The sequence below is a fragment of the Pirellulales bacterium genome, from assembly GCA_033762255.1.
In the GTDB taxonomy this organism is placed as follows: domain Bacteria; phylum Planctomycetota; class Planctomycetia; order Pirellulales; family JALHPA01; genus JANRLT01.
The window spans coordinates 1-57,671 of sequence record JANRLT010000033.1 but is presented as its reverse complement, the minus strand read 5'-3'; the positions used below and the strand labels follow the sequence as shown (position 1 = coordinate 57,671).

The window sequence follows — 57,671 nt, the reverse complement described above, 5'->3', positions numbered from 1 at the left end:
AAATTTGTCAAATAGGGGTTGTTGCCGTTGGCTTCTAAAATGAGTTTGCCCGTGCCGCTAGCCGCGACCGTGTAGCCCGCCATGGTATTATCAAAACGAAGCCCGGCGACCGTGATCGTTTGATTTTGAAGATCGACACTTCCTCCGCCGGTAAAATTCTGACCCAAAAGCGCCTGGTCAAAAATACTGTTAGGAATGGCTTGTTCCGTCCAGTTAGCTGCTTCAGACCAGTTCCCTCCACCTGCCAGCGCCCATTGATTGGGCGTTAGAATTTCCTTTGGTTGGACGGAAAACCGCCCATTCGGCTCATCCACAACGACCCAGCGAAACGGTCCATCGACAATATCGCCAAAGCTGGGGATTGGCCCGGCGATGATTTCGGTACTGGCGGCAAACATATTCGTGCCGATCAACCCGTCAATGGTTAAAACTTGCCCGGTGGTGGGGTTTTGCACCGAAATATCGTTGACCAGGACCGGTGCCAAGCCATAGTTAAGGTGATTTGGATCGCCAAAGTCGCTAGTATTTCCCTGTAAAGTTCGTAAGAGCATCGTGTCTAGGTAAAACCCAGCGATTTTTTTGGTCCCGCCAATTCCACCCACTTCCAGGGTGTATTGTCCCGGGACCAGGGTGCCTGGCAATTGGGGGTTTTGCGGATCAAATTCCTCGAGGCGGGGGTTTTCGGTCCCTTCCGTGCCGGGCCGGTAGCGCACATGCAGATCGGCCGCCACGCGGCTGGAGATCATTGATGCCGCCGCCCCGGTATCGAGCAGCAAACTCCCGCTTGTTTGGTGCCCGTTATAACCCAGAACCACCGGCGGTGTATTATCGGTCGGGGGATTTGGGTGGAGCTGAAGGACGGGGTTGGGACCGATAAACGGATTATGGGCGAGGGTGGGGCCGGGTGCCCCGACAGGGTCAACTTCGGTAAATTCGTCCAGTTGGGCGTAGCTCATCTGCACTTGATAGGGGGTCGGGGGAATGCCGGGATTGGTCGCGAGACTATTGGGGTTAAAGGGAGTTCCAGGGTTGTAAACAAACGTCCGCATCGTCCCCAGGGGGAGACCGATCGTGGGGTCCACATCGACCGGGGTGGGGTCGATAACCACGACTTTTCCCGCAAAAATAGGCATTCCAAAGACGTCTAACCCATCTAACAGGGGATTTGAGGGGGGAAACGCCATCTGCAAGCGGATCGGGCCAAAGTTTTGGGTGTAATTGGCTGGATTTTCCGCATCCAGGGTATCTTCAAATGGCGCCAAGCCCACATATAGGGGTTCGGAAACGTGAAATTCCTCGGCCCCGGCGACACCCACGTCAAAATAAGAGACCAACGGCCCGTTTGGTTCGGGAAAGCGAGACTTGGCAATTCCCATAAAGTCCGCTGTTTGGTCGCTTAGTAGTAAACCGCTGGCACCGGTATCATAAAAGGCCTGAATATTGATGGTAGTGATGCCAAAGCCAAAATCCGCCACCAGGGGGGCTCCATTGGGCGAGCGGCGCAAAACGGCATTAATGCGCGGTTGGTCTAGCCCCGCATACTGAATGCCGATGATGTCGATGGCATGGAGTTGTGTGCTGATAAAAGCCACAAAACACAGACATAATCCCCATTTTGCGGGGGAAAAAATAGAAAGCATGGGGAGCGCGTCGGGGGGAAAGACAATTGCACGATGACCTTGCCTAACTCATTATCATAGCAAAGCCAGCCTCGGCGAACCCCGTTCTCGTTCCGAGAACTTGCCAAATTTAAGAGATTTTTCCGCTGGCGACGGGTAGTTTAAGTGTAAAGGCCGTCCCTTTACCAACGCTGCTTTCCACGCGAATCCGCCCATGATGGGCTTCGATAATGTCCTTACACAGGGATAACCCCAGGCCGGTTCCCCCTTTGCCAGTGGCATCTGGCCCACTTTTGGTTGTGAAATACGGATCAAAAATGCGTCGAAGCGTTTCCGGCGGCATCCCGCAGCCAGTGTCCCGAACAAAGATATCCACGTAACCCGGTTCTTGGGCCGGGGCTAAACGTAACACCAGTTGTCCCCCCTGCGGCATGGCTTGACGGGCATTAACCACCAAATTTAGCAGCACCTGCTGGATTTGATTGCCATTCGCCCAGACAGCGGGCGTGGTCGGTTCAAGCTGCAGATCTAGCCGGATTTTGTATTTTTGCAGTTCCCGTTCGAGCAAAACCAGCACATCCTCGATGACTTTATGCAGGTCGGTCGGCTCAAACTCGCTGGTGCGGTTTCGGGCAAATCCCAACACGCCATTTGTGAGCCGTGCCGCGCGTTGTCCCGCTTCCAGGATTTTTGTCAGTGCTTTTTCACGCGTGGGGTTATCCGCGTGGCGCAAACCTAGTTTAGCGTAGTTAATGACAGTTGTTAGAACATTGTTAAACTCATGCGTGGTGGTTCCCACCAAGTCCCCCAAGGCTGTTAAACGCTGCGCATGCTGGAGTTGTTTTGTTAAATGCGCGATTTGCTGGCGGGCGGCGACTAATTCCTGCTCTGTTGTGGCAACGGGGGAAAACGGGGCAATTGACACAGAATGCTCAGAACTGACCGTGGACATTCAATAGTTCCTTTGCTTGCCGTAAAAAGCGGTGCAGCAAATTTTCCGCAAGTTCCCTGGCGAAAACATCAGGCGGGGAGATTTGCCCGCTTTGGGTAAATCTCCCAAATTAAACTTCCCATTTGGCCGATGTTAACTGCCTTGCGCAGGTTTAAGGGCATTATTTGGGGAAGTTTTAAGTCGTAACAGGGGTATCGTCCAACTAACCTAGGAGACTGGAATAGCCCCCGTTAGAATTCAAAGCTAGGTGCTAGAGGTTAACGGGGAATCCGCCAGGGCAAGCCGGCGCGACCCATTCACCGCTAGCAAGGTAAAAATCAGGAAGATTTCCGCCGTTTGTGCGTTTACCAGGCAGGAGGCCAACCATGCCCAGCGAACGTGTCCATACCGTCGATTTATTGGATCAGGGAATTGCCGCCCTGCAAAAGCTAGGTTATCAGTTGCGGATTGAGCCAGAATTGGGCCAGAGTAGCGTTTGCGAATTAAAGGGCAAACCGTGGCTGATCCTGGATCCCAATCAAGCCCCGCGGGAGCAATTGCACGTCGTGCTGGATGCCCTGCGAAGAGAGCCCGCGCTGGGTTCGCGGGTGGCCTTGAGCGCGGAATTGCTGCGAACGCTGCAATTTCAGGCGCGTGCGGCGTAAGGTAGCGGAACTAGTAGCGGAACTAGCAAGAAGTTCCGAGGGTTCTTTGTAGCGGAATTTGTTAGGGTCAGAATTCTTGCGAATTCTGCTACGTCTTGCGAATTCTGCTACGCACCATACAGCTTGTGCGTGATTAAATATAACTCGACAGCGCGGGGGGTTTGGTAGCGAATACTGGATCCAGCCGCGGCGGCCTGGCGTATCTGGCTAGAACTTAGCCCCATGCCGGGCATGACGACCCCGTTAGCGGCGATTTCTTTTAACCGCTGCGAAGAGACAAACGGAGCCAACAGTTGCCAGTCGGGCGAAGTGTGCCCTTCTCGATTTACTACCAGCGGGAGAGCCAGCGTGCAGATTTCGGCAGGTTCTTTCCAGTTTGGCAGGTCGTGCAGGGAATCCGCTCCCAACAATAAAAATAAATCGGCGGCTGGTTCTGTTTTATGAAAATATCGCAGCGTTTCCACGGTATAGCTAATCCCGCCGCGATCCAGTTCGCAGGTGGAATAGGCAAACGTATCCTGGCCGCTGATGGCCAGCTTCAGCATTTCCACCCGATCCGCCCCATCGGCCCGCAGCTGGCCCAGTTTATGCGGGGGAATATTGGCCGGTACAAAATAGACCCGATCCAGCCGGGCCTGCTGCCGAGAGGATTCCGCCAACAACAAATGCCCATAATGCACGGGATCAAAACTTCCGCCAAAAATTCCCAATCGCATAAAATTCTACCGTAAAAATCCACATCCAAAGAACGCGGTCTCCCGGGGGACACGATTTTACCGCGACATTCGGCCGGTCCCCTCCCCCGTCCGACTTTCCGGGAATTTGGTATCATAACGGGCTATGGCCGCACAGCAAAATCTGTTTACCTTTGAAGCTGAACCGTGGGAGGCGGACGATCGTCGCGATCGGTTGATCGCCACGGTGGTTTTTCCCGCGGGCGTGGAACAGCCGTTTGATTACGAAGTCCCCGAGCCTCTGCGGGCGAGCATAAAAATTGGTCAGCGGGTCGAGGTGCCGTTGGGACGGGGAAATCGCCCCACGGTGGGCTATTGTGTAAAATTAGCCCCCAACACCACGAGCCAGCACAAGCTGAAAAGCGTGGGTCGCATCATTGACGAGCGTCCGTTATTGACCCCCGCGATGTTGAATCTGACACGCTGGATGGCGGACCATTACCTATGTACTTGGGGAACGACGTTACAAACGGTCCTGCCGGCCGCCGTACGGGCCAAGCAAACCCTGCGGGAAATTACCCAGGTTACGCTTCATCCCCAGGTTCACCAGCGTTTGGCCGCTTCTCAACCACCTAAAATCACGCCCAAACAGCAGGCAGTCCTGGCCTATCTGACTAAAAACCCCGCGACGATCAGTCTGGCGGATTTGGCACGGCAGTGTGAATGCACGCCGGGGCCGATTCAATCCCTGGCAAAAAAAGGGCTCATCAAGCTGACCAAACGCTTTGTTGGCGAAGGGGTGGGCGTGGAGGCGGACACGCCGTCCGAGGCCCAATTAAAGCTGAACCAGGATCAAACGCGGGCCTTGGCCGCCATCATCGATCCGATGCGCGCTGGAGAGCACGCCACGATTCTTATTCATGGAGTCACTGGCAGCGGAAAAACCGAAGTGTATATGCAGGCCATCGATGAGACACTGAGCTTTGGCCGACAGGCAATCATGCTCGTGCCGGAAATCAGCCTCACCCCCCAAACCCGCGAACGCTTTCAAGCCCGCTTTGCCCAGGTGGCGGTGTTGCACAGCCATTTGCGCGATGCCGAACGGTTGTGGCATTGGGAGCGGATTGCCCGGGGAGAGGTATCGGTCATTGTGGGGGCGCGCAGCGCGGTGTTTGCCCCTTGCTCGCGCCTGGGGTTGATAATTCTCGATGAAGAGCACGAGGGGAGTTTCAAACAAAGCGAAACACCGCGGTATCACGCGCGGGATGTGGCGCTGTGGCGCGCGCGGGAAGAATCTGTCCCCCTGGTGTTGGGATCGGCCACTCCGGCAATCGAAAGTTGGCACCGGGCCCAGTCCGGCCAGGCGGTCCTGTGCGAACTTCCGCGCCGGGTTTCCAATCGTCCCCTGCCCGATGTGCTGACGGTGGACATGCGCGACGCCCGGCAAGTGCGCGGCGCATTGAGTCGGCAGTTGCAAAACGCCATGAAACAAACCCTGGCCGACCGGGGGCAGATCATTTTACTACTCAATCGGCGCGGATATTCCACGCATATCCAGTGTCCAGGCTGTGGTTTTGTCGTGCGCTGTCCCGATTGTGAATTGCCCCTGACACACCATCGCACCGGTGAAATTGCGGTTTGCCATTATTGCGACCATTCCGAACGCGCCCCCGCGGCTTGTCCCCAATGCAAGCTTCCTGGACTGCGCTATTCGGGGATGGGCACCCAACGATTAGAAGCCGAAGTCAAAGCCAGTTTTCCCGAAGCACGCGTGCTGCGCATGGATACCGACACCATGAAACAGCCCGACAGCCACGCGCGGGCGTTTGAGGCGTTTAGCAAGCACGAGGTGGATATTTTGCTGGGGACGCAAATGATCGCCAAGGGTCTGGATTTTCCCAATGTGCTGCTCGTGGGGGTGGTCAATGCCGACACGGCGTTGCATTTGCCGGACTTTCGCGCGGCGGAGCGAACGTTTCAACTGGTGACGCAGGTCGCGGGTCGCACAGGGCGGGGAGAACGTGGCGGCCGCGTCCTGGTCCAGACCCTCAATCCCGATCATTACGCTATTCAAGCCGCCTCCCGCCATGATTATGCCCAGTTTGCCGCACAAGAAATGCCCTTGCGCGAGGGAGGTCATTTTCCTCCCATTTGGCCCCTGGCGCGGGTGATTGTCCGTGGTCCTAACGAGCAAGTGGCCCAGGCGACCGCGCAAACCCTGGCCGACCAGGTACGGAAAAATTTGGAACAACTCACCCCGGACCTGCGATTGCTGGGTCCCGCGGCGGCCCCCATGCCCAAGCTGCGCAATCTGTACCGGTTTCATTTTTTGGCGCAGGCGGCGGACGAAGGGCATTTGCGGACAGCCCTGCGGCAGGCGCAACTTTCGGCGGCTCCCCCGGAAGAAGTCCAATGGGTGGTCGATATCGACCCGCAGGAAATGCTCTAAGCAGGCACCAATTTGGCAGCAGGTAAAATGATTTTGACAATTTGGGGGATTTGCGCGACAATTTAAGCGGCGGTTTACCTTTTCCCTTCCCGATCCAAGCATGTCGTATCAATCCTTTAAACGCGTCTTGGGCGAATCCAGGCTGGAAATCAAATGCCTGCTGCTGTTTGCTGGATGTTTATTGGTTTTGATCTTGGGAAGTTTTTGGTGGTATGGCAACCGGACCGAGGAACTGGTCTATGCCAATACCCGTAATACCGGACAGGCTCTGGTCGATCCGGTCCTGGTCCAGGTGCATTGGGAAAACGACGAAAAGAATATTCCCTCGCTTCAAGGATACGAAGAAGTTGTCGAGGAATTAGGCAAAGACTGGCAATCCAAAAAATACAAATATCAAGTTTTTTCTTTGTATAATAAGGATCAAAAGCATCATCCGGCTACCGAGGAAGAACGGCAGGTCTACGAACGATTTTTTAAACTGCAACCCTATAAAAAAACCGCACCCGTCGAGAATCAAACCGGAATTGCTTATGCGGGAAATAACGACGAGTTATTTGAGGAATTTCGGGATAACGCCCGGGGTATCTATTCCTATTATCAGCCGGTCTGGGCGTCAAATTCGCAGTGTATCATCTGCCATGACACCATGTATAAAAACTATCTTACTCGTCAGGGGATCGCCTTTGATCCCACCAAAACGGAATTGCGGGAAGGGGATCTGCTGGGCGTGGTAAAAATTATCCTGCCGGATTCCGATACTCAAAAAGCGATTAATTTTAATCGGGCGATCTTTTTGGGAGCGGCGATCATTACGACGTTCTTCGCCGTGGTGGCGGTCTATGTGATCGTGCGGTATGTCATTGTCAAACCGCTAAAACACCTGCGTGATGTCAGCGACGAAGTCGCCCGCGGCAAGCTGGATGCCCGGGCCGAAATTCAAACCGCCGACGAGTTTGAGGACTTGGCCAATTCGTTTAATAAAATGGTGCGGCATCTGGTCGAAGCCCAGGAAGAATTAACGCAGGGGAAGACCGAATTGGATCTAAAGGTTGACGAACTAGCGCAGCTGAATATGCGGCTGTACGAGATGAACCGTCTGAAAAGCGATTTTCTCGCCACCATGAGTCACGAGCTGCGCACGCCGCTGAACAGCATTATTGGCTTTAGCGATGTGTTAAGTTCCATCAAATCGCTCGATGACAAACAGCAGCGCTACGTGACCAATATTCAAAAGTCGGGGCGGATGCTGCTCGACATGATCAATGACATCTTGGACCTGGCAAAAATTGAAAGCGGCAAGATGGAACTGCGGTTGAGCGAATTTCGCATTGATCACGCCATTTCCGCGCAGTGCGACATGGCCCGCCCCCTGGCCGAGCGGAAAAATATCGATCTCGAGGCCGCGATCGAGCCCGATTTACCGCCCCTCTTTCAGGACTTGGGCAAATTGCAGCAAATCTTAAACAACTTGCTGTCCAATGCCATCAAATTTACCCCCGAAGGGGGGCGAATTACTGTCTCCGCCCGGATGGTCCCGGCGACTTTGGCGGGAGAGAACCATGCGAGCGAAAATGGCCAAGTGGTCTATGGCGACCTGCTACTCAGCGTGGCGGACACCGGCGTGGGGATCTCGCCCGAGGATCAAACCGCGATTTTTGAAAAATTTCGCCAGGGGACCCAGGTCCTGGCCCGCGGCGATGCCATGACCCGCGAGTATTCGGGGACGGGTCTAGGACTGTCGATTGTGAAGGAACTGTGCAAATTGCTGGGGGGAGAAATAAACCTGCATAGTGAATTGGGTAAGGGAAGCACTTTTACCGTGCAATTACCCTGGGCGCGCAGAGAAATGCCCGCGCGGCAGGAACTTGCCTTTCCCGCTACTGCTAGCGTCAAACAGGTCTTAAAGGCAACGGCATAATCGGCAAGGTTTTCTTAGATTGGGCAGCTTGCCAAAGAGTGGTTTGAATGCCGTTTTGTTTTTATAAGCCTATGGCTGGTATGGGTTTAAGAGACGTGTCTTATATCTGCTATGCCCGGCAGAATTGCCATTTTCAATAAATCCCGAAAAAAACTCCCCAACGGCACAATCGGTATCCGACACTGAATATCAGTCACTTGCGTGCACTGCGCTGGAGGATGCCACAGCGGCTGATTTTTGGGATTCTTTTACACCCGCGTAAAGGAATTCGCCGCTATGCCCACCCGGCAGATAACGTGCGGTGGCTAACGGGATCTAGTCAACAACAAGGAATCGCGTGGACTGCCGTGGTCAGCGGCAGGGATGCCTGGCGGGAACATCCGTAGGATGCCCCAAAGGTTTGCCACACGATTCGACGCGTGCTACAGGAGGGAAACATGCGACGGTTTTGGTTAGGATTGGCGATTTCCGGGTGCGCTGCCCTGCTGCCCACGGTGGGCCGGGCCGACGACCAGGATTTAGCCCAGCAGATTGCCGAGAATTTTAAGAACAGCGGCCAGTTGAAGGGCTACAGCATCAATGTGGTCGTGGAAGGGGGGATCGTCGAGTTGAACGGCCGCGTTAGCAACGCCGATCAACTGGATCGTGCGATTGCCCTGGCCGAGGTGACCCCCGGGATCGAACGGGTGGTTAATAATCTGGAAATCAAGGCTCCCGCTCCGCGGGGGGCCGCTAACGGCCTTCGCCAGCCGAACAATTTATTTGCCAACCAGCCCACCCCCGCCCCGGCGGAAGTGCAACGGGTCTCGGCGGCGATGCCGACCCAGCCCACTTATGCCCCGCAGGCGACCAGCCAACGGCCGATGCCAATGCAGCAACGGCAAATGGCGCAATCGCGTCCGCAACAATACCCCATGGCTCAGCAATACGCGCCGGCTCCGCAGTATGCAGCGCAGCCCCGTCCGGCGCAATACGCCCAACCCCTACCGCAATCCGCCGGTCGCCCGGTGGGAACGGCCTCTGGGACCAGCGGCAAGATTACCTATGCCAACACTGGTTCCACACCACGCAAGGTGAACACCCAAGGAGCCCGTCCGTTGGGTTATCCCCAACTGGCGAGCCGCCAAGTACCAGCGGCTGGCGATAGTTATGCCGTTCCGGGAGAATTAGGAGTTCAGGGAGCGCCCCTGCCGGCGCACATTCCTAGCCCCGCGTCGTGCCCGCCTCCGGCGATGTATGACAGCCCCAACATGCCGAATTACGCCTGGCCTAGCTACGCGGCTTATCCCAACTACGCCGCGGTGAACTATCCCAAGCAGTATTCCGCGACGGCTTGGCCGTACATTGGGCCGTTTTATCCCTATCCGCAAGTTCCGCTGGGTTGGCGGAAAGTGTCGCTGGAATGGGATGATGGATGGTGGTTCCTGGACTTTAAGGACTAAGGTTGTGTGATTAACGGCGAAAGGAAAGGTTGCCCGCAGGACACAGCAGCCTGTCCCGTCGCCGAAACACGGCTACCACGAATATTAGTTTATCCAATGGTTGCCGTCTCGGGAAAAGCTAGTTCTAGGACCGCCCTGGCGGATATTGCCTAGGGCAGTGATTGATCCGTGATTCTCCACAGAAAGTTATGTTGACTGACCCCGCCCCCCGAATCGCGATAGCGCGGTTCGGGGTGTTTTTTTTATTGCGGGGGTATGGATGCGCCGCGAGTATGGGCAGTCTTATGGCGAGCCAACGGGTACCCGGGGTCGCACCCAGGTAAAGTTGCGTCCAAAGAAATAAAAGCTGTAATAGGGACGCGTGGGAACAGTGTAGGTGGGAACATAGCCTCCGCCCACGGGCGTACCCCCCGGGTCGACGCGCGTGGGACCAAGGGGATCGCTAAGAACAAGCGCGGCTAAATGAAATGTCAGGCGCTGGTTGAGCTGCGGGTTAACGCCATCCACCATGAATTTAAGGGTATAAACCCCGGGACGCAGCAAGGCCGAAAAAGTGGCTGGTTCTCCAGTAGTGGCGGTAAAGGTCCCGACGAGTTGCATCGTCGAGTTATAAATACCTAGTCGAACCGTTGCGGGCGTGGTGGAGCCCGCGGGGGCATTCACGGTCAGGCGCCAATGATGCAGGCGCGATTCGGTGTTCCGCAGCAGGTAGGTTTGCTCTAGCGTGGTTTCATTCAGCCAGCCCGCGGCCAAACTGCGAAAAAAAGTTTGTGTCCGACGAAAATCGGCGGCTAACAGATAATTTCCCTCCAACTGCGAACCGTTGGGCTGCGCGGCGGCGATCTTGATGTAGTAATTTGCCCCGGGGGTGATGTTTTTGATTTCCAGGGAATACGCGCCAGAGTCATTTCTTAATACCGTGGCGGGTAACAAGCTGGAAAAATCCGCCATGGCGGAAACACTCAACGCCGGTTGAAAATCTTGGGGATTAAGCGGCCAAACCGCCACAACCAGCGCGGCCATGGTATTTGCGTCCGCTGGCGCAGTGATGCGGTAGAAGTCGCGATCGGTGGAAAAACTCAGGCTGGCCCGCTGGCTATAATCCCATGGTACGCCAATTGTACTGACTTTGGGGTTGAGCACCACCAGCGTGTCTATGCCATCGTCGTCATCCCCCCGGTCGTCATTGATAAAAGTCGACACCGAAGGGAAGAGCGCTTCCTGCGCCTCCAGTCCAATCGCCAGCTCATAACCACCCACGTCAAAGGCATTGCCCGCCGCTCCCGCGACCGACACGGAATAAACTTCGCCTTCCTGGGCATTTGCCACATATAATTCCAGGTCACCGATGGTCGGACTACTGGCCGCCGCCTGACCGACGATGTTTCCTTGCGAGTCACGAACTGTTATCTGGGCTTGTAATAAACTGATATTACTGGTGCGCAATACCACCCGATAATCATTCAGCCCGGCGGGAAGGGTGAATTGATAAAAATCCACATCGGTCCGCGTGGTCAGATCGGCGGCGGCGATAAACGGGGCTGCTCCGGCCCGGGGATCAATTCCGATGTATTGATCCACATCGCTAATAAAACTTAGCGGCGTGGCGGTGGAGGACTGGTTGTTGCCTCCGGTCCCCTCAAAACGGTCCGCGCGCCGGGGTCCGTATAAACGCTGGACTTCCTGGATATCCAAGGAGGACAAATCCGTCCGTGGGCCTAGATAATTGCCGAATAACACCGATTCTGGAGCCACGCTGGGAGCCAGGCTGAGGGCGTGGCCGGTCTCTTGTAACAGAACCGTGAAAAGGTCAAAAGCCGCGCCTGGACCCACTCCAAAAGTGAATTGCGTGTTGACCACCACCTCGCCCGACCAATCGCTGTAAAGATTGTAGGGAGCCGCGACGGCCAATTCATTATTCGACAGCGGCACCGCGCCGATGCGAATATCTCCCGCGCCGCTCAAGCCCTGCGCGCTGGTGGTTTTGCCAAAAGGGGCCGGGCCGTCGTCTGTCACGTGAAAATTTAAGTTCGCATAATTGGCCCAGGTTTGCAGGGCCAACAATGTTTGGGTTTGCCAGGTTTCGCGCGTCAGTTGCGCGTCCAGTTGGGCAAACAACGCGCTTGCTTGTCCGTCGATTTGCGTGCCATCCTCCGCAAAGCTGACCGTCAGCCGCTCTGGCTCCGGCCAGGGATTACCCCAGGTCGTAAATAGATCGCGCGACTCCAGCCGCTCGATATTCAGGCGGCGGTGGTGGCGACGGTTGATGGAAAAAGGTCGTTGCATCGTTCCTGAAGTGTAATCGCCAGTCTTGCCCCGCGCGTGGCGCGGTGATTATTGGGAAACGGGGGGAGTGACGGTTGTTTCCCCAGCGGCAGAGTGGCTCATTTCGCCGGGTAATTGTGAAAATCTATTTAACAATTCTAAAAATTCCGCATCCGACCGTAGTGGGTCCAGGTCCCGATCCGTGGCGACCCAGTCCAGTAAACGCGGTTCAGCCTGGAATGCCAGGGTGGCTAGGTTATAAGCTTGGGCTTTATCCCCTTTGTCCTGCCGAGAGGTCAGCGCGTATATCCCCGCCAATTGATAAAGTGTTTGGGGATTGCGATCCAGTTTGAGACAAGCCTGGGCATCGGCGTGGGCCTGTTCGCGCTTACCCAACCGCGCCAAAAGCACGCCCCGTCCCCCCAGCGCGGGCAGGTAAGCGGGGTCCAGCTTTAGCAACTGATCCAAGACCGCCACCGCCTCCTCAACCTGGCCTAATTGTTCCGACAAGGCATGGGCCTTGTTTTGCAGTGCCTCGCGCGAATGGGGATTTAATTGTAGCGCTTTGTCAAAACACGTGATGGCCTGGCCAGGCGCACTGTCCAGTTGCTCGTATCCCAGGGCCACCCAGCCCGTCTCGTCCGTGGGTGTGCTGGCCAGGGCGGCGGCTTTGTCGCGCTGGGCGGCGGCGGCATCGCCGAGTAACGTATGCGCCTTGCTCCGCCATAGTAATGCCCGGGTCTGGTGTTGACCGACGGCCAGGACATCATCCAGTAGTTGCTTGGCCGGGAGGGGTTGATTGAGTTCTAGTAACGCTAACGCGCGGTTGATATCGGCGGCCCAAAAATTCCGTTCGCGTTGGCTGGCAGCCGAAAAATCGGCCTCCGCGGCGGCAAAATCCCGACTGCGCAGATGGCATAGTCCTCGGCCAAAGTAAGCCCAGGCCACATCCTCGCGCAGAGCCATGCAGACAGCGAAGGCGGCGGCCGCGGAGGGGAATTTTTCTTGGTGGTAGTAGGCCTGTCCCAGTGTCAGCCAGATGGCGTAATTGCGTGCTTCCAAGAGCGCTGCCCGCTCTAACAGCGGAATCGCCTGGCCATACGCGCCACGACGGCACAACTCTTGACTGGCAACCAGCAAATCGGCGGCACTGGCCGTTTTTTCACGGGAGGCATTCTCGACCCTGGCCAAGAGCATTTCTGTATTGACCGGGGATGAAAGATTTTCGGCTTGCCAACGCAATCCTAGGGGCCGTTCGGGCGAGAATTGCTTGGCCGCGTGTTCTTGCCACATCCGGGCCTGGTTCCAGGCCACTTGGCGAACGTTTTGATCGGCGCTGGATTGTGATTGTTGTAAAAATACCCGCGACAGACTGAGGGACAGTTCACCGGCGGCGTGTCGTAATTTTTTTTGTTCCGCGGGGGTCAGGGCGGCGGCTAACGCGGTCTGGCGTTCGGGGTGAAACGCGGCCTCCTCGAGGGTTTGTAACGCCGTTTGGGCTTGAAAGATGCCGGGCGTCGTCAAATCCAGATCACCGCCAGATAGTGACAGCAGGAGTTCGCTACGATCCTTGGCGGTGTAAAAATTGGCTTGCGTGTCACGAATATCGGCGACGAGCAAATCATGCCGCGAGGTCAGCAACGCGTTACCCCGAGACCAACTCAAAGTCGCCAAGGGAATCAGAATACAAGCGGCCAACGCCGCGGTGGCCAAACCCGTGGCCAAGCGGGGTTGTCGCCGCCGCCATTTGGACAGCCGTTCCAGCCAGGATTTTTCACGCGCGTACCGCAGCGGAAAATTTTCCAATTGCCGATCCAAATCCGTCCGCAATTCCGCAGCGGTTTGATAACGAGCGGCGGGGTCAAAGGCCAAGCACTTGGCGACGATGGCATCCACGGCGGGGGTTAACCCGGGGCTTTTTCCGGCGAGTGCGGCGGGTACGCGACGGCGTTCGTCCAGTTGCGCCGCAATTTGTTCCTTCCCGATTGTTTGTGCGTTGGCCGTGACGCGTCGTTCCCCCCGCAAAAATTCATAAAGGACCAGGCCCAGCGAATAAATATCGCTCCGTTCATCCAGTTTTTCATTGCCAGTATTAAAGTGCCGTAATTGTTCCGGGGACATATAGCCCAACGTCCCGCCAACTTTTTCGACTTCGGTTGTCGATTCCCTCCGTTGGTCGCGGGCTAAATTAAAATCCAGCAAGAGGGGCGTGCCATCATCGGCAAGCAGAATATTCGCCGGTTTGATATCCAGATGCAAAATACCGCGGGAATGCGCGTGCTGCAGGCCATCGGCCAACCGCGCAAAGAGCCATAGAACCGCCGTCGCGTAGTCGGAGTTTTGCAACCGCTGCAACGCCGGGTGCGGTCCCACCAACAACTCTTCCGCCTCCGGGTGAGTGAGCCGATCCAGGATGTCGGGAACTTGGGATGCACCAGCGCTGGTCGATAGGGATGGTTCCTTACCCAGCGTGGATTGCTGATTACACAACGTCGATTGTTGATTGCACAATGTGGACAACAATGCCTGGCTGGAATGCGGAGGACGGTCCCCTCCCGGCAATCCCCGCAGCACCTGGGCAAACGTGGTTGCTCCGTAATACGGCATGCAAAGCGTGGTCTGCCCCCGCCCCACATGTACGGAGTAGATCGGGACGATGTTGGCATGTTGCAGGCGGGCCAGGATTTGCGGCTCGCTCAGTTCGGCGGAGGTGATTTTCAACACGACCAATCGCTGGGCCAGAATAGCTTGCCGTGCTAAATAGACCTTGCCAAAGGTGCCGCTACCTAATTCTCCTAAAATTGTAAAACCGCAATCCTCCACCGCGGTGGATTGCGCGCTATCGCCCCGCGACGCGCCTGCCGGCGCGGGGAGAGATAGTTCGCGGAGCAGACTGGGGGAAAACCGCCACGGATCCAGGCTATCGCCCAATTGTTCCGCGGCGCAGGCCCCCACCAGTCGCCGGTATTCATATTCCAGCCGCGAGCTAATAGCCGAGACCTGGAATAGTTCGGGATAGCGCTGCCGGTATTCGTCCAGCAACAACGATTCGCCCCGGTCCGCCCGCTGTTCCAGGTCCACCCGGGCTAGTTCGCACAAGATATCCAAATACTGGGGATGGCTGGCGGCGGGAGCAAATTCGCGCAAATCCCGGCCCGCCGCGTCGGGATTGGCATTTTCAAAGACCTGCACATAGTCGTCCAGCAGTAATTCCGCCGGGGTAACGGGGGAAAGTTGGCGCGCGGGGGCGGGAATATTCATAACAGTGGCTCCGGGGCATCGTCTCCCAGGTTTTTAAGTAAAGCAGCGCGGGCTTCTTGCAAGAGTCGTTCCACTGTCCGTTTGGAACGCTGTACCCGCGCGGCAATTTCGGCAACCTCGTAATTTTGGATCCGCAGTTCCACCACCGCCCGGTGTTGGGCGGGGAGATCCTCGATCGCCTCGGCGATGAGCAACCGGGTCAAATCCCCCTGTTCGGCCGAGAGTCCGGGACCGGCGGGATGTTGATCTTCAAAGGGGACCGTGCAGCGGATGTCGCGCATCCCCGCCCGCTGCAGGGCTTCTTCAGAGCGAACACGGTTGAGGGCAATAACCATCAGCAGCGACCACAAATCGGCCCCCCGGGGCAAATCGTAATTCCCCCGATCCACCGATGCAAAGAATCGGCGAAAAACCGATTGCACGATATCTTCGGCGTCGATTCTTTGGCCCGCGGCGCGGGATAAATTGTATTTTGCTAGGCGCTCCAATTTGGCCGCGTATCGTGCAAATAACTGTTCCGCCGCAGCGTTGTTTCCCTGCCGATAAAACTGCAATAACGACCCGTCGCTATGCGGTTTTTCCTCTGAATCCGAAAAACCGCGCGCGGTTCGATCTGGCGGGTCCTGAGAGGGAAGGATAGTCATGAAACACGCGAATCTGGGTAAAAACAGAGCCTTGCTTGGCTTTATTCTAGTTAGAGGACCGCAAAAAGACAGGTAAACCGCCACGTTCCCCGCCAATTCCAAAAAAGTCCACGTAAATTCCAGATTTTACGTTTTTGCTGACGGTTCGGGGCAGTTCCATTGGTCCTTTGGGATGAAGGTCGGCGGCATGTGCCGCTGGCAATTTCGCACCCTGACCCGCCCACCCCGGGCCTCGGTCATTTACACGGGAGTGTAACACTATGTCAGTCAGAAATCGTTTGCGTAACGGCCGCCAGCTAAAGTTTGAACAATGTGAATCGCGCATCGCGCTGGCGGGCGATGTGGCCATCGCCCTAGAGGGAACGCTGCTCAATGTGACCGGTGACAACCTGGGTAATGAAATCAACATCACTCAAAGCGATGCAGGGAATGTCACGATTCGCGGTCTCAATGGGACCACCGTGAACGGCCTGCCCGCGGTAACATTGCTTAATCCCGGCTTGGAAAAGCTGGACATTCGCATGGGCGATGGCAACGACCGCGTCACGGTTGGCCGCGTCAGCCTGGAAGGGGATTTGAATGTCGATTTGGGGACGGGAAATGATTTTGTCGCCGTGGGAGCCCGCGTGGCCAATAACGTCTCGATCATTGGTGACGCCGGCAGCGACCAGGCCAATGTGAATAACGCGATTATTCGCGGCGATTTGGTGGTCGATTTGGGCCAGGACGCCGGGCGGGTGGTGCTCAACAACACCTCGGTCGGGTTCAATGCCACCATCATTACCGATGCCGGCAATGACGTGATTACCAGCAACGGCCTTATCGTGGGGGGAAACCTGAGCGTCGAATCCAAGGCCGGCAATGACAGCGTCACCCTGATCAACGGTTCGGCCTTTGCCCTGGGGATCACCACCGACCTGGGGGATGACCGCGTCAGCCTGTCGAATTACAGCTCGACCGAGGATTTGAACATCGAAACCGGCGATAACAACGACCGCGTGACGCTGACCTCAGTTACTTCCAGCAAATCCATCAACATCAATACCGACTCCGGCAACGATACCATCATCGCCACCAACGTTCGCGCCGCGCTGGACGCCGTGCTAGCGGGGGGAGCCGGTTTTGACGCGTTCGACGATAACGGCTTCTTTGGCACGACCAAGACCGAAGTCAAGGAAATCGAGTCGTTTATCTAGTCCGCCGGGTTTGCCAAAATTGCCGGGATTGCGCGGGGAAGCCTTACTCCCCCTGCAGACGCCGTCCGATTCGCACAGCCAGCACCTTTCGGTGCCAGCAGCTAGCTGTGCGGGTCGCGGCGTTTTTTTGTTTAGCCCGATAAATCAGGACGCGATGGATGCTAGCGGCTGTTCTTGGCCCGGATATACACCCCCGCTTGTTGATAGCGGAGCGCGCAAGGAATGTTTTCTTTGGCATATTCCGAAATATCCGCAAGTTCGGCAAAGTTTTACACGATAATTTTGGTAGTCATGAAAGTGCCAAGCATTGGCACACACCCGCATTCGCCAGGGTGCCGCGCGTCAAGGAAGGTTTCTTTGCCCGGTCCGGCGAATTGAGCCATCAGGTCCCAAGGAGTGGTGCATGTCGCTCAAGTTCAAAGCCGCGTTCGCGGCGTTCTGTTCGCTCTGGATTTTGGGCAGCACCGGCTGCTTTTGGATTGTGTCGCAGGGACCCAACCTGGGTTTCCTGTCGTTTCCAATCCCTGTTTCTCCTTATATGCAAGAAGAGCAGGAATACCGGCATCACATGCACGAGCGCTATGACCGCGTGCCGATTTTAGGCCCGATCACCGCTGGCGGGCCGGTTCAGGCCATTGATCCCCCTAGCGATGACGAAGTCATGCGGGCTTTGGAAAAAGCCCGTCCGGTGCGCGGCGGCTGGCCCTACCTCGAGGAAAAGCAACGCAATAATGTGCGCATTGTCAAGGAAAAGTTCGCCGACTATGTCGATGAACCGCGGTTTTACCCCTTGCTAGGCCCCGCGCAACTGCACCACGCCCATTACAAGTGCATTATTTACTTTGACGAAACCACCCGGGTCGGTTGGCCGATTCCGCACACCTTGCACAAACCCGAGGAAGTCGAAGTGGTGTATATCGACCATAACCACTTTCACATGGTGGGGAATGTCGATACGGGCGTGGGTAGCCCCTACTAACACGCGACTTGCCCGTGGGCCGCGCAATCGAATGAACGTCGACACAGCTCGGGGTCCCTTACCCCGGGCTGTTCGCGTGTTATAGGGTAATTTGCCCTGCGTAGCGGGTTGTTGGTCAAAAAAACTCATCGCGGTTTAGGTGCAGTCATGTTGACCCATCTTTGGACACCAGCGGATCAAACGCCCGGGCGCGCCTGGACGCTGTTGCGCTTGTTTTGGATTGCGGTGTTGTGCGGGTTGGCCTGTTGCTCGACGTATCTCTACGGACAAAATCCGGCACAACCCGCGTCCGCCTCTTCCCCCTCCGCACGGGAAAGCACGTCCCCCCCATCCGCGGCGGATGCTCCGCCCCCCGCGGTCAGTAAAAATCTGTTTAGCTTTATCACCGATGGCGGATATCTGATGATTCCGCTGGTCGGCTGTTCCTTTGTGCTGTTGGTGTTTACCTTTGAACGGTTTATCAGCCTGCATACCGCGCGGATCATTCCGGGACCGTTTGTCAAACGATTGATTCAGCAATTAGGGGAAAACCAACTCGATAAGGAACAGGCACTCTTGGTCTGTGCCGAAAATGGCAGCATCGCCGCCCGGGTGCTGGCGGCGGGGGTCAAAAAATGGGGCCGTTCGGCCGCTGAAATGGAACAAGCCCTGATCGACGCCGGCGAACGGGGAGCCCACGAGCTGCGCCGTTTTTTACGCGTCTTTAATAGCCTGGCCACCATCGGACCGCTGTTGGGTCTCTTGGGCACCGTCTTTGGCATTATCCAGGCCTTTAAGGATATCGCCGCGGCGGATGCCCCGGGCCGTATGGAAATGCTGAGCCACAGTATTAGCGAGGCGCTCTTAACCACGGCGACCGGTCTGGCGGTCGCCATACCGGCGGTCGCGTTTTATATGTATTTTGCCAGCCGCGTGGATCGGCTGTTGATTCGTTTGGATGCCTTGGGCCAGGAACTGGTGGAGTTAATCTCCGCCGAGGCTCTGCAGGAACGGGCACGCCCGGCCAAACTAAAAAAAGCGGCATAAGTGGGAGTTTCGAGTTTGGAGGTTGGAGTTACGCGACCTCCCGACTTGTCGCTATTTACTAGCCTACTCCAATTCTCCAAACTCAATATCTCCAGCCTCCATTAGCATGCCTCTCAAAACCCTCCCCCTCGAAGAACCAACGCTCAATCTCACGCCGATGATCGACGTGATCATGACGCTGATCATCTTCTTTATGGTGGCGACCAAATTCACCGAAGAGGAACGAAGCATCGATCTGCGTTTACCCACGGCAAAAAGTTCTAACAGCGAAGCGGCGTCGGCCTTGACGCCCAAAGTGGTCAACGTCCAGGCGGATGGAGGGATATTCCTCGGAGCCCAGTCGGTCTCCCTAGAACAACTGACCCTGCAATTGACGCAACTGCGCATCCAGCAACCAAAGATCCAGGTCATCGTGCGCGGGGATCAATTTACCACCCATGGCCGCATGGCCGAAGTTTATCATGCCGTCCGGCAGGCGGGCGTGCCGGAATTAGGCATCGCCTACACGACGTCGGAGAACCTTAGAAAATAGGCATTCTACGGTAAAACTAGCAATTACATAATATTTTCCGGGAATTAATGCCTGCGCAGGGACGCAATTGATCATGCTCCCCGGATGTTTTCCAACATCGTGCCATAGCCCGTCGGTACTTTAGCCGATACTTCTACAGATACGCGCTCTTAGTTGGCAAGCGAGTCACAGCTTGCAGATTCACACCGCCTGGCCATCGTCTTTCCGTGCAAGATTTTTGGAATCACATTGCCGTTATTTGGAACCGTGCCAGTTGGACCAGTATTGCCCTGTATGTGGGCCTGGCTCTGCTGTCACTGGCGGTTATGGTGCTGATGCGCACCAAGTGGGGCCAAACCCAGCCCCTCACCAAATGCATCGGGTTATCGGTGCTGGCGCATTTGCTCTTGGCACTGTACGCCATGACCATCGAAATTGTCCACTCTCCGGCGGGTGCGTCTGTTGGTCAGGGAATCCATGCCACGTTGATTGATTTGGGGCCGGTCGCCTGGGAGCAACTGGCCCCACCCGTTGATCAACCTTCCACGGACGCTCATTCAACGCCCGGCGACGCTCCCGAATTGCAATCCGCCACCGACTTGGAACATCTGGCCCAACTGGCTCCGCAGCGGTCAGGCGAACTGCTGCGCGCTAGCAAATATAACGCCACGGTCGCCAAAGACCCCGCCGCACAAGCTGCGACATCGGAGCCGCAACCCCTACCCGAAAATGCCCCCCCCACGCTGGACGCCTCGCCCAAAGCTAGCGATCAGGTTGCGCGGATGACCCCACTTCCCGCGCAGGATCCCCTCCCTGTAACGCACAAAGCCGCTTCCCCCCCTTCCCCCGTTTCCCCGGCAATGGCCGCCGTCCCAGTGGCCATCGTGGCCAAAACGGCCTTGCCGGTAACCGGGACTGACGTAACGGCAAAGTCCATCACCCAGGACAGTACGTTATCCACCGCGTTACAACCACCGGCCGAACCCCAACCTTCAGGGGAGTTACCTCCCGCGGCTGTTGGTTCCCCTCCCATCGCTCCCTCGTTCCCCGCGACGAACACAAATCAGCCCGGCTCTGTTGTCGCCGCGTCGACAGCTGTTCCACAAGCGGCGCTAAGCTCGAACGCATCGGGAGCAATCCCGGATAATCCTGGAAATACTCTCCCGGCCAGTTTACCCTCTTCCGCCGCGCGGCAGGTCGATTCCCCGGCGGTTTCCGGGCAAAATGTTCAGTCGATTGCCAGCACTCCCCCGTCAAACCCGGGGATTCATGTCCCTGCGATTTATCAAGACCGCTTTGCCGCGGATCGGCTCACGCTGCTGAAAAGTCGCGGCGGCACAATCGAGTCCGAGGCCGCCGTCCAGGCCGCGCTCGCTTGGCTGGCGGCGGCCCAATCCCCCGATGGCAGTTGGAATGCGGCAAAGTATGGCGCGGGGGCCGAACGCCAAGTTTTGGGGCATAATCGCGCCGGTGCCGGCGCCAAGGCCGACACCGCCATGACCGGCTTGGCGTTGCTTGCCTTTTTAGGGGCCGGGCACACCCATCTCGAGGGGAAATATAGCACCAACGTCCGCCTTGGGTTGGAATATTTATTAAGTGTCCAAGCGCGCGATGGCAACCTTAGCGGCCAGGCGGAACTGTTTGCCGCGATGTACGCCCATGGCATGGCGACGTTGGCCATTAGCGAAGCCCTGGCCATGTCCCGCGACACACGGCTAGAATCCGCCGTACGTAAAGCCCTTAATTTCACAATTGCGGCCCAACACCTCCCCACGGGAAGCTGGCGGTATCAAACCAACGAACCAGGAGACATGAGCCAGTTGGGCTGGCAACTGATGGCGCTCAAAAGTGGCGAAGCGGCCGGAATATCGATTCCCGCGGCCACGCGGGAGGGCATGGTGCGATTTATTCGCTCCGCCTCGGGAGGGACGCATGGGGGACTGGCCGCTTACCGCGCGGGGGAACGAATGACACGCCCAATGACCGCCGAAGGTTTGGTCTGCCGGCAGTTCCTGGGCATGCAGTCCTCCAATCCGGCGGGCCAAGAAGCGGCGGTGTATTTGCTGGGGGAATTGCCCCACCCGCAGCGAATTAACTTGTATTACTGGTACTATGGCACGTTGGGAATGTACCAACAGGGCGGGCCCGCCTGGGAAAAATGGAATCAGGCCCTGCAAGCGACGTTATTGCCCCGACAAGTCATCAGCGGTACCCACGCCGGAAGCTGGGATCCCGACTGTGTCTGGGGAGGCTACGGGGGGCGGGTCTATTCTACGGCTATGGGGGCCCTCTGCTTGGAAATTTATTATCGGTACTTGCCCATGTATCAGAGGGAACGCTAATTTTCCTGATGGGAACTGGCGTAACATGGAAAAAATTGGGAATTCGGCTGAAAACCGGCTTTTGCGGCATACGTCGATAGAGGTAGTTTGACACTCATCCCGCCTAAGGCAATAATTAGGTATTGTAAACCCCTTCCCACCCTGGCGGCCGGGTTGCCGCTCCCACCGGGTTGGATCTTGGTCCCCCGGCTTTGGCCGTCTTTTGACTGTTAGGAAATAATTATGCTGTACGGCTTTACTTTTGGACCTGTCGAAATTGTGGTGGTCGGTGTGGTCATTTTGCTGCTGTTTGGCAATCGCCTGCCGGGGGTCATGCGCTCGCTGGGCCAGGGTGTTACCGAATTTAAGAAAGGGGTGGCTGGTATCGAGGACGAAACCACCCCGCGTGAATTTACCAAGGAAAAGAATTAACACCTTTTTCCGTTGGTGAATGGGCGGTTTGGGGCAAGCTGGCAAATCCTCTCGCAACATAACTTTTGGCACTAAATCAGGTTAATTATGCTCCCCAATATTGGCTCGGTGGAAATGGTGGTGATTGGCGTGATTGCCGTCCTGTTATTCGGCAAAAATCTCCCTTCCGTCGGGCGCAGCCTGGGCCGGAGTTTTGTCGAATTTAAAAAAGGCCTAAGCGGTATCCAGGAGCAGATCAATTCGGCGGTCAATGACACCCCCGCGGCGAATCGTAGTTCGGGCTACCGTAGCAGTGACGATTACCAGGAACCCACGGCCCCGCGATTTGAGCCCCCCGCGACGAAAAATAGTGATTTTTCTCCGCCAACGGGCGAACCCCGCCCCATCGAACAGGTCTCTTAATTTTCAGGCGTCAGACACGTGGGGAGTTAATAAACAGAGTTTTGGGAAGTTGCTGGAATTTCTTCTTCGGGGAAACGGGGCGTTTTTGCACCTTGGCAGCCGCCCCGGGGCGCGATAAACTCATTTTGTGTGAATTGGCCAGGGGGATGAGGTTTTGACTGGTTGGTTGTTTAGCGTATCCTCTGGTCACATAACCGCGGTTTAGCAAATAACAGCGGTAAGAGGCTGCGGGCGCATAGCTCAGTTGGTTAGAGCGCGATGCTCACACCGTCGAGGTCACAGGTTCGAGCCCTGTTGCGCCCAATTATTCTTTTCATTTTTTCCACAGTTAGCGTAATCCCGGGCGATACGCATTCTCTCTGTGCCGGGCTAGCCAAGCACTTTCGTTCCCGAGCCAGACAGCGGACGGAAGCTGTTTTTTAAATAGTTACGAAATATCCAGTGGGCTGCTAGTGCTACGGACACTGGAGTAAGTTTCCGAGCCTTCCTCCTAAACCAAAACAGAGCATCAGGATTCACTATTTTTGTGAGCGGCAATGACCAGACTGAACATTTTTCACAATATGCCTTGAAGGAAGTCCACATGTCCGCCGAGGAAAAACATGGGATTTACAAGCTGGAATTCTCGCTCCATAGCTGGGCCTTGGGTCCGGTGGATGAGAATTTTAAGAATATCGACGCTATGGAGTGGGAAAATGGCTATACAGGGAAAATCTTTGCCACCATTCCCTATCGTCCCGGTGATTTCGAACCAAAGGAGCTAGCGGAAGTCGCGGATATTGTCAAATTGTCAGAGAAAAGCATTGCCATGTGTTGTAGTGATAAATTTGTTGAACGCGTTGCTTCAAACATATTCATTCAACCGCATCGTAATCATAAGATAATATTACTCAATCGCTCAAAGCAGCAATTAAGTGTCTATCATGTTTTTGATGTAAAATCTGCTGATCGCATACCTGTTTTGGACTACAAACATTCTCAATTGGATGGAACTCCAGCGCTGGATGGTAAACCACAAGTGTTTAGCCTTGCCTATTGTAAAAAACTTTACATACAACCAGAAAGGTTACCTGAATATGATCTCTTTTTAAGTGAGGGTCATCGCTGGATGGCCACGGCTAAAGTGCTGAAGCTTTGCAAGCAACACCGCATCAAAGGCTTGAAATTTGATTGGATCGAGGCATACAAGCCGGATGCAAAAAAATGATCTGACATCTAGAACGCCCTGTCGCAGTGGAAGCAGGCTAGCGGGTAGCCCAGCTAATCGCCCATTGGCTAGCACTGGAACTTGTTCCAGTGTGCGCAGCACAAGAAGCCCACTGACAGTAGCAGAAAAATTTGAAGAAATGCTTCTTGCCGCTGCGCGGCCAAGGAACAAGTTCCTTGGGTACCCTTGAGAATAACTGGGCTACCCGCTAACAACGATCACATTCTTATAGCGCCACAAAAACCAATGTCTATTGGTGACGCCATTGTCATTTTCGGTAACTTGAATTGGCAACCCGTTTCTCCTCCATAAAAGTATCACGATGACAACCGACCAATTGCAGCTCTTAGAGGAACTCAAGGAATGCTGGCGTAAGCGCGCGGTTGGGAAAGAATATACACTTGTAGCCGCCAAGTATTTCGTGTCTCTTGGAATGACCCCTCAGGCAAGAGACGAAGTGTGGGAAGTGTGTAAACAGTTTTCTTCTTTTGCCGCAGCAGAACTCACCGCCAATCCAGATTTAGAAGATTATTATGAAACAGAATTTATGGGGTTTTCTGAAACTGTGGCTCATTACTGTTGTCAATCACTAAGACTCTTTAACCATGACAACTATGATCAAGAAGGTCGATTTATTGGATTTGAAAAATATGATGCGGCCACGAAACACCACGAGCGACGGATGCGGGAATCCAATGGTGGCGGTGGTAAAGGATCGGTTCTTGGTGAGTAGCGGTGGTATCGCTGCGCTTCATCAGCGGCTAAGGGTGGCCGTTCCTGCGAGGTGGACGTGAAACAATTATTAAAGGTAAACAACATGACCCATGCGTTAATAATACGTTAGCGATACGTTAGAAAATGATTGTCTCAATCCAAAAGTAGCCATATTTCCCCAGATTAATTCTTATCTTTGGACATAAAAATGCATGGAAATGATGGATGATTTATTTCTCTTTGCAAGCATTCTCATCAAAGAACGTGGATTTTCTCATAAACCCCTAATCATGCGCAAATGATCGGACTGTAATATCTGTTTCTCCGTTTGAATCCTTGCAGACGTTATTGGGCGAGTCCTCGTGCCTCGCGCGTACTGATTGCTTAATTGGGTGAATGGTTCACCCCTGTAACACTGGGCAGACTAGGCAATTTAAACCGTTTCTCATCTGGAGTACTCCATGCGATCGATGTCCAACTGGTCGATGTTCCGCAATTCCCGTCAGCGTAAAGGCGCCCAGGCCCAACAGGCCGCCACCCATGCCAAGCGAACCCGCTTGATGTACGAATCCCTGGAAAATCGGTCCATGATGGCCGTCGCCTCATTTACAGAGGGTGTTGGTGGTTATACCGGTACTCAGGATACGGTGTTGTTCTCTAAGGAACCGTCGGTGAATTTTGGAACAGAGACCGGGATCAGCGTGGATCAGCAGGATGCGGGGGGGGTTCGCCAGGGTTTGTTGCGATATGACGGGATTTTTGGGACGGGTGCGGGCCAGATTCCATTTGGTTCTACGATCAACTCCGCGACCTTGACGGTATCGGTATTTAATGATTCCAATGCCTCGATGCAGATGAGTCTGTATCGGATGAATGTAAATTGGGATCAAAACGTGGCCACGTGGAATTCCTTTGGCTCTATTGGTGGCGTGAATGCGTCGGAGAACGAAGTTCAAGGCTTGCCACCCGACGCGATCTTGTTTGATTCCACAACCGGTGTCAAAGTATTTAATGTTAAGACGTCGTTGGAGCATTGGGTCACCGGCGAAACTAACTTTGGCTGGTTGATTGAATCCGCGGCGACCAACGGTTGGGACTTTGACACCTCGGAAGCGACCTTGGCAAATCGGCCAGTCTTAACGGTTGATTACACCCCACCCAGCGGTGCGGGGTCCTTCAAGTTTTTGACCACGAATAGCTTGCACCCCGAAGGCAACACCGGTACCAGCACGGCGATTGTGGATGTGGCGCGAATTGGCGGGACCACAGGTACCGTGACGGTTGATTACACGATTACCGCGGGCACAGCAACCGGCGGTAGTGACTTTGTGTTGGGGAACGGACAATTAACATTCAATGACGGCGTGGCCACTCAGCCAATTTCCATCACGGTCAATGGTGACACGACATTGGAAGGCCTGGAAACAGTCAACATCACTCTCAGCAACCCGCAAAATGGGTCCAGTATCTCCGGTGCGAATGCCACATTATCTATTGCCGATGACGACGCGTTGATCAGCGAAGTCTTGGCCAATGTGACGAATGCCGGTTCCGACGAAACCAACCGTGAATACATTGAACTTTTGGGGACGCCGGGTGCTAGCCTGAATGGGTATTACTTTGTCGTGTTCGAAGGAGAAGAAGAAGAAAACGGTGGATCGGGCAGTGGTCGGGCCGACTTTGTGCTGGATCTGAGCGGACAGTTTTTTGGCAGCAACGGTATTTTAGTGATTACGCCGACCGCTTGGTCGTACACCCCTGATCCGGCTTCCAGCGTCTTTGCCACCGCCGCGTTAAATGGTGTGGGGGGCGTGTTGGAAGATTCCTCCCAAACGTATGCCTTGATCCGCAGCCCGATCAATCCGATCGTGCAAGGTACGGATTATGACACCGTGGGTGCCTATGCTAATACGACCGCTACAGCGGACGGTCCCGGTGTGGGGATTTTAGATCAACTTCCTGTGGGTGCCGAGATTATGGACTCGGTGTTTGTGGTCGAAGGTGGTGGTGGCGACCGTGATCGTGCAGCGACTTTGCAGCATCCCGGTATCCATGTGCATCAGCCGAACGGCCTAGGTAGCAGCAACACGACCTCGGACGTTGTTACCCGCCGGTTTGATGAACGCGATCCCAACTCGATTGGGGTGTGGTACAACGGCGATATTCCGAATGGCGCTACGGGCGTGTATGCCGCTCCTTCCGCTACAGAAACTTACTCCAGCGTGGTAACCCCCGCCGGTGCTCAAATTACCCCTGGCGCCCTTAATATTTTGCGGACAATTGGCTTTAGCGTTTCGGCGATCAGCGTGGACGAAGCCGCTGGCATTGTCAGCTTGACCATCACCCGCGCCGGGGATTTGTCTCAAGCGATTAGTGTCAATTACGCCACATCCGGCGGCACCGCCACCTCCAATGTGGACTTTACCGCCGAAAGCGGTCCGATCAACTTTGGTATTGGAGATTCCAGCGAGACGATTGATATCGCCATTCTACCCGACATGATCGCGGAAGGGTTCGAAAGCTTTACCGTCACGCTCAGCAGCGTGACCAGCCCCTTCCAAATTGTCGTGCCGACTGTGACCGTGACGATTGTTGACGCCAACGTCAGCGTGCAGACCTTCCAAGATGGTGTGAACGGATATAACAGTACCGATGATGTGACGCTTAACAGCATCCAGCCAAATGATTCGTTTGGTGGAACCACGGCGGTCAGTATTGATGAAGAAGTTGGCGCCTTGACTGGCCAGGATTCCCGTCCCGCCCAGGGCTTGCTTAAGTTTGGCAACCTGTTTGGTAACGCCATCAATCAAGTTCCCGCCGGGTCGCAGATTTTCAGCGCGTTTCTGACGCTGAACGTGAATAATCCCAGCACTCCCACCTCACAGATTCGTTTGTTCCAAATGCTGAAGGATTGGGATGAATCCACCGCGACTTTCTCTGATCCCCAGGGTAATCTCGGTTCGGATATTGTGAATGGTGTCACACCGGACGATGTGGAAGCCACTGCTGATATTAGCTCAGTCGTCCCTACCCCCGGCGTGGCCGGTTTGGTCCAAATTCCGCTGGATACAGACCTAGTGCAAGCTTGGGCAAATAACACCCTCCCCAATTATGGCTGGGCCATCATTAATGATGGCGGCAATGACTGGAACTTTAACAGTTCTGATTCATTCGACGCGGCTTTACTGCCGAAGTTGACTATTCTGTATACCGCGCCGACCGGCCAGGGAACATTCTCGTTCTCCGATGCCGATTACAAAGTGAACGAAAACGGCACTGCCAGCATCAAGGTGCACCGCGAAGGTGGCTCGGCGGGGACGGTAACGATCAACTACCAAATCACCGATGGGACCGGTTCCGCAACGACCGATATCACCGGATCGGCTTCGGGTAGTTTGACGTTCAGCCCCGGCGAACTCTTCGAAACGATCACCATTCCGATTAATAACGATTCCACATTGGAACGGAATGAAACACTCAATCTGTCGATCTCTGGCGGCGGGGCGACTTATGCCCGTAATGCGGCCGTGCTCACCATTCGTGATAACGACTTTAACACCGCCAACCCGACATTATTGCTCAACGAGTTCTTTATCAATTCCCCCGGCAACGACGGCACGCATGAATTCGCGGAATTGACCGGTTTGGCCGGCGCGGGCCTGGGTTCGCTCTACTTTGTGGTAATTGATGGTGACGTCGGTCCCGCCGAAGGCTCCGGCGACTTGGTCGTGGACATCGGCACATTTGTCAACGGTGCCAATGGTCAAACCGTGATCGGCGCTGGCACAAACTTTGACTTTAGCTTGCCCTCCGATGCGACCTTTATCGGTCGTCCGGAACTGAACGTCGAAGCCTTGGCCAATGACACCGCCACTTACGCGTTGATGTTTAGTCCCTCTTCGAGCTTGACGACGACCTCGTTTGACTACGACTGGGATAATGACGGCACGTTGGAATTGCCCGCCGGAACAGTCTTTATTGACTCGGTCACCGTTAGGGATACGGGTGCGTCGGATCGGGCTTATGGGCCGGGTGGTGCGGGCAGCGTGATTGATGCCCTCCTCAATCCCAACCTGTATGTGGCGGACGCCATCAGCCGCTTCCGTGGTAACACCACTGCAAATACTGCTTCGGCCTGGTTCCACGGCGACTTGGTGCCAAATGGGGACGATCCCGCGAAGTACAACGTGCCCAATGCCGTGGGCCTGCCAGCACCGGGAGCGGCGCTGACACCCGGCGAGATCAACACTGGTACGCCCGTGCAAAGCCCGCTGGTATCGCTGTTATCAGTCGTGCCGAATGCCCCAGTGGGGACGGTCACACTCACCTTCAACGGCCCAGTTAGCCAAGTGCTTGACCCAAGTGGGTTGAACGGCATCTCCATCACCCAGCCAAATGGCCAGCCTTTCCCGCAAGTTGATGTCATTCCGCAGATCAGCGGTCTGTTTACCAACACCCTCACGCTCTCCTTTACCGGGATCGGCGTCAGCGGCGGGTTGCTCCCATCCGGTAACTTCCGGCTGAACTTTGTGGGTGATAGCCTCATCGGCAATGGCCGGGCCGTGGACGCCGCAAATAACGGCACCACCACGGGCAGCAACGCGTTCTTTGACTTTACCGTCAATAACGCCCCGGCTGCTCCGACCGGACTCACCGCCACCGCGACCGCGGCTAACAAGATCTCCTTGGCTTGGTCGGACAACGCCACCAACGAGACCGGTTACCGTGTGGAACGCTCCACCGGCGGGCCGTTCACCACCATCGCCACACTGCCAGCCAACACCACCAGCTACGTCAACACCCAGGTGCAGTCGTATATCAACTACACCTATCGCGTAGTGGCGACCGGCGCGGTTGATTCCGCTCCGTCCAATACCGATGTGGAAAGCACCGTGCTCGAGGTGATCACCGGTACCGCGAATGCCGACACCTACCGTGTCCGCCGCGTCGGCACGTTGTTGGAAGTGTACGAAAACACCGTTCCCGGTGTGGGCGTGACTCCCGATTACTCGGCTGAACTGGCGGCCATGACCACGGGCTTGTTGACGATCAACACCCTCGGTGGCAACGACGCCCTGCTGGTGAATACCAACGGTAACGCGACCCTGGGTCTCAACCGGATCGCGTACAATCCCGGTGGCGATACCAACACCCTGGAACTGACCGCTGGCGAGGCCCGGGTCGATAGCAACGCCACGGGCGGCATCCTGGACACCACCGTGCTGGGTGGAGCCACTTTGGTCACCTCTGGTATCCGCCAACGGGGACTGAATCTGGCTGGTGCCAGTGCCATCGCCGAGATTCTGCCAAATGGCGGAGCGACCGGCCTCGTGGTTTTGGACAGCTTGACCGTGGCCAATGACGCCGTGTTGGACCTGAACGATAATGATCTGGTTCTGACCTATGATCCGCTGGGACCCAACCCACTGACCACCATCACCGGTTATGTGGATAATTCCTACAGTTCGGGCGCGGTTCCCGGCAGCGGTTTGCCCGTTATTGGCAGTACCACGGTTGATTCCTCTGGTGGTTCCCGCGTCATTATCCCCGTGGATAACGCCAACAGCCAATTTGGCGATGTCGGCAATCCGTTCTACGATTTGACCTTGGGCAATAGCACCCTGGGGACTGGCTTTAATCAAATCGTGGTTCGCTTTACCTATCCGGGTGACTATAACCTGGATGGCCAAGTGGACGGCGCCGACTACACCGTGGTCGATTCTAACCTGGGCACCCCGACCCCCGGACTCTCCGGTGGCTGGACTCTGGGTGATGGCGACTTTAGCGGTTTCATCGAACCCGCGGATTACCTGCCGATCGACTCCAACTTTGGCAGCGGGGTGGGGAATCCCCTGACCGCAGCGACAGTCACGGCCCTCTTTGCCGAGGAACAAGACTGGCGTTTGGAGCAAGTTCGCGCTGGCTCGGCTTGGGAACAAGCCATTGCCAACGTCGGCGGCAAGACCAAAAAGACCGCCGCCCATGCCGCGGCGGAAATCTTTGGTAGCGATTGGAAGTAAGTCAAGTTTCATTAACTTCTTCCCTGGGAATAATGCCCAGATATGTTAATATCTAATATTCCCGCTCCCCCCGATTATCCCGGGGGGGCGGGTTTTTACTAATTCATCATTTTTTCATCGCCTCTTTGCCTGCTTTTGGGCAAAGTGGCATACTTTTTTTGATAAGGGTTTCAAGGATGTTATGTTTTTTTAGTTGCGTCAGGACTCGACGCTCGCCAGTTCGCCCGCGGGCGTTCACTTTGGTCGAGTTGTTAGTCGTTATTGGGATTATTGGCATTTTGGTCGCGTTGTTATTACCGGCCATTCAGTCCGCCCGCGAAGCCGCGCGGCGTTCCGCATGTAACAACAACGTGCGGCAAATCGCCATCGCCTGCGTTAATTTTGAATCGGCCAATAAATTTTTGCCCCCTGGCGGGCCAACTTGCGTCGATATTCAGCCTGAACAGGTAACACCAGAGGGCTACCCCAAGGCTGGCTACAAAAACGGCAAGGTCCCCTCGTGGTGGGTCAGCGGCACACAGGCTCCTGGCGGGACCAAGGCCGAATGTTACGGCCCCAATTGGGCGGTACAGGTCTTGGCCTATTTAGAAGAAAAAGCAATCGCGGACTTTGTGGCGCGGGCGATCCGGGAATTTCCCGAAGATTCGTACGAAGCCAATCCCCCGGACAATTGGGACCTCAAGCGCGATAATTTTGGCGGGATCGGCGGGCGGGTCAATGGTTCATGGCGTTGCCCCAGTTCCACTTCCGCCGAGAATGTGTTTTATAATGACCAGGACGATACGGGAACATACAATGGCGGCCAAAGCAGCGGTCCGTATCAAAGCGGCAGCATGGCCCTGGGCCATCTGAGCAAGGGAAATTACGCTGCCTGCTTTGGCGGGGATAGCATGTTACACGCCGTCCCCAGCCAGTCCACTAGCCCCAAAAACCCCAAGCCCCACCTAGCGGGCGTCATGGGCATGGTCCGCATCCAAAAATACCCCCCCCAAGCCCGCATGGGTAAAGGGAACTCTGTCAAGCGCATCACCGACGGCATGTCTAAAAGCGTTATGATCAGCGAGGTGCTGACATTTGATGTGATTGACGGCAATAACGCGGGCGAAGGGGGAGAGCCGGGCAATGACGACTGGCGCGGGGCCTGGATGATCCCCAGTGTGGGGGCTAGCGCGTTTACGGGTCGTTTTCAGCCGAATTCCCCGGAACCAGACGTTATTCCCGCCTGCGGCACCCTGGTCAAGGACACCCCCGGCGCGCCGCCGTGCTTTGAAAACACTGACAGCGGCGGCAATATTTATGCCAGCGCCCGCAGCGCCCATCCCGGTGGGGTGAATACCGCACGGGCGGATGCCAGTGTGGAATTTGTGTCAGAGGATATTAATCTGGCGGCTTGGCAGGCGCTCTGCACCCGCGCGGGAAACGAAGCACCCACCGGCCAGTAAGCAACCACGGCCAGCCTGTAACAAACCAGCCGTTATGATTAACTGACGGCTGTTTCTCCGGTGGCCAAATCTATTTTGATCTTCAAAAAGCAGCAGGAGCGTATTTTACGCTCCTGTTTTTTTGCGCTTGCTCTCTTGACTTAAACTTAAGAGTTCGATACTATGCAATGCATAGTATGCTTGATCTAGCCTAAGGGGGTGCCATAATGAAGCTGGAAAGTGAACTTTTACGCGGGGCGGGGCCGACGGCGGTGTTAAAGCTGCTCTCCTCCGGGGAAATGTACGGTTACCAAATTGTCCAGGCCCTGGCGGAGCAGTCCGCGGGGGTCCTCAACCTGGGCCAAAGCACGCTCTATCCGTTGCTGTATAACCTGGAGGCCAAGGGGTACATCAAATCGCGTCAGGACGAAACGGGGCCCCGGCCCCGCCGGTATTATCGGCTAACTTCGCAGGGGCAGGCGAAGTTGGCCGCTGATGCCCGGCAATGGCAGGCGCTGTTCCGTGGTTTCGAGGCGCTCCAGATCCTGCCGGTTCCCGGCTGGAAGGGGGCGTGATGAGCGCCACCCTGCCCAATTCAGACTGGTTCCCCACATTTCGCAAGTTATGGCAAACGTGGCAAAATACGCGTGTGTCGACGAGGTTGGGAAATACGCTCACCCTGACCGAGCGGACGGATTGGCGGGCGATCATTGATAACGCTGAATTACCGGCCGCGGCGCGGAAAACCATACGCGAAGTTACCCTGCGCACCCGCCTGTGGCGCAGCGAAAAGGCGAGCATCGCGGCGGAGCTGGTCGCGCACTTTGCGGATGGGCTGGAGGCGGGTGTCTCCGCCGAGCAATTGATTGCCGACTTTGGCGATGTGCGCGCGACAGCGCGACTAATGCGCTCCGCCAAACGCCGCTGCCGGCCGCTGTGGTGGCAGGCGTGGTGGTGGGGGAGTCGGGGGTTGGTGGTGCTGGCCGTGCTCTATGTGGTTTATGCCCTATGGCAGGCTTCGCTAGTGCCGCGTATCTCTGTTGATTATTTAGCGCAGTTGAACGCACCCATTCAGGCTCTCCCGCCAGAACAACGCGCTTGGGACGATTACCATGCTGCGCTGGATTTGATAGATTTCCAAACTTTTCCTGCATGGCTGGCTTATGCTTATACAGAAGTCGAGCCTGGTGATCCGGAATGGCCCGAGGTAGTGAAATGGTTGGAAGAGCATGAGGAAGTCATCAAACTGATTGAGCGTGGCAGTGAAAAACCTTACCTGGGTTTGGCACTCTGGCCATCACTTTCTAACTATGATGGAAAAACACAGCAAACTTTTGCGAAATTTCCACTAATTGCAAGGTATCTAAATCAAAAGGACAATCTTCCCCAGAATGCTGATTTTGGAATGAGCAACGCATTTATTTCACCGCATAATAATGTATACAATCTGATCAGACAGATTTTACGCTTGAATTTACAGCGGCAAATCTGGCTTAATCAGCCCGCCCAGGCATTAAACACGCTGCGGGCATTACTCAGGGTCAATTTACAAACGCAGTTAGAGTATTCAGCCTTCATGGTGAGAAGTTCCAGTTTTCATATTCTTTACGATGTTCTTACCCAGGTGCATGGCATTTTACGCGACCGTCCTGATTTTTGGAGTGATGAGGAGCTCATCAAAATTGCCCATCTTCTATCAACGGTGGGGTTTTCCCCCCAGCGGGAACTCGAGCTTAAGCGTCAAGAGTTTCAAGATGCCCTACAGCGTATCTATAGCGATGACGGGCAGGGAGATGGCCAGATTACCGCTGCGGGCCTCGAATTGTTACGTAGACATCAGCATATTAAAGGACAGGACAAGATAAGTGACGGACCGCAGGAGCAATCCCCTTGGACATTGCCTTACCTACAAAGGCTGTATGGAACGCGTCGCTATCAAAGTGATCTGTACGATCAAATCTTGGCAATCACTCAAAAAGCTTTCGATTATCCCACCCAACTAAAAGAGTACCAAGCGGAATATAATCGTCTGCAAAAAACTACTCAATTAAAGTCCGCGCATGGGCAGGATTTTTTAGCTCCATTGAACCCTACTGACAATGTCAGATATCACCGCATTCCCGAGGGTTATCTCATTGGCACGCAAATCGGTATTGCCCTGGAGCTTTACCGTCGCGAAAATGGGGATTGGCCCGCGACACTCGCGGATTTGACCCCGCGATTTATACCCCGCATCCCCCTTGATCCCATGTACGGGGGGAACTTTCAGTACAAAATCGTGGAAGGCCAACCCGTGGTTTATTCGGTCGCGGAGGATGGCGACGACGATGGGGGTAAATTCCTCCCGCGCGAGGGTGTGTCGGGATTCGATCATGCCTGGATGCACTATGCGGCGTTACTGCAAGACCAACCCACGCAGCCCTTGGATTCAGAACCATTGGACTGCGACTGGATCATCTGGACGACCAATCCCATTTACGACTGCAATTGAGTCTTGCGCGTTAACCGATACAGCACATGCTGGCTCAGCGGGTGCTCCGCCGGCAACGCCGGGTGGTGAAAATCCTCCGCCGGGTCGCGCGTCATGCCCAGCTTTTCCATCACCCGCCTCGACGCCACGTTCCCTGGCACGGTGAATGACACCAGTTCCCTCAGCCCCAGCGGGCCAAAGGCGTGCGCCACCACCCCCTGGGCGGCCTCGGTCGCGTAGCCCCGCCCCCAATGATCAAATGCCAGCCGCCAGCCGATCTCCACACAAGGCGTAAAAGGGGCGGTAAAGTTGGGGACGCTTAGGCCCACGAACCCGATAAACGGCGCAATCTGGGGAATTTCCACCGCAAATAACCCAAACCCATGCTGATCAAAATGCTGGCGGATGCGCGCCGCGCGGGCGTCGCTGGTGGCGCGGTCCAGGACGCCCGGCAGATAGCGCATGACGCGTGGGTCAGTGTTAATCGCGGCGAAATGGGGCAGGTCGTCATCCCGCCAGAGTCGCAGAATGAGACGCGGGGTGGTGAGGGTCATGGTAGAAGACAGCGTCCCGCTGCCGTGGGGGCTGTTTGGTATTGTGGGATTTTCAAGAGTAAGAGCGATGTGGGGAATAAATTCCAGAACGGCACGGGGACCGTGCCTACTACGTTTGTTACACGGCACGGGGACCGTGCCTACTACGATGAGTTTGGAAAGTAGCAGGCAGCGTCTCGCTGCCGTGGGGGCTGGTTGAGTGTGAAGGGATTTTCAAGAGTAAGAGCGATTTGGGGACTAAATTCCAGAACGGCACGGGGACCGTGCCTACTACGTTTGTTACACGGCACGGGGACCGTGCCTACTACGTTTGTTATACGGCACGAGGAGCGTGCCTACTACTTTTGTTATACGGCACGAGGAGCGTGCCTACTACTTTTGCTATACGGCACGAGGAGCGTGCCTACTACGTTTGCTATACGGCACGGGGACCGTGCCTGCTACTTTATTTCACTTCGCCCACAAAGATTTCACCGCCAGCACGGATTGTAAGCTTGCCTCCCAGCCATTCTTGTTCGATTAGCGGCGCACTATCTCTTGCGTTATCCTTCTCAGTCACGGTTTGATACACATATTTCGCGTGGTCGGCCCAATCGTGCCGTTGGTCATTTCGCCAAACGCCGGTTTCTTGTACCACGGCGTCAAAGGCTAGCTTTACTGTTTGACCCTGACTGCCGGTGTATTCCACGACACCATCAGCCAGTCCGGACAGATCAACCCGCGATGTTGCCAGCACCGCCCGTACAAAAGCGGCATAATCGGCGTGGTCCGGCGCTTCGCCAATCTCCACCGCGATTCCGCAGTATTCGCCCCCTTGCCCTTTGGCCGCGACGATGTGATGCCCCGCCCAGGAAGCCCCCTCTTTTTCATCCGCGAGCAATTGCTGGGTCCATTTTTTATCCACTGCGGGCTGGCTGAGGTGAATGGGGCGCAGCGCGATCCAAGTTTGCTCCCCGCGCAAGAACGTCACGCCCCCTTGGGCCTCGACCTGAATACTATCGGGAAAAAGCCACACCCAGGGCGCGTCACCTGGCTGGGCTAGCCATAGGCCCACATTCCGATACTGGGCACAACGATTTTCCCCCGCGACTTTTCCGCGTTCATAACGGGCAGAGCCGGCAAACCGCGGGTCCGGACCGGGGACGCCCTGGATGGCGAGAGCGCCGCGTTTTTCGTCGGCCAGGAGGATTTTCCAGCCGTTGGTCGCCGTTTGACCCGGGGAGGTGCCATTGACGAGTGAGCCAAATTGATACGTCCGGCCAAAAAAGTGGGTTTCAAAAGATTCTGGCGGCGAGGTTAAATCAGGCTTTGTGGAAGCGGTATAAACTGGTTTGCTGGCTAGAATCTCCACGGGTTTAGGAAAGTTTTTTCGCGCCAGGTGGACCACGGCCGCGGGGGGGCGGTAGCCGCTGGTCAGCGCGTGGACTTCGTCGGACTCAAAACGCGTATTGGCCAGCGGCGTATCGCCAAAGTACAGCCAGAGCATGTTCGCCGCGCTGCCGCCAAACGGTTGGGCGTGATTGTAATCGCGATTGCCGGGTCCATTGAACGCGCCGCGATAGTATTTGACCGCGCCGATCGCGCACATGTAGTCCAGGCAGGCCTTTGCCGCGGCGCGCACTTCCTGGTCCTTGGCAAAGTCATAGAGATTAAGAAGCGGCGAGAGCGAGTGCCCATGATAATTCTCGGAGTCCCATTCGCCCATGCCGACGCGATAGAGCGCGTGGGCGTAGCCGAGCAGAATCTTTTTGTATTGATCGCGGGTTTGGGCGTTGCCAGTTTCTTCGGCCATCAGATAGACCGCGCTCACGCGCATGAGAAACAGATTTTCAGTGTTGCGGATATCGACCCAGCTATTGCGGGCGTCGGGGCCCCAACCGGGACCGTTCCCTTTGAACGCGGGATGAGGCCGGTTCAGTGGGTCCTGCGCGGTCCAGGCTTTAGCTCCAGCGAACATGCGCGATTTGTATTCTGGGGCAAAGAGTTCGCCGCACAGAAAATATTTGCGTATTTGATGTTTCAGCGTAAAGCAGGCGTAGTAGTCGATGCCCGCGGTCGCGGAGTGCCACTCTTTGGCTTGGGCGTCCTCTCGCTGCAACTCCGCAATCGCCGTGTCGCGGTCCCCGGCCACAACATGCGCCAGCAGATAGCCATACGCCCGCTTTTCGTTTTCAAAATAAGTACGGCCCCCCAGGCCGGCGGCGCGGTTGGCGGCGCATTGAGCTTGCAAGACGCGTTGGCCGCGTTCTTGAAATTCGCTTTCCCACTCGCTAGGCCAGTGGTTCCGCGGTTCTTGTGGAACGATGCGGGGAATGTCCTGTGCGAAAAGCGGGACCCGCGTCCAGTGGATTTGGAACTGAAAAAGAAGTAACCCACACCAGAGTAAAAAAATCTTCGTCCTTACAGGCGTGGCACGGTTCATCAAATGTTGACGGCGATTCATGCAAGCGTCTCTCCCCGGAACAAGAATTTTTTTCTTGATCTTGCTATGATGTTAGGGTATGAATTTTAGTGTAAGTGTGCCTAACTCCGTTGACAACCAAACTATCATCACATGAATAAGTTACTCGCGATTATGCTAACCGTGTGTTGCTGGAAAGCTACTGTTTTAGCCGAGGATATCCTCATCGCCGATTTTGAAGGGGAAACTTACGCTCCCTGGAAAACGACCGGCGAGGCTTTTGGACCGGGGCCGGCGCGGGGCACGCTGCCGGGACAGATGCAGGTGAATGGATTTCATGGCCAGGGACTGGTGAATACGTTTTATAAAGGGGACGACGCCACGGGTACCCTGACTTCGCCCGAGTTTAAAATCGAGCGAAAATTTTTGGCGTTTCTGATTGGCGGGGGCAAAAATCAAGACAAACTCGCATTACAACTGCTGATCAAGGGGAAGGTTGTTCGCAGCGGGACGGGGCTTAATAACCAGGCGGGGGGGAGCGAGCAACTTGAGCAACAATCCTGGGATGTGGGCGAATTCGCGGGTCAAGCCGCGATTTTGCAAATTGTGGACAACGCCCAAGGAGGCTGGGGACACATTAACGTGGATCATATCGTCCAGACTGACAGCCGGCCCGCGGGGCCGCAACTGGACGCCGAGCGGCAGTTCACCGCGAATGTCCGCTATTTAAATCTGCCGATAAAAAATGGGGCGGCCAAGCGCGTGGTGACCTTGCTGGTAAACGGCCAGCCCGTGGTGCGCAACGAGATTGAACTGGCCGATGGGGCCGCCGATTGGTGGGCACCGCTGGATGTCAGCGCCTGGCCGGGAAAAGAATTGACGTTGCGGGTTGATCGCTTGCCAGCCGATTCAACGGCGCTGAGTGCAATTATTCCCAGCGAAACGCTTCAGGACGCCGACCAGCTTTATCAGGAACCATTGCGCGGGCAATTTCATTTTTCACCTCGCCGCGGTTGGAATAACGACCCCAACGGTTTGGTCTATTATAATGGCGAATATCATCTCTTTTTTCAGCATAATCCGTATGGCTGGGGCTGGGGTAACATGCACTGGGGGCATGCGGTCAGCAAGGACCTGGTGCATTGGCGGGAATTAGGGGATAAGTTATTGCCGGACGAAATGGGGCCCATGTTTAGCGGCAGCGCGGTGGTCGACGGAAATAATTCCAGCGGCTTAGGTAAAGACGGAAAGCCTCCGCTGGTTTTGATCTATACCGCCGCCGGCAATCCCACGGTCCAATGTATCGCCTCTAGCACGGATGGGCGCGCATTTGCAAAATACGCCGGCAACCCGGTGCTGCGGCAAATCACCGGCGGCAATCGCGACCCCAAAGTCTTTTGGCACCATCCCACCAAACGCTGGGTGATGGTGTTGTATGTCGAAAAAGACAAACGTCATACCGTTCACTTTTTTACCTCGCTTAACCTGCGCGAGTGGACGTTGGCCAGCATTACCGAGGGAGACCCGGTCGGCCAACCCTACTTGTATGAATGCCCGGACTTTTTTGAATTGTCCGTGGATGGCAATTCGGAGATCGCCAATAATACCAAATGGGTGTTGCTGGCGGCGAATGGGTCCTACGCCACGGGGACTTTTGATGGCATGCGCTTTACGCCCGAGCAGCGCAATTTGCCCGGACATCGCGGAAAAGGGTGTTATGCGCCCCAGACGTTTAGCGATATTCCGGTAACTGATGGCCGAAGAATCTACATCGGGTGGTGGCAAACCGAAACGCCCGGCATGCCCTTTAACCAAAGCATGACCTTGCCGTTGGAATTGCGTTTGATCAGCACCGCAGAAGGTCCGCGGTTGACGTATACGCCAGTGCGAGAATTAGCGGCGCTGCGCGCTAAATCGCACCGCCAGGAGGGGTTAACGCTCCGCCCCGGTGATAAAAACCCGCTGGCGGACTATAGCGCGGAATTGGTGGAAATTCGCGCGGTAATTGAACCAGGCAACGCACGGGAAATTGTGCTCAATGTACGGGGAGTGCCGCTTACTTACTTTCCCCAAACAGAAGAAATGCGGGTGGAAGATCGCCGCGCTCCCGCGCCTCTCCGCGATGGCAAATTGCAGCTCACGGTTTATTGTGACCGGACCGGGCTAGAAGTTTTTGCCAGTAACGGGCTGTGCTACATGCCCCTGCCTGTCAATCTTTCGCCAGAGAAACGGGGGTTGTCGCTGGAGGTTCAAGGGGGGACAAGCCAGGTGCATGCGTTGGAAATTCACGAGTTGCGTTCGGCTTGGCAAGAGCGGTAGGGCTTTGCCATGACAAAGCGTTTTAGCCCTGGCTCTCCCCGGATGTGCGGCGCGGATATTGGTCAGAATTGGTTATTCATCCAGTCTAACAGCGGGTCAGAAATGGGGCACACTGTTATTTCTGGCGAGGGATGTCCTGGTCAACCCCGCGTTTTTGTTCTCTCGTGGTAAAAAATAATGCGACCAGGTTTTTCAAGGATTTTTGGATATTTCAACCATGATTTGGGCTATGATGGAATTTGTTTATCATTGCGGTTGGGGAACTTTTTTGAAAGTTGCCGCGTCTAAGGGCCCCGTGCAATCATGTTTGAGATTTTTTGGCAATGTTGATTGTTTTTACAAGAGTAACAGTTTTTATACCAGGCCTGTTACATCCCCCCAATTTCCCGCCATTCTTATCTCCATTCAATAGGCCGCATTAATGATTCACCTCCTGCTAAAAAATCCCTCACGTCTCTTGCCCGTGGGGGTAATCGTGGGCATCCTTAGTCTGCTGTGTCCGCCAGCGGCGGCGCGGGCCGACTATACAACCCGCATCGATAGCCAGTCGAACCGGGGAACTTGGGACGGTTGGGGCACGTCACTGGCGTGGTGGGCCAATGTTTTTGGCAGGCGGACCGATCTGGCAAATATCCTGTTTACTCCCCAAACGACAACGCTTAATGGGCAGCAGCTTCCCGGTTTGAATTTGAATATTGTCCGCTACAACTTGGGGGCCAGCAGTAACGTCCCCGCCAATGGCGAGCGGATGGTCGCTTCGCCAAATATCCCCCCATTTAAACAAATTCAGGGCTACTGGCTGAACTGGAATAGCACCGACCCCGCGTCATCCAGCTGGAACTGGAACCTGGACGGAAACCAACGGTCGATGCTACAGTTTGCCAAAGCCCGCGGCGTGAATCATTTTGAGTTGTTTTCCAATTCGCCGATGTGGTGGATGCTGTACAACCACAATCCCTCTGGCAGCCCGACCGGCGCGACCGACAATCTGCAGTCCTGGAACCACCAGCAACACGCCGTGTATATGGCGACGGTCGCCAAGCGGGCCAAAGACAATTGGGGGATCACGTTTGACTCGGTTGCGCCATTTAATGAACCTTCCGCCAATTGGTGGGTGGCCAATGGCACCCAGGAGGGGGCGCATTTTGACCGCTCCACCCAAGCCACGGTGATTAACCATTTGCGCAATGAACTTAATGCCCGGGGTCTGACGAACACGGTGATCGCGGCTTCCGACGAGTCCTATTTTGACCAGGCGACGACCACGTGGAATTCGTTTGACTCAATGACGCGATCCGCCGTGGGGCGCGTGAATGTGCATGGTTATCAATACGGCGGGGGCCGGCGGGATTTGCTACACGCGGCGATTGCCGGGAAGGAACTGTGGAATTCGGAATATGGCGAAAGCGACGCCAGCGGAATGTCCCTGGCTTCGAATTTAAATCTCGACTTTCGTTGGTTGCAAATGACGGCCTGGTCGTATTGGCAGCCATTTGACAGTGGCGGTTGGGGGTTGGTGCAGAGCAATCCCGGGGACAACTGGATCGGCAATGCCAATCCCAAGTACTTTGTACTGGCCCAATACACGCGGCATATCCGGCCAGGCATGACGATCCTGGATAGCGGGGACGGAAACACGGTCACCGCCTATGATCCCGTGGCGAATAAGCTGGTGCTGGTCGTCACGAACTACGGCACGCCGCAATGGATCACGTTTTCCTTAGACGATTTTGCCAGCGTGGCGGATGGTCCCGCAAAGTACTGGCGCACCATCACCGGGGGAAATGAGTTTTATCGCCCTTACGATAATCTGACAGTCAGTAACGGCCAAGTCCGGCTGTGGTTTCCGGCCAATACCGTGCAAACGATCGAAATACCCAACGTGTACCTGACGGCGGTGCCAGAGCCGGGCGTGGGAGCGTTGCTGGCGATGGGGGTGTTGCTGGGCATATGTGTCTACACAAAAGGTCTAGTCCGCCGAATGGTGACTTAGCCGGGCGCGGGTGTTTTGATCGGAGTTTAAGTCTAGGATAACACAATCACTTTCGCCTAGGCTCCCGGTACCCGCTGCGTATTCTCGGACAGTACCAAGATTAACTTTAAGTCAGATGGGTATCATTTTCATTCAGCCGCTCATTGCACGACTAATTTGCGCAAGTTTTCTCAGTAGGGTTTGTGTGGATACGCGAGTATACAAACTCTCGCCGCGTGTAACTCCCAAGCCACAGATAAGTTCGGACGTGAGAAAGTCCACAGTCATGCGAATCGTGGATAAAGGATGTTCGCAGCCTAAAATGAAAAATAAGGAATCCGTATGCAATGCGCCTGGTCGATCCTGATATTTTAAAACTGCGGCGAAAACTTTATATGCAATTTGCATCAACTCTCCTTGACTTTCTGATTGACTAAGTAAATCGCTCAATACGCTTTCGTCAGTTTTGCCGCCACCATCAAATAACTGGCGTAGACCGTCTAGCGTAAAAGCGGATCTGGCGTGTGCGATGAGCAACTCGTGTAGTTCTGGAACGCTTAGCAGCCGCACTTGATGGGATTTCGCGAATTCTTCCAAGTTTCCTCCAGCAAAAGCAGCGCCCAGCACCATTACAAAATCAGCACTCGCTCGTTGTTTTTGTTGTAACAGTACATTAATGTGCACATCGTTTTGCTGAACTATTCCTGATGTACGACTTTTGGAGTCAATTACCACTCGATACGATTTTTCCCCCATGTTCGCAAAAATCAGCACATCGGGATTTCCCGATCCGCTGATTAGTTGCGTGTCGAAGCCGAGAAATTGAAATGCGGCTTCCGTTACCACCTCGAAATCCCGGCCATCACCTCCGATCGTGGCCATGCTCTGCAACCGATCCGCTAATTCCTGTACTGATTGCCCATACGGCGGGTGCAGTAGTTCTATTTCAGTTTTCGCAGGGACTGAATTACAGTTGGCACTGATTTCGTTGGCGACTTGCAATCGCCGGTAAGCGTTAAAACCGGCTTCGGTCAAGCGATATTCGGTGCCTTCACGTTCCACACACCCTAAGCTTCTTAGCCAATACATGCGAAAGCTAGATTGATTTGGGCTAGTCCAATTCACATCTAAAGTTTGTGTCAAATGATTACTTAGTTCCTCTGAACTTTTAGGACCGCTACTCAAGCATTCCAATAACTCGGCATAACCCAAGCAAATGGAATATTTAAGGTCGATGATCATTTGTTGTGCGTTCGCTATATTCGTTTCGTATGTTGATAACAACGCTGTGCCAGTCGGGGTGAGTTTGCAAATATCGTGTACTTGTGTCCATAATTCTAGTCTGGCGAGTGTGGACAATTGGGAATTGATAGCGGAGCGGCTAGTTACTTGTGGGAATTGCCGCATCATCCAATCCACTAACCCCTCGGATGTAGAATCGTTATCTCTAATCTGTTTTAGTATGAGTACAAGGGTGTCAAAATAGCGTTCAACTCCCCCAGGCAAGGCGGATTCAGAAGCATATTTGCTTGTGGAGCTTAGTGCTATTGTCATGAATTTTGGCTAAAAAAGATTTTTCCTCATGCTGCAATCAAGCCATTTTTTACAAATCGCTCTTTAAAGTCAATTTAGTTTCCTGGATAATATCAATATTCTCCCCTCAAGATAAGCCGTGCTTAACCTTAACCCCATGCCTTTCTCTATGCTCCCCCCTTCCCGCCGCGATTTCCTTTCCCGCCTGGGCTGTGGCTTTGGCGCGCTGGCGTATTCGGCGTTGGCCTCGGCCCAGGTTCGTGCGGCGGATACCGGAACACCTACCACTGCGGGCACCGCAACCCCACCCGCGCACGGGGCCGCCCGGCAGCCCGTCATCGACCCGCTCCGTCCCTATGCCCCCCGCCCGCCCCATTTTAACCCACGGGCCAAGTCGGTTATTTTTCTCTTTATGGTCGGGGGGCCATCGCAGATCGACACGTTTGATTACAAGCCCACGTTGCAAAAGCTAAACGGCCAGCCGCTGCCGGATTCCATTAAATCCGCCATCGCCGCGACCAAATTTGCCAATGTCACCCACGGTTGCAAGGAAGAACTGTTGGCTAGCCCCTACAAGTGGAGCCAGTATGGCCAAAGCGGCCTATGGGTGAGCGAGCTTTTCCCCCATGTGGCCAAACATGTGGACAAACTTTGCTTGATTCATTCCCTGCAGGCGGATTCTAACAATCACGCCCCCGCCAGTTATCAGTTGCACACGGGCGATGTCCGCGCCGGAAAGGCAAGCCTGGGTAGCTGGACCACCTATGGCTTGGGATCGGAAAATCAAGACTTGCCCGGTTACGTGGTGCTGTTTGACGCGGGGCCGCTGGGCGGGGCGAATAATTACACCAATGGTTTTTTGCCGGCGGCGTTTCAGCCGACCCGGCTGCGGGACCAGGGGACGCCGGTGCTGGACCTCTTGCCGCCGGAGGAATTTGCCCCGGGGCAGCGCGCCAGTTTGGATGCCTTGCGCGAATTAAATTTGCGTCATCGCCAGACACGGCAGGGCTTTACCGAATTTGACGCCCGGCTGGCCAGTTATGAATTGTCGTACCGCATGCAGGCCAGCGCGCTGGCGGTGGGAAACCTGGCCGAGGAAACCGCCGCCACGCAAACCGCTTATGGCCTGGATCATGGCGAAGAACGGACCCGCAATTTTGGCCGCAAATGCCTGCTGGCCCGGCGGTTGGTCGAGCGTGGCGTGCGCTTTGTCCAGTTGTACGATATGCCGGACAAGGATGGCTGGGACGCGCATGACAGCCTGACAAAAAACCACACGCCCCGCGCGCTCTGGACCGATCAACCCGTGGCCGCCCTGCTCGAGGATCTCTCGCAGCGCGGCCTCTTGGACGAGACGCTGGTGATCTGGGCCAGCGAATTTGGCCGCACACCGCTCATGCAGGGGAACAACGGCCGCAACCATAATTCCGCGGGGTTTACCATTTGGATGGCAGGGGGCGGGGTAAAGCCGGGCCAGCGGATCGGCGCGACCGACGAACTGGGCTACATGGCGGTGGACCAACCAATCCATTTTCGCGATTTGCACGCCACCATTTTAGCGGCATTGGGCCTGCACTGCGACGATTTGTTTTTTACGACCAGCGGCCGGGACGAACGGCTGACCGGCGTGGCGGGAAGCGCAAAAATTATTCCGGGGGTGCTGGCATGAGCAAATATCTTCATCACCTGGGATACAATTTTTGGCTGGCACTGCTGATTTTTTACGGTAGCGGTCTTTTTCTTTTCGCGGTGGCCATCGCTGAAGACGCAGCGGTCGAACCGGCGGCCGACTCTGCAAATAACGCCTCCATGGCCAGTTCGGAGGTTCCCCAAGAAAAAGATTACACGCCCGCGCAAGTGCGGCAGTTTGTCCAGCAGGTGCGGCCGCTCTTGGCTAGTCGGTGTTTTGCCTGTCACGGCGCGGAAAAAGCCGAAGGGGGGTTGCGGCTGGATACGCGTGACGCGGCTTTGGCGGGAGGAGACAACGGCCCCTCGGTGGTCCCTGGTTCGGTGGAAAAATCGCTGCTCCTTACGGCGATCAACCACGCCAACGTGGACCTAAAAATGCCGCCCAAGGAAAAGTTATCGGTTAAGGAAATCACGTTATTGGAACAATGGATCAGGGATGGCGCGGCATGGCCGGCGGAAGAGGTTGTGCGGGAAAACGGGAACCCAATGCCGCAGGGGGATCCTCAAAATACGGCGCAAGCTACCTCGCCCGGCGAGGCTGTGGCCACAGCCGGTAGTGCCTTGGAAAATCCGCAAAATCCCGTCACGGTGCGGTTTTTGGGAGAACGGCTCGATCTATGGTCCTTAAAGCCAGTTCTGCCGCAACCCGTGCCACGTCATGTGAATCCCTGGATCGTTAACGACATCGATCAATGGACTTTTACGCGACTGGTCGAACAAAAAATTCCTCCCCCGCCACGGGCCGACGCCCGCACGTTGATCCGGCGACTCTATTTAGATCTAACGGGATTGCCTCCCACGCCGGAGCAACTGCGTGGATGGATGGAGAAATTTGAGCAGGCGGACCAGTCAGCCAAACAGGATTCTGTCGCAACTAGACAAGTGTGCGAGGCTCTGGTCGATGATTTACTGTCCAGTCCCCGCTATGGCGAGCATTTTGCCCGTATGTGGCTGGATGTGGTTCGTTATAGCGACAGTAACGGTTTTGACTGGGACGAATTTCGCCCCCAGGCGTGGCGCTATCGTGATTATGTGATCCGCTCTTTTAACGCTGATAAACCGTACGATCAATTCATCCGCGAGCAGCTTGCCGGGGACGAACTGCTGGCTGGTCCGCCGCAATCCCCCGCCGAACAAGATTTTCTCTTGGCGACGGGCTATCTGCGATTAGGCCCCTTTGACAATGCCGCGCCGCTGTTTAATGAACAAGACCGCAGCCGGGCCGAGTTATTAGCCGACCTGACCGAGACCACCGGCAGCGCGTTTCTGGGTCTGACCCTTAGTTGTTGCCGCTGCCACGACCACAAATACGATCCGCTCTTGCATGCCGACCATTACCGCCTGCGGTCATTCTTTGCCGCGGTCAAATTTGCCGACGACCTGCCGTTGGACCTGGCCGCGGAACAAGACGCGCAAAATCAGCACAACGCCGCCCTGGACGAACGCCTGCAGCCTTTGCGGGACGAACTGACCAAGCACGAAAAAGCTCCCGAAGGAGAAACCGACTCGGCCAAAGCCACCCGCGAGGCGGCATTGGCCGCCACACGGGAAAAAATTGCCGCGATTGATAGTGAACGACTCCAGCCCACGTTGGGCCTGCTCATGACGGATCAACCGGCGGAAGTCCCCACGCTGCATGTCCTGGCCAACGGCGACCACATATCGCCCCAGGCCGCTGTGCAACCGGGATTTATTTCCGTTCTAGATCCCCAACCCGCCAGCATTTCCACTCCGGCTCATGGGCGTACTACCGGCAGGCGGCTGGCCCTGGCGAATTGGATCGCCTCCCCCACAAATCCCCTCACCGCACGGGTGATGGTCAATCGTGTCTGGCTGCAAATGCTGGGGCAGCCGCTGGTGGCCACGCCCAACGATTTTGGACTGGCGGGATCGCGGCCGGTTGATCAAGAGCTATTAGATTACCTAGCCGACCGTTTTATAAAGGAAAATTGGTCGGTGAAACAACTGGTGCGTCACATAGCCACCAGCGCAACCTATTGTCAGACATCCACTTATGGAGAAGCGGCGTATCCCCTGCGTAATCCGCGGCGATTGACGGCCGAGCAACTGCGGGACGCCCTGTTGCAAACCAGCGGTCTGCTAACGGATAAAACCGGGGGAGCTCCGGTGTGGCCGGACTTGCCCACAGAAGTGCTGGAAGCGAATCCGGCGTTTTTGGACGACAATGCGGAGAAGACCAAGGGGTGGTATCCCTCGCCAGCGGCGGAGCAAGGGGCGCGGAGCGTGTTTCTCATTCAAAAGCGAACCGTGCGAGTACCGCTAATGGAAGTGTTGGACTTGCCGGATAATAGTGTCTCTTGCGCGCGGCGCAATGTTTCGACGGTGCCGACACAAGCGTTCAGCCTGTTAAATAGCCCGTTGGCGGTGGAGGCGGCGCGGGCCTTTGCCCGGCGGGTGGCGGAGGAGACGACCAATAGCGAACCAGGACGCCCCGATACTATCCGGCAGATTCAAACAGCGTTTTCACTGGCCTTGCAACGCGAGGCGGACGCGGCGGAACTGGCAATTTGCGAAAAGCTACTGGCGGAGCGGTCGCTCGAGGAACTTTGCCGGGTGATCCTCAATTTGAATGAGTTTGCGTACGTGGAGTGAGGATCAATTACAAATTACAAATGGAAAAATTAATACAGTGAGTAGGAGTTGTCTCAATGCAAGAAAACACTCTTGAAATGTTGCATCAAGATGGTGTGTTGACGTTTAAACTTGTAAAGGGAGGATATTGCATTGATGACAACTATCTATCTATTTTCGCTAAATGTAAAAACATAGACTCTGATAGCTATCCGGATATTGCATGGTTTCAAATACGTCATTGTTCCATAAATGGAAGTCTTATGGTTGGAAGCTGCTTTGCATGTGAGGGAGGTTTGCTAATCGATGAAGCAGAGTTCGATGAAGAAGAACTTACTTTGGAACTAACTCCAACTGCTAGTGCTTATTTTGGCTTTCATCCTCAATTCGTGAATTTAAAATTCACGGTCACTGAAATTCGTGGTACCACGATTGTGTTCAAGCTCGAAGCCGAACATGATGACACTAATTACTACGACAGCCGAGCTAAACCATGTACTTCTAGAGGTGTATTTGTGTTAAATACGATTTCCAGTAAAGAGTTATGGTGACCGAGATACTTACGCCGCCATTTATTTATCTGAGAACCACTGCACGAGATGTCTAGTACACTGTTACACACAGTCCGCACTTTCAGCGGGGCCAGTGCTGCGCACGTGCCCCCTCCCCCCGCTCCCCCGCTCCCCCGCCCCTCCGCACCCCTGCCCCTCCGCTCCCGCGCTTCGCCTACCAATCAAGCTCTCTCCCACTACCTACCGTACCAGCCGCACCGGCGAGTACAGAAAATAGCTTGTCCCTTGGGTGGTGCTGGGGATGCCCCCTTTGACGACCAGGCGCGCGGGTTGAATCATGACTTTTTTGCTGGACATGCTCCCCGTCAGCTTGACATTCAATAGACGCACGCCCGCAAACTTTACGATGGTGTAGGTGGCGTTATTTCCCGGGCCGACCACCGTGCGAAAGATCGGAATGATCCGGGGCTGGCCAATAATGCTGGCCAGCTCGTCTTTGACGCCCGCGCTAATGCCCGTGTCGCCGTTGAGGGTCAATTCGCCGGATTCGTTTAGTTTGAGGGGTTTGCCCAGGGCTTCCAGATCCGCGGGGCTGATGCCATCGACAATTTGGCGGGCGATGTCATTGGTGCTGTTGTTTCCGCCGCCGATATCGACCGTGCCGCGATTACCGGGCGAACCGGTTCCTTGTGGGTAGAGGTTGACTTCCAGCACGCCATCGGATCCGCTGGTAACATTGCCCGTGGCTGGGTCGTAAGAATAATTGTCGCTGCCGTTTCCGTTCATTAGCGCATTCCAGGTCACTTCATCCAGGGCAAAGGGGAGGATTTGTAGATTTCCCCCGCCCCCGCTAGAGATCTCAAATCCGCCAAAGTTATTGTTGAGCGCGGCCGTGGCGGTGGCGGACATGGTTTGTCCCGTGAGTCCCCAAATCCGCGAGAAAAACAACGGCACTTCGCCGTTTTGGTTGATGCCGCGATTCACCGTGACCTGCACGGCGTTAAATAGCTGGGAGTTATTAAAACTCCACGCGCAGGCGGGATCGGACGGGTTGGATAAATATCCTATCACGATATCGCCGGATTGACTGTTGGAAGTGTTCGCATCCAGGGACGGGCCGGTGTTGCAAACCGTGTTCAACAAGGAATAGGATTGGGCCTGGGCGCGGGCGGCGGTGATTTCCGCCTGCATGTCAAAGTCAAATTTGACGGCGTTGTTGTTTAATAAATCCCATCCCGCCGCCAGGGCGGCCGCATCCGCGGTGCGTTGCAATTCCGTGCGGGCCATCGACAAATACCCCAAATCGACGGCAAACGCCACGCATCCCAAGAGACCCACCAGCAAAAACAACGTCAGCATCATCACGTTGCCTGCGCGTTTGGCATGCTGGCTCAGTTGCCGATACGGGTGGACGCGGGACAAGCGTTGATGTAGCGAAAGCGGCGGGTCGCGATCCAGCAATTCTTCGTTAACCCGTGGATAGGTCGCGGTCATGACAAAAAATCCTAGTGAAAAGTAATGAGTCTAACGCAGCGCGGCCCCTGGGAAAGTTAACAATTGACAGTTGGCAAGAAGTTTTCGCGCGGCTCCCTGGGTTTCGCGAGGGAGCCCAGGGGTGTGATCATTCCTGTTCGTGCACAATCAACGGCTGGGATTGCTCGTCCACCAGGGTGGTCCCCGCGTAACGCCGGACGCGCGTGATTTTTAGCGAATGCACGCGATTCGACGCGAACCCGATGCCGGATTTGGCTTGGGAATGCGCCGCGGAATAATTGTTGAGGTGATTTTGGCCGGCTTCCGCCGAGACCGACAGTCCTGAGCTAAAATCCCCCCACGTCTGGGAAGTCACGTCCCTGACCGACCACGTCACGTTGTCATCATGCAATTTCATTCGCATCGTCCAGCGAATCGTTTCTGAATTATTGGCCAAAGCCCCGCGGTTGGAGTGGTTTTGAACCGCGACGAGCTGATCTCCGTTCCATACTTGCAGTTGAATGCCGCCAGGGGAAAATTCGGGTTGACTATGGCAGTTTAACTCCAGCACGGCATGCAGATGGTCCAGTGTGCCGTCCGTGGACATCACGCAGGAGATTTGTGGAGCGGTGATATTGGGGTCGGGGTTATGCACCACCAACTCCCAATCCTCCTCAATCATGGTGACATTGACCGCTGGCTCCGAGGATTGGCACGGCGGGGATAGTGACAGCCAGGCCCCCCAACACAATAGGCCCAGCAATATCCCCGGGAACAGCTTTTGTCGCGGAGCAGTGATTCCCCATTGGCAAGGCTGGAAACACAACACAGTCCGGCAATCCCGACGACAAGCGGGCATGGCTGACTCCCTTTGGCGGTAATCTGCCCCGGACAAGATAAGTTGGGTGTTGTTCACGGTACGTTTTATCGCGCCGGGACAACCAAGTCGGATGATCCAGAACAGGAAATTCCGCACCCAATTCAAACCGTAGGTCAAAAAACGACCGAGTCAAATTTCGCGTCAAAGAATTTTACCCGGCGCGGGTTGGCGCAGGCAAATGCTGCTAAAAGGAAACACTCATCGAGTGACAACATACTACGGAATTAACACCAAGGGATGCGGGATAGTCATCAACCGGGTTAAGCCGCACAATTTGTCCGAATGGAGTGTTTCTAGGCCTAGATCGGGGGCAGTGCTGCGCACGTCGCCCCCGGCACCCAACGGAAACTATCTTTTAAAAATTCGTAATTTGCAATTAATTCCCAAACACCACGCACACCGGCTTATCCACGGTCACGCGGTTGTCCGTCTCGCTCAGCTTGCCGTTTGCGGGATCAATGGCAAAGACCACCACGCTTTGCGAATCCTGGTTTGCCGCCAAGAGCCATTTGCCACTGGAATCGATGTTAAAGTTACGGGGTGTCTTCCCCCCTGTCAGGGCGTTTTGGATCAGTTTTGGCACGCCCGTTTCATCCAGGGCATACACGGCGATTGTGTCATGGCCCCGGTTCGACGCATATAAAAATTTGCCATTCGGATGGGCGACAATCTCCGCCGTGCTCATGTAATTTTTACGCTGTTCCCCCGCGGGCAGGGTGCTGACCACGCCTTGCTCTTTGCCGGTTGCCGTCGCCGCGTCCCAGTCAAAAGTGGTCACCGTGCAAAGGAGTTCGTTCAGGATATACAGCTTTTTGCCATGGGGATGAAAGGCCAAATGACGCGGTCCACTGCCGGGAGAGACAGAAAGCGACTTATCTGGGTGGGGTGTCAGCTTTCCCGCGGCCGCGTCCAGTTCATACACCAGCACCTGGTCCATGCCTAGATCACAGGCCAGAACATATCGCTGATCGCGACTCAACCGCGCGCAATGGGCGTGTGGTTCTTTTTGGCGATCGGGGTTGACACTGGATCCCGCGTGCTGGTGAAACGAGCTTTCCGGCCCGATCGAGCCATCCGGCAACAATTTGTAGGCGATCACACTGCCGCCGGTATAGTTAGCCGCGACCAGCGTCCCGCCGGTTTTGTCGACGCTGATTTGGCAGGGGGCCGCTCCCTTGGATGTCACTTCATTCAAGGGCTTCAGCGTGCCGTCATCATGAATGGCAAAGGCGTTGATTGCGCCGCTGTTTTCCCCTTTGTATTGATCCAGTTCCTGGACCGCGTACAAGTATTTGCCATTGGGGTGCAGGGCTAAAAACGACGGACTGGCGATCTTGGCCGCGAGTTTTGGTTCGCTCAGTTTGCCCGTGGCGTCATCAAAGCGGCTGACATAAATTCCCTCGCTGGTGTCACCGGTGTACGTACCAAACCAGACCCAGCGCTCGGCGGCGGATGTAGGCATATGGAACAAATTTCCCGTCAGGAAAGCGCACAGTAATGTAAAAAGCAATGAAATTTTACGGGCCAACGGCAATCTCGCAGCGGATATGTGACACAGCATACAACAGACTCCCCCAAAAATGAATTGGCCAAAACGCCCCCCGGAGGCGGACATTATGCCAAATTTAGCCCAAAAAGGCCAATTCCCGCCCCTGGCTGCCCCCAAAATCCACGGCAATTCGGCAAGAAATCTTTTAACTTCGGGTAAGATGCTCACAAGGTTAATTGATGGTTTGAATGCTGTATGTTACCCAACCCGTTTTAAATTAACGGAGAGGAGGTCGGCGGGGCAGTTTTTTGCCGCCAATTGATTATTTGGCCGGGTAAATTTAAACTCAACTGGCATCGATCAACTGTTTTTGTGGAACCGCGTTATGGCACGCAAACAAAAATCGGGACAACCAGGTACAGCGGAAAAAACACGGTCCACGCTCCCCGGGGTACGCGCGCTGGTATCGACGTCCGGTGCTAACAAACATTCCACAAAAAATCCCGCTCAATCAGCCAAAAAAGCGCAACGACCGCTTTCCAAAAAAATCACCCCCTTAGCTGCTGGCAATTCACGGACCAGCCTGGGCAATGCTCGAAAGAGCCTGGCGGCCTTCCCCTCCCCAACCCTACCCCGCGTACGAGCGGAAAATAATCGCCCGGGATCCCCCTTTGCTCGCGCCAAGTCCGCCGAAACACAACTATTTTTATTTGATCCGCAGGGAGAAAATCCCCCCCCATCGGCCTCCCGCGGCAAATCCCAGCGGACCGGCAAAACAGCCAAAATCCTACCGAAGTCAAAAAAACAGGTACGAGAGTCCCGGTCCAGCACGCTCCGGGGGAAGAAAACAGCCGCTGGCTCAGCAAAAAAACAAATTCTCCCCGGGCCTCGGGCTGATGTGGCGGGTCGAGGAAGTCCAACAAAAGCCAGTGGGGGACTTTCCGGGCCAAAGACAACTATTCAACAAAAATCGTCCCTCCCGACGACCCGGGGGCGAAAAATGGCCGCTAAACCGCCTGGCACGAGATCTAAAAACAAGCTGCCAAAAAAGCTGACGCCAGCCCGCCACTTACACGTGGCCTCCTCCACCACCAACCTCCGAATTGGCAAAAAATTGCCCGCAGTTGCCGTCAATCTTGTTGATCAAAAATCCACTCCCTTATCCCCCGCGACTTTGCAGTCGCCCACTCTTGAATCTTCGATGTCGACCACCCTTTCTTCCGCCGCTGTCAGTTCCACTCCCTCCCGGCCCAGTATCGAGCAACTGGCGATTAACACGATTCGGACGTTGTCCATGGATGGCGTCCAGGCGGCAAATTCCGGCCATCCCGGCACGCCGATGGCCCTAGCTCCCGTGGCGTATACCCTGTGGCAAAACGAGATGCGCTACGACCCCGCCGCCCCTAATTGGCCCGCGCGCGACCGGTTTGTGCTTTCCTGTGGGCATGCGTCGATGCTGTTGTATTCGATGCTGCATCTGGCCGAAGTGCGGCAGTTGGACGCCGCTGGCCAGCCGACGGGGGAACTGGCTTGCCCTATTGAACATGTGAAGAATTTTCGTCAGTGGCACAGCCGCTGCCCGGGCCATCCCGAACATTATGAAACCTCCGGGGTAGAGACCACCACCGGACCCCTCGGCCAGGGCTGCGGCAACAGCGTGGGGATGGCGATTGCCTCGCGGTGGCTAGGCGCGCGGTTCAATCGGCCTGGTTTTAGGCTGTTTGACTATAACGTGTACGTGATTTGCAGTGATGGCGATTTGATGGAAGGGGTCGCCTGCGAGGCCGCCAGTCTGGCGGGGCATTTGCGGCTGGATAATCTGTGTTGGATTTATGACGATAACAAGATCACAATCGAGGGAGAAACCGACCTGGCTTTTTCCGAGGATGTCGGCCGCCGATTCGAGGGGCTGGGCTGGAATGTGGTGCATGTGGCTGACGCCAATGACCTGGACGCCCTGGCCGGTGCGTACCGGTCGTTTCACTCCTGCCAGAATAAGCCCACGCTCATTATCGTGCGCTCGGTTATTGGCTATGGCTCACCGAATAAGGCCAACACGCATGGCGCGCATGGCGCGCCGCTGGGTCCGGATGAAGTCAAACTGACCAAGCAAGCCTATGGCTGGCCGGACGACCAGACATTTCTGGTTCCCGACGAAGTGCGTGAGCATTTTCGCCAGGGGGTGCAGGCCCGGGGCGAACGCCTGCATGCCACGTGGCAAAATCAATTTGCCGATTACACGCGCAAATATCCCGAAGCCGCGGCGGAATGGCAGATGATTGACCGCGGGGAATTGCCCGCAAATTGGGCGAGCGAAATTCCTGAATTTGTCGCCGATGCCAAGGGACTGGCCACCCGCGTGAGTGGCGGCAAGGTACTGAACGCCGTGGCGCGGCAGGTGCCGTGGTTGATTGGCGGTTCGGCCGATCTGGCCCCCTCCACCATGACGCTGTTGACGTTTGACGGCAATGGCGGAGACTTTGACGCTCATAACTATGGCGGGCGAAATTTTCACTTTGGCATTCGCGAACATGCCATGGCCGCTGCTCTGAACGGCATGGCCCTGTGCAAGGTCCGTCCCTACGGCGCGACGTTCTTTGTCTTTTTTGATTACTGCAAACCAAGCGTGCGGCTCAGCGCGCTGGGCAAACTGCCGGTGATTTATATCTTTACGCATGATTCGATCGGCGTGGGTGAGGACGGCCCCACCCACCAGCCGATCGAGCACCTGGCCGCCGCGCGGGCGATTCCCAACCTGATCGTGCTCCGCCCCGGCGACGCGAACGAGGTTTCCGCCGCCTGGCGGACGATCATGCCGATCAAGGACCGGCCCACGCTATTTGTATTGACGCGGCAAAACCTGCCGACGCTGGATCGGACGAAATACGCCAGCGCCGCGGGGACCGCGCGGGGAGCGTATGTGTTGGCCGACGCGCCGCAGGTGGCCCAAACGGCGAATGGCCTGCCCAGTGTGATCCTTATTGGCACGGGGAGCGAGCTTAGCTTGTGCGTGGAAGCGTATGAGAAACTGGCTGCGGCGGGCGTGGCAGCGCGGGTGGTCAGCATGCCCAGTTGGGAACTCTTTGAGGCGCAATCGGCGGAGTATAAAGAGAGCGTGCTTCCCGCCGCGGTGACCGCACGGGTGGCGTGCGAGGCGGGCTGCAAATTTGGTTGGGAGCGGTATCTCGGCAGCCGCGGGATTTTTATCGGGATGAACGGTTACGGGGCCTCCGCTCCGGCGGGGACACTGTACAAGAACTTTGGCATCACGACGGACGGGATCGTGGCCGCGGCGCAGTCGCTGGTGTAGGTTTTGTAGGAGGCGAGTCCGTCGCCGAAGAGGCGGGTTGGTATTTTGGTGGCAGGTATTTGGTGGTGCGACTCTGTCGCCGAAGAATTTTGTTTGTAGGAGGCAACTCTGTTGCCGAAGAAGTAGGCTGGTATTTGGTAGGAGGCAACTCCGTGGGCAAACAGCAGCATGTAGGAGGCAACTCCGTTGCCGAACAGCACCGAGTTGCCGAAGTAGCGTGTTATCGCTGCGTGGCGCAGGAACAAAGATCGTAGGGTGGGGCCAGCCGCCGTCGCGGAATGCCATTTTCGCCCAGTCCCACCTGGGCGATTTTCCAGATAGTGAATAGCAACAAAAGGTGGGACAGCGCAGGCATCCATAAACCAATAGCTAACGTATTTGCTGCTTGTTCCACCCTATGGAACTTTACTCAGTCCTGTTGATAAGCTATCCAAGTACTTAAGCATGCGGGATTTTAGTCCTAAATCGAAAAGATTCACGCATTTCGCCGAGCAAATCTTGCCATCGCGAATGTTGCGCTGGTTGGTGGTGTTGTCGTTGTTGTTTGGATTGGCATTGTTCACTGGTCAAAGCGGCAGAGCGGGCGAGCCAATCATTGATGATCCTTTTCCCAGTCCTCCGGTTGTCCCCAAAAATCCCAGATACAGAGCCGATCTTGTTCAGTATGTCCCCGTCGATCCAAAGACGCCCATACCTATCATCCAGGCTACTGTCATCCGTCTACCTGTGCCAAAACCCCAGCTTGCTGGATTGACAACACAGAAATCGCGTTTTATTTACGATAATGTCAGGGATGGATTTATTGCCCGGGACAGCGAGGGACTGGAAGGCACGCCGAACCTGGTTTACGGAAGGCAGGATAAGCTCGTGGGCGTGTTGCCAATGGATTGCCCTGAATTTTTTGCATGGTTTTCCAGCGGTAATCGTTATGCGCTCATCAAGCTTTATCATGATGGGGTAGACTTGGCTATCTGGGATTGCTGGGCCGGGAGACTCGTTTCCCGCCGGTCTTTTGGCGAGCGGGATGACTTTAGAATTACCAAGGTTTTTTCATTGCCCGGGGAACGTTTTCGCGTGTTAGCGCGCGATGGCTGGGCGGAAAGCAACAGTTACGATATTGATGCTAGCAGCGGTCTTTACACCAAGTTAAACATTCCCCACTGGGTTGTGACCGCGCCGTGGTTTTCGCCCTCCGCCGCCATAATCTGCGCGTATCAAAAAGATAGCACGCAAACTGAAGCCCAACTTTTTAACTTTGAAACCGGCATGGAAAGCACGGTGGATAATTTGCGATTAGAGGAGTACATCTCGGGACTTTCGGATGATGGCACGCTAGTTATGACGCGAGAGAACAGCAGGGTATCAATTATCTCTAGTGATCGGAATAATAAATTACCGAAGGATTTCGATTCTTTGAGTGGCTATAAAATGTTTGTGTCGGGCAATCGAATGTTGTTGGTGACAGATGATCGGGAAATTCTGCTGTGGGATTTTAAAGCGGGCCGTTACTGTGGCAAACTTGAATCAAAAATCATGCAAGAAACGCTGGGTAACAACTACCTCGCACATGCGTTTATTAATAATGCTATGGATGTTGTGGTATTCGTGTTCATAAAATCAAAAGAAGACTATCTGCGTGAAACTGGATTTTTCGTACTTTTGAAAATGTAAGGACTTCATAATTGGATTCTTGCCCATAGCATTTTCAATCCTGTTATTAGCAAACCAAGTCAAAATTTCGCTTAACCAACCTACTTTCTCGCATAATAATCTTCATGCTACCGCGATCCAGCGATTCCCTCCAAGAGTCGATTTAAGGCATCCGGAAACCTTTTGCGGGCCGTTGGACCTTGTAATTGTTTTTTTCGTTAATCTAGCTAGACGCTGCGCTTGCCATAGGCTGGGATGTTTTGGGGCCGTTCGCCCAGATGCATAGCCAAAATAGCCATATTTAGGTAAAATTACACGGTATTTTACTACGGGCAAAAGCCTTTACTACGTTTATCACACCCCCCAGGCAGCTTTCCGCATGGCCGTGCTGTTACAAATCAAAAACGCCCACAAAAGTTACGGCGATCAGATTCTCCTGGACGGAGCGGAGGCGACGATCACCGATGATGAAAAAGTGGGCTTTGTCGGGCGGAACGGCGCGGGCAAAAGTACGCTGTTAAAAATCTTGCTCGGCGAGGAGGAGTTGGACAAAGGGGAAATCATTCGCCATCCCAAGCTGCGGCTGGGGTACCTGCGCCAGCATGATCCGTTTATCCCCGGCGAGACCGCGCTGGAGTTTTTATTGCGCGATAGCGGCCAGCCGGACTGGAAATGTGGCGAAGTGGCGGGGCAGTTTGAGCTTAAAGGGGCCTACCTCGAGGGGCCGGTG

At 55.3% G+C, this 57,671-nt stretch carries 37 protein-coding genes and 1 tRNA gene (1 of these 38 running past the window's edge); 26 read left to right on the top strand and 12 right to left on the bottom strand.

The features are described 5' to 3' along the window. Window positions 1–1,640 carry the 5' portion of a hypothetical protein gene (locus SFX18_09845; protein MDX1963444.1) on the bottom strand. It extends 1,192 nt beyond the left edge of the window, so the window shows 1,640 of its 2,832 coding nt (coding positions 1–1,640); its start codon is at window positions 1,638–1,640; its stop codon lies off the left edge, out of view. Window positions 1,641–1,749: 109 nt separating this feature from the next. Beyond that, window positions 1,750–2,571 carry an ATP-binding protein gene (locus SFX18_09840; protein MDX1963443.1) on the bottom strand — a complete coding sequence of 274 codons (822 nt, stop codon included), beginning with the start codon at window positions 2,569–2,571 and terminating at the stop codon, window positions 1,750–1,752. Window positions 2,572–2,936: 365 nt separating this feature from the next. Between SFX18_09840 and SFX18_09835 the strand changes: the two genes are divergently transcribed. Further along, a complete protein-coding gene (locus SFX18_09835; GenBank protein ID MDX1963442.1) occupies window positions 2,937–3,215 on the top strand; it encodes a hypothetical protein in 279 nt (92 codons plus the stop codon). A gap of 107 nt (window positions 3,216–3,322) precedes the next feature. Here SFX18_09835 and nadD read toward each other — a convergent pair whose 3' ends face one another. Then, window positions 3,323–3,931, bottom strand: a complete 609-nt coding sequence (nadD, locus tag SFX18_09830) for a nicotinate-nucleotide adenylyltransferase (GenBank protein MDX1963441.1) — start codon at window positions 3,929–3,931, stop codon at window positions 3,323–3,325. Between the two features lie 124 nt (window positions 3,932–4,055). Between nadD and priA the strand changes: the two genes are divergently transcribed. From priA to SFX18_09815, 3 genes are all read left to right on the top strand, one after another. After that, window positions 4,056–6,338, top strand: a complete 2,283-nt coding sequence (priA, locus tag SFX18_09825; protein MDX1963440.1) for a primosomal protein N' — start codon at window positions 4,056–4,058, stop codon at window positions 6,336–6,338. Window positions 6,339–6,438: 100 nt separating this feature from the next. Continuing rightward, window positions 6,439–8,256 (top strand): ATP-binding protein, encoded by a 1,818-nt coding sequence (locus SFX18_09820; protein ID MDX1963439.1) that lies wholly within the window; start codon window positions 6,439–6,441, stop codon window positions 8,254–8,256. A gap of 437 nt (window positions 8,257–8,693) precedes the next feature. Further along, window positions 8,694–9,698, top strand: a complete 1,005-nt coding sequence (locus SFX18_09815; protein ID MDX1963438.1) for a BON domain-containing protein — start codon at window positions 8,694–8,696, stop codon at window positions 9,696–9,698. A gap of 282 nt (window positions 9,699–9,980) precedes the next feature. Here SFX18_09815 and SFX18_09810 read toward each other — a convergent pair whose 3' ends face one another. Genes SFX18_09810 through SFX18_09800 form a run of 3 tightly spaced genes read right to left on the bottom strand, consistent with a single transcriptional unit; the run spans window position 9,981 to window position 15,868 of the window. Then, the gene (locus SFX18_09810; GenBank protein MDX1963437.1) at window positions 9,981–11,984 is read right to left on the bottom strand and encodes a matrixin family metalloprotease; all 2,004 of its coding nucleotides are present in this window, start codon (window positions 11,982–11,984) and stop codon (window positions 9,981–9,983) included. Window positions 11,985–12,032: 48 nt separating this feature from the next. After that, on the bottom strand, window positions 12,033–15,224 hold the full coding sequence (locus SFX18_09805) for a protein kinase (GenBank protein MDX1963436.1): 3,192 nt from the start codon (window positions 15,222–15,224) through the stop codon (window positions 12,033–12,035). Continuing rightward, window positions 15,221–15,868 carry a sigma-70 family RNA polymerase sigma factor gene (locus tag SFX18_09800; protein MDX1963435.1) on the bottom strand — a complete coding sequence of 216 codons (648 nt, stop codon included), beginning with the start codon at window positions 15,866–15,868 and terminating at the stop codon, window positions 15,221–15,223. Before SFX18_09800 ends, SFX18_09805 begins: the two co-directional genes overlap by 4 nt. A gap of 260 nt (window positions 15,869–16,128) precedes the next feature. Between SFX18_09800 and SFX18_09795 the strand changes: the two genes are divergently transcribed. The 14 genes from SFX18_09795 to SFX18_09730 all read left to right on the top strand — a co-directional run bounded on the left by SFX18_09795 (window position 16,129) and on the right by SFX18_09730 (window position 34,588). Further along, entirely contained in the window at window positions 16,129–17,064 is a 936-nt protein-coding gene (locus SFX18_09795; protein MDX1963434.1) for a hypothetical protein, read from the top strand. A 403-nt stretch (window positions 17,065–17,467) separates the two neighbouring features. Then, the gene (locus SFX18_09790; GenBank protein MDX1963433.1) at window positions 17,468–18,043 is read left to right on the top strand and encodes a hypothetical protein; all 576 of its coding nucleotides are present in this window, start codon (window positions 17,468–17,470) and stop codon (window positions 18,041–18,043) included. A gap of 147 nt (window positions 18,044–18,190) precedes the next feature. Further along, complete coding sequence (locus tag SFX18_09785) at window positions 18,191–19,069, top strand: MotA/TolQ/ExbB proton channel family protein (GenBank protein ID MDX1963432.1); 879 nt, start codon at window positions 18,191–18,193, stop codon at window positions 19,067–19,069. A gap of 106 nt (window positions 19,070–19,175) precedes the next feature. Beyond that, the gene (locus SFX18_09780; protein ID MDX1963431.1) at window positions 19,176–19,601 is read left to right on the top strand and encodes a biopolymer transporter ExbD; all 426 of its coding nucleotides are present in this window, start codon (window positions 19,176–19,178) and stop codon (window positions 19,599–19,601) included. A gap of 206 nt (window positions 19,602–19,807) precedes the next feature. Beyond that, entirely contained in the window at window positions 19,808–21,922 is a 2,115-nt protein-coding gene (locus SFX18_09775; protein ID MDX1963430.1) for a hypothetical protein, read from the top strand. Window positions 21,923–22,144: 222 nt separating this feature from the next. Then, complete coding sequence (locus SFX18_09770) at window positions 22,145–22,333, top strand: twin-arginine translocase TatA/TatE family subunit (GenBank protein ID MDX1963429.1); 189 nt, start codon at window positions 22,145–22,147, stop codon at window positions 22,331–22,333. Between the two features lie 87 nt (window positions 22,334–22,420). After that, window positions 22,421–22,735 carry a twin-arginine translocase TatA/TatE family subunit gene (locus SFX18_09765; GenBank protein MDX1963428.1) on the top strand — a complete coding sequence of 105 codons (315 nt, stop codon included), beginning with the start codon at window positions 22,421–22,423 and terminating at the stop codon, window positions 22,733–22,735. Window positions 22,736–22,964: 229 nt separating this feature from the next. Further along, window positions 22,965–23,038: transfer RNA gene (locus tag SFX18_09760), tRNA-Val, on the top strand. A gap of 280 nt (window positions 23,039–23,318) precedes the next feature. Continuing rightward, complete coding sequence (locus SFX18_09755; protein MDX1963427.1) at window positions 23,319–23,942, top strand: hypothetical protein; 624 nt, start codon at window positions 23,319–23,321, stop codon at window positions 23,940–23,942. Between the two features lie 322 nt (window positions 23,943–24,264). Next, on the top strand, window positions 24,265–24,675 hold the full coding sequence (locus SFX18_09750; GenBank protein MDX1963426.1) for a hypothetical protein: 411 nt from the start codon (window positions 24,265–24,267) through the stop codon (window positions 24,673–24,675). Between the two features lie 442 nt (window positions 24,676–25,117). Further along, a complete protein-coding gene (locus SFX18_09745) occupies window positions 25,118–30,676 on the top strand; it encodes a Calx-beta domain-containing protein (protein MDX1963425.1) in 5,559 nt (1,852 codons plus the stop codon). A gap of 176 nt (window positions 30,677–30,852) precedes the next feature. Beyond that, window positions 30,853–32,118 carry a DUF1559 domain-containing protein gene (locus SFX18_09740; protein MDX1963424.1) on the top strand — a complete coding sequence of 422 codons (1,266 nt, stop codon included), beginning with the start codon at window positions 30,853–30,855 and terminating at the stop codon, window positions 32,116–32,118. A gap of 206 nt (window positions 32,119–32,324) precedes the next feature. Beyond that, window positions 32,325–32,672, top strand: a complete 348-nt coding sequence (locus SFX18_09735) for a PadR family transcriptional regulator (GenBank protein ID MDX1963423.1) — start codon at window positions 32,325–32,327, stop codon at window positions 32,670–32,672. After that, window positions 32,672–34,588, top strand: a complete 1,917-nt coding sequence (locus SFX18_09730; protein ID MDX1963422.1) for a hypothetical protein — start codon at window positions 32,672–32,674, stop codon at window positions 34,586–34,588. The genes SFX18_09735 and SFX18_09730 overlap by 1 nt, the downstream gene beginning before the upstream one ends. On the opposite strand, the gene SFX18_09725 is transcribed toward SFX18_09730, so the two are convergent. Beyond that, window positions 34,573–35,121, bottom strand: a complete 549-nt coding sequence (locus SFX18_09725) for a GNAT family N-acetyltransferase (protein MDX1963421.1) — start codon at window positions 35,119–35,121, stop codon at window positions 34,573–34,575. The genes SFX18_09730 and SFX18_09725 overlap by 16 nt on opposite strands. A gap of 445 nt (window positions 35,122–35,566) precedes the next feature. Next, complete coding sequence (locus SFX18_09720) at window positions 35,567–37,564, bottom strand: hypothetical protein (protein ID MDX1963420.1); 1,998 nt, start codon at window positions 37,562–37,564, stop codon at window positions 35,567–35,569. A 111-nt stretch (window positions 37,565–37,675) separates the two neighbouring features. On the opposite strand from SFX18_09720, the gene SFX18_09715 reads away from it, so the two are divergent. Both SFX18_09715 and SFX18_09710 read left to right on the top strand, forming a co-directional pair. Then, complete coding sequence (locus SFX18_09715; GenBank protein ID MDX1963419.1) at window positions 37,676–39,841, top strand: hypothetical protein; 2,166 nt, start codon at window positions 37,676–37,678, stop codon at window positions 39,839–39,841. Between the two features lie 421 nt (window positions 39,842–40,262). Continuing rightward, window positions 40,263–41,834, top strand: a complete 1,572-nt coding sequence (locus SFX18_09710; protein ID MDX1963418.1) for a glycoside hydrolase — start codon at window positions 40,263–40,265, stop codon at window positions 41,832–41,834. Window positions 41,835–41,966: 132 nt separating this feature from the next. Here SFX18_09710 and SFX18_09705 read toward each other — a convergent pair whose 3' ends face one another. Further along, window positions 41,967–43,367: a restriction endonuclease gene (locus SFX18_09705; protein MDX1963417.1), complete on the bottom strand. Its 1,401-nt coding sequence runs from the start codon at window positions 43,365–43,367 to the stop codon at window positions 41,967–41,969. Between the two features lie 148 nt (window positions 43,368–43,515). Between SFX18_09705 and SFX18_09700 the strand changes: the two genes are divergently transcribed. Genes SFX18_09700 through SFX18_09690 form a run of 3 tightly spaced genes read left to right on the top strand, consistent with a single transcriptional unit; the run spans window position 43,516 to window position 48,178 of the window. Beyond that, the gene (locus SFX18_09700; protein MDX1963416.1) at window positions 43,516–45,015 is read left to right on the top strand and encodes a DUF1501 domain-containing protein; all 1,500 of its coding nucleotides are present in this window, start codon (window positions 43,516–43,518) and stop codon (window positions 45,013–45,015) included. Continuing rightward, on the top strand, window positions 45,012–47,648 hold the full coding sequence (locus SFX18_09695) for a PSD1 and planctomycete cytochrome C domain-containing protein (protein MDX1963415.1): 2,637 nt from the start codon (window positions 45,012–45,014) through the stop codon (window positions 47,646–47,648). Before SFX18_09700 ends, SFX18_09695 begins: the two co-directional genes overlap by 4 nt. A gap of 56 nt (window positions 47,649–47,704) precedes the next feature. Further along, window positions 47,705–48,178 (top strand): hypothetical protein, encoded by a 474-nt coding sequence (locus tag SFX18_09690; GenBank protein MDX1963414.1) that lies wholly within the window; start codon window positions 47,705–47,707, stop codon window positions 48,176–48,178. Between the two features lie 201 nt (window positions 48,179–48,379). Here SFX18_09690 and SFX18_09685 read toward each other — a convergent pair whose 3' ends face one another. The 3 genes from SFX18_09685 to SFX18_09675 form a co-directional block, all read right to left on the bottom strand. Further along, complete coding sequence (locus tag SFX18_09685) at window positions 48,380–49,633, bottom strand: pilus assembly protein TadG-related protein (GenBank protein MDX1963413.1); 1,254 nt, start codon at window positions 49,631–49,633, stop codon at window positions 48,380–48,382. Between the two features lie 127 nt (window positions 49,634–49,760). After that, a complete protein-coding gene (locus SFX18_09680) occupies window positions 49,761–50,471 on the bottom strand; it encodes a hypothetical protein (GenBank protein ID MDX1963412.1) in 711 nt (236 codons plus the stop codon). A gap of 397 nt (window positions 50,472–50,868) precedes the next feature. Continuing rightward, window positions 50,869–51,954, bottom strand: coding sequence for a lactonase family protein (locus tag SFX18_09675; GenBank protein ID MDX1963411.1), 1,086 nt, complete (start codon window positions 51,952–51,954; stop codon window positions 50,869–50,871). A gap of 1,228 nt (window positions 51,955–53,182) precedes the next feature. On the opposite strand from SFX18_09675, the gene tkt reads away from it, so the two are divergent. The 3 genes from tkt to SFX18_09660 form a co-directional block, all read left to right on the top strand. Beyond that, the gene (gene tkt, locus SFX18_09670; protein MDX1963410.1) at window positions 53,183–55,291 is read left to right on the top strand and encodes a transketolase; all 2,109 of its coding nucleotides are present in this window, start codon (window positions 53,183–53,185) and stop codon (window positions 55,289–55,291) included. A gap of 510 nt (window positions 55,292–55,801) precedes the next feature. Then, window positions 55,802–56,962 carry a hypothetical protein gene (locus SFX18_09665; protein ID MDX1963409.1) on the top strand — a complete coding sequence of 387 codons (1,161 nt, stop codon included), beginning with the start codon at window positions 55,802–55,804 and terminating at the stop codon, window positions 56,960–56,962. 358 nt (window positions 56,963–57,320) lie between these two features. After that, on the top strand, window positions 57,321–57,671 hold a 351-nt coding region (locus SFX18_09660), incomplete at its 3' end, for an ATP-binding cassette domain-containing protein (protein ID MDX1963408.1).

Coding starts and splice junctions, on each gene's coding strand:
- SFX18_09675 (MDX1963411.1), bottom strand. CDS start 51,954: ATGCCTACATCCGCCGCCGAGCGCTGGGTCTGGTTTGGTACGTACACC.
- SFX18_09810 (MDX1963437.1), bottom strand. CDS start 11,984: ATGCAACGACCTTTTTCCATCAACCGTCGCCACCACCGCCGCCTGAAT.
- SFX18_09790 (MDX1963433.1), top strand. CDS start 17,468: ATGTCGCTCAAGTTCAAAGCCGCGTTCGCGGCGTTCTGTTCGCTCTGG.
- SFX18_09695 (MDX1963415.1), top strand. CDS start 45,012: ATGAGCAAATATCTTCATCACCTGGGATACAATTTTTGGCTGGCACTG.
- priA (MDX1963440.1), top strand. CDS start 4,056: ATGGCCGCACAGCAAAATCTGTTTACCTTTGAAGCTGAACCGTGGGAG.
- SFX18_09840 (MDX1963443.1), bottom strand. CDS start 2,571: ATGTCCACGGTCAGTTCTGAGCATTCTGTGTCAATTGCCCCGTTTTCC.
- SFX18_09710 (MDX1963418.1), top strand. CDS start 40,263: ATGATTCACCTCCTGCTAAAAAATCCCTCACGTCTCTTGCCCGTGGGG.
- SFX18_09820 (MDX1963439.1), top strand. CDS start 6,439: ATGTCGTATCAATCCTTTAAACGCGTCTTGGGCGAATCCAGGCTGGAA.
- SFX18_09800 (MDX1963435.1), bottom strand. CDS start 15,868: ATGACTATCCTTCCCTCTCAGGACCCGCCAGATCGAACCGCGCGCGGT.
- SFX18_09690 (MDX1963414.1), top strand. CDS start 47,705: ATGCAAGAAAACACTCTTGAAATGTTGCATCAAGATGGTGTGTTGACG.
- SFX18_09750 (MDX1963426.1), top strand. CDS start 24,265: ATGACAACCGACCAATTGCAGCTCTTAGAGGAACTCAAGGAATGCTGG.
- SFX18_09740 (MDX1963424.1), top strand. CDS start 30,853: ATGTTATGTTTTTTTAGTTGCGTCAGGACTCGACGCTCGCCAGTTCGC.
- SFX18_09815 (MDX1963438.1), top strand. CDS start 8,694: ATGCGACGGTTTTGGTTAGGATTGGCGATTTCCGGGTGCGCTGCCCTG.
- SFX18_09795 (MDX1963434.1), top strand. CDS start 16,129: ATGTCAGTCAGAAATCGTTTGCGTAACGGCCGCCAGCTAAAGTTTGAA.
- SFX18_09780 (MDX1963431.1), top strand. CDS start 19,176: ATGCCTCTCAAAACCCTCCCCCTCGAAGAACCAACGCTCAATCTCACG.
- SFX18_09745 (MDX1963425.1), top strand. CDS start 25,118: ATGCGATCGATGTCCAACTGGTCGATGTTCCGCAATTCCCGTCAGCGT.
- SFX18_09730 (MDX1963422.1), top strand. CDS start 32,672: ATGAGCGCCACCCTGCCCAATTCAGACTGGTTCCCCACATTTCGCAAG.
- SFX18_09785 (MDX1963432.1), top strand. CDS start 18,191: ATGTTGACCCATCTTTGGACACCAGCGGATCAAACGCCCGGGCGCGCC.
- SFX18_09835 (MDX1963442.1), top strand. CDS start 2,937: ATGCCCAGCGAACGTGTCCATACCGTCGATTTATTGGATCAGGGAATT.
- SFX18_09665 (MDX1963409.1), top strand. CDS start 55,802: ATGTTGCGCTGGTTGGTGGTGTTGTCGTTGTTGTTTGGATTGGCATTG.
- SFX18_09765 (MDX1963428.1), top strand. CDS start 22,421: ATGCTCCCCAATATTGGCTCGGTGGAAATGGTGGTGATTGGCGTGATT.
- SFX18_09680 (MDX1963412.1), bottom strand. CDS start 50,471: ATGCCCGCTTGTCGTCGGGATTGCCGGACTGTGTTGTGTTTCCAGCCT.
- SFX18_09720 (MDX1963420.1), bottom strand. CDS start 37,564: ATGAATCGCCGTCAACATTTGATGAACCGTGCCACGCCTGTAAGGACG.
- SFX18_09725 (MDX1963421.1), bottom strand. CDS start 35,121: ATGACCCTCACCACCCCGCGTCTCATTCTGCGACTCTGGCGGGATGAC.
- SFX18_09705 (MDX1963417.1), bottom strand. CDS start 43,367: ATGACAATAGCACTAAGCTCCACAAGCAAATATGCTTCTGAATCCGCC.
- SFX18_09805 (MDX1963436.1), bottom strand. CDS start 15,224: ATGAATATTCCCGCCCCCGCGCGCCAACTTTCCCCCGTTACCCCGGCG.
- SFX18_09735 (MDX1963423.1), top strand. CDS start 32,325: ATGAAGCTGGAAAGTGAACTTTTACGCGGGGCGGGGCCGACGGCGGTG.
- nadD (MDX1963441.1), bottom strand. CDS start 3,931: ATGCGATTGGGAATTTTTGGCGGAAGTTTTGATCCCGTGCATTATGGG.
- SFX18_09715 (MDX1963419.1), top strand. CDS start 37,676: ATGAATAAGTTACTCGCGATTATGCTAACCGTGTGTTGCTGGAAAGCT.
- SFX18_09755 (MDX1963427.1), top strand. CDS start 23,319: ATGTCCGCCGAGGAAAAACATGGGATTTACAAGCTGGAATTCTCGCTC.
- tkt (MDX1963410.1), top strand. CDS start 53,183: ATGTCGACCACCCTTTCTTCCGCCGCTGTCAGTTCCACTCCCTCCCGG.
- SFX18_09700 (MDX1963416.1), top strand. CDS start 43,516: ATGCTCCCCCCTTCCCGCCGCGATTTCCTTTCCCGCCTGGGCTGTGGC.
- SFX18_09770 (MDX1963429.1), top strand. CDS start 22,145: ATGCTGTACGGCTTTACTTTTGGACCTGTCGAAATTGTGGTGGTCGGT.
- SFX18_09685 (MDX1963413.1), bottom strand. CDS start 49,633: ATGACCGCGACCTATCCACGGGTTAACGAAGAATTGCTGGATCGCGAC.